Raw genomic sequence first — 45,444 nt, 5'->3', positions numbered from 1 at the left:
CAAAAACATCAGCGTCCGAAGGGCATAGTCGGTCTGGAGCGACAATCTCATAAAAGATGCATATCATATACTGGATTTTCCCGCCAAGCTGTGCAAATAGTGCATTTTGAATGCATCTTATTGAGGCGAGGCGTATGTGGCGTCGGACCATGCGGAGCAGATTCCGGCGCACCTTCCACCACCTTTATTTCAGTGGGACACCGACATCGGTGATCGCGGTCGGCGCGATGATTTCGGCGCTGGAAGTGGTCCCACTGCTGGTTGTGGGTTTCGAGGCCTATACGCGGCACAAGGTCGAGCATGAGGCCGATTGAGAGCAGATCGATCACTGGCCGTTCATGTTTTTTGCGGCCGTCCTGTTCTGGAATCTAGTGGGTGCCGGCCTATTCGGCTTCCTGATCAACCCGCCCATCGCGCTCTATTACATGCAGGGGCTGAACACGACAGCCAACCATGGCCATGCCGCGCTATTCGGCGTCTACGGTATGCTCGGGCTCGGCTTGACGCTCTACTGCATGCGCGGATTGACCGACGTCACCCGGTGGAACCGGAAATGGATCAGCATCTCCTTCTGGTCGCTGAATATCGGTCTGGCGATGATGACCTTCCTCTCGCTTCTGCCGCAGGGCATCCTACAAACCTATGCCAGTATCGAGCATGGCTATACCTATGCCCGCTCGGCAGAGTTCATCCATAGTCCGGTCATGCAGGCGCTGGTTTGGGCAAGAGTACCCGGCGATGTCGTTTTCGCGTTCGGCGTCTTCGCGTTCGCAGGGTTCATGTTCCGGGCATTCCTGCCCGGCAAAGAGCCGGCATCCGTCGCGGTCTCGTTGCGGTAGTTTTATCAATGATCGTCGATCGCCTCGTCGAGGTTGTCGCTTCTTAGGCGTAAGGGTCGCACCCGTTGGATCGACTTCAACGCGCGCGGCCACCGAAGGAGGTGGCCCGGCATGAGGCCTCCGGTCGGCTGCGCCGTCAGCTAAGTGATTGGGCAAGTCACTTAGTCGCCGTGGTCATGCTCGTGATCGGTGCTTTGTGAAGCTGCCAACTCTTTCTTCATCTCTTGGTATTTTTGTGCCGAGGTCGTGGGAAGTTCCTTCAAGAACACAACGATGTTTCAGATGATACGATCGTTATGGGTGGCGCCAAACGATGGCATGCCGGTCATCCTGATTCCGTTCTTGATGACCCAGAAGAGCTGTCGCGGGTCTGTTCCTTTTGACAGGCGGCTGAGATCCGGCGGCTTTGGGTTCAGTCCTTTGCCAACTTCGCCGCGTTCGACGCCCGGCGCCCCGTGGCACGCGACGCACATTTCATCGAAGTGCCCGAAACCTTCTTTGATCGAGTTTGGGCTTGGCGGCGGTGGTGGGCCGACCTGATCGGCGCGGGCCGCAATGGATCTATCTCTTGCTGTTACCAGGACCCAGTGGAGAATTGGACTATGCGGATTTGAGGCGGCAACATCGTAGGCGCCACTATACATATAGATCAGGCCGCCGGCGGCCAGCACTGCAAGTGCAGCAATGAACCCAGTAATGAACTTCAAGGCTTCCTCCCCAGCCGGGGTGCCGGGCGGGTGCGAAAAGATCTCTTCGGCCGAACGGCAACGACGGGAAGCTTACGACCATCCAGAATAAATCACGCGACCTCCCGGCGCCTGAGGCATGGTGAGCTTCAGAGACCCATCGCCTGGTGGGCTTGTTCCATGTGCTTGACGCATCCATCCATGTCCTTGGCCTTCATGGCGGCCTTAGACATGGCGAGATGGCTTTTGGCTTCTTTTTTCTTCGCAGTATTGGTCATCTTGCCGATCTCCGACGTCATCTGCTGCATGTGCGCGTTGGTACACCACTCCTTCGCCTTGTCCTGCGCAGATGCCGGGAGACCAGCGATCGCGATCACAAAAGCCGCTAAGACAGCTACTCTGAACATGGGTTTTGATCCTTCTGTTCGGGATCTCCTCACAACACAGCGACCATCTCGTGAGTTGCGGGCGCGTGCCAATTTAATGCAGCGCGCAGTCGTCCCTAGTTTGCATGATAACAAATCCGGATCTCAATTCCCCAAGTCCGATCCCCCGATGGCTCGACCGCACACGTACATTTTAGATTTGCCTAGATTTGCGGACATCGCAACGAAGCCGTCGCCACTTTGGGACTCGGAAGGGCGCGCAACTGGATCGTTCGTCCGGCCGTGAGTTCGATTATTGACAGAACCAGAGGCCATTTTTCCAACCCTACGGTTCCATGATTAAGCGGCTTGATTGGTCATGCCGTTGCGGTTTGCGGGGCAGATTCCAACCGGACGGTCTCCGCTTTCTTGCACTACGGACGAACCGAACCAAGCGGGAGATGTCTATGTTCACGGAGGGGCAGAACCAGACGCGATGCTCCTCGCACAACGTCCGAAATTGAGAATCGGGCCACAGGCTTGGCGGGCAGCCGTTGTACGTGTCGCTATGCGTTCGCTATGGGCCAGAAGCGAACGCGCGCCACAGGAGCGCGACGACCACTTTTCCCTCGTAAGCGGACATCGCCGATAATGGCTTTTCTCCCGAATTGTTTGCGATATCGACGTCCGCTAATGGGATTGAGCGTCCGATTGGGGGCCCCGATATCCGTTCCGCAACCTAGTTCAACGCCGATCAGAAACGAGATGAGTAACGATCGACCAAACGCGCTGAGATTGCTTCGCCCTGGGTTGAAATCTGGTCGCGCGGCAAGCGCTATAAACCCGCAGACCCGCACCGCCGATAACAGCGGTTTTAGCGTGCGTTTGGCGAACAGGCCGTCACAATTTTTTCTTGTAAAATCAATAAAGGTTCGAGACTCAATTGCCACAATATAAGTTATTGATTTTGTTATGTAAAATACAAGTGGTGCCCAGAAGAGGACTCGAACCTCCACGCCTTGTGAGCGCTGCTACCTGAAAGCAGTGCGTCTACCAATTCCGCCATCTGGGCATCGACGTGTCAGGTAAATTGTGCGGACGCGGAAGTCAATTGCGTGACAGCAAATCGAGGCGAGACAACGCATCTCCAGTGTACAGGTGGCGTTCCGGAGAGTTTAGCAGCGCCAATTGGGCGTCCGTTCGCCGCGGACGGTTTCGGGGGACTGAATCCTGCCGTTCACATCGTGCGGCGCGGACTTCACAGCGGCAATCCGGAGGGCTAGAGCTACCGCTTGAGCTGATGGCAGCATATGGGCCCCGGGTGGCCGCAGCATCGAGGTTTCGGAATGGCAGAAAACGGCAAGCTGGCGACGGTGTTCGGAGGCTCCGGATTTGTCGGGCGCTACATCGTTTGGTCGTTGGCTCGAAAGGGCTACCGCGTCCGCGCTGCCGTTCGTAGGCCCGACCTTGCGGGCCATCTGCAACCCATGGGCGTCGTCGGGCAGATTCATGCCGTTCAGGCCAACCTCCGATTTGCCGATTCGATTGCGCGGGCCGTAGAGGGCGCCGACATCGTCATCAACGCCGTCGGCATTTTGTCGCCGTCCGGTGCGCAGACGTTCGAAGCGGTCCACGCCAAGGGCGCGGAGCGTGTTGCGAAGGCTGCCAAGGAAGCGGGCGCCACCCGTCTCGTTCATATCTCGGCGATCGGCGCCAACAAGGATTCGGCGTCACGGTATGCGCGGACGAAGGCCGAGGGCGAACGGGCGACGTTCGCCGAATTCCCGTCGGCGCTCGTCCTTCGACCGTCCATCGTGTTCGGACCCGAGGACGAGTTCTTCAATCGTTTTGCCGCCATGGCGCGGATCAGCCCCTTCCTGCCGCTCGTCGGCGGCGGTGGCACAAAATTTCAGCCGGTCTTTGTCGGCGACGTCGGGCAGGCGGCGGCCAACGCCGCGAACGGGATCGGCAAACCGGGGACGATCTATGAACTCGGCGGCCCGGAGGTTTTGAGTTTCCGGGATCTCCTCAAGGCGACGCTACAATATGCCGATCGCCGCCGGCTGCTGTTGCCACTGCCGTTCGGGGTGGCGAAGCTCATGGCGATCCTGAGTTCGCCGCTGCCGAATTCGCTCAGGCCGCTGACGCTCGACCAGGTGCGGCTCCTTCAGTCGGATAACGTGGTCTCGGAAGCTGCGAAAAAAGAGGGGCGAACGATTGCGGCGCTAGGCATCGAAAAGCCGGCCTCAATCGACGGGATCGTTCCGGAGTATCTCGAGCGCTTCAAGCCGAAGGGCCAATACGCGCACTATCACCGCTAGGCGGATGACCCGTAGGCGGGTCTCGCGGGTGACGACGCCCGGAAAAAGCAGAGCCACCCAACGAATTGGGTGGCTCTTTGTCATAAAACCGGTGTTTCGGCTGCTAGCTTAGTGGAGCGGTGCGATCGACAGCTCGTCTTCCTGAGCATGCCCGATCGCTGCCTGCAGCGTGTCCGTCAGCGCGATCGGGGTACCGTCGGCCGCGTGAAGCGAAAAGAGCGGGATGCCCTTCGGCAGTCCTTCGATCTGCGGGAACATCTCGATCGCTTCGTCCGAGGTCAGCGTCTTGATGTAAGCGACCTCGCCGCCACCAAGACGTGCAAGCTCCAGCTCGCTCATGACGGGCACTACAACATTGTGGGTTTCGGTGGCTTTTGCGGTGGTCTTAGTGTTCATGACGCTCTTCCTCCTTGTGTCGAGGCCGGGCTCTCATCGCAGCTTCGGAAATCATGTCCTTCCGCTCTGCGCGTGTGCTCCGATCCTCCGACGATTCGGCCGCCGGCGCTGTGACGCGAAAGACTCAGCTCAGGTCCGGCTTTTGATCTGTTTCGCTGCTGTCCCTATTTCAATTCGCCTCACAAGGCGTTCCGGTTCCAGGCGCTGCAGATCAACGGCCAAAAGCCCGTTCGATAGCTCGGCACTCTTCACTTCGATGCCGTCTGCTAGGACGAACGTCCGTGAAAACTGCCGGGAAGCGATGCCCCGATAGAGATATTCACGGTCTTTGTCGTCCAGCTGCTTGCCACGAACGGTCAATTGTTTGTCTTCGAGCGTAATTTCGAGTTCGTCTTGCGTGAACCCGGCCACGGCCAACGTGATCCGGAGAAGCTCACCGGCGTCACCGTCCCGGGCGACCCGTTCGATGTTATAAGGCGGATAACCGTCGCCACCCTTGGTGGCTCGATCGACCAGCCGTTCGATTTCTTCGAAACCCAAAAGCAGCGGGTTCGAAAGTGCGGTTAGACGTGTCATCTGAAGGCCCTTGGTTAAGCGACCATCTTTCCCCATTTCCCGGACGCTCTTTCGAGCCGCCCGACCGCCGCATCTCTGCCAACGGTTCAATCAAGATATGGGGGCGTCTGCCCGGTCTTCAAGCGTAATGGGAGGGGGAGTGTCGCGGACGCCTCAGGTGCGCTCAAAACGCGGTAATACCGGTTTTCTGCCTTAAGTCCGCCCGCGTCCGCGGACAAGGGATCCGCTCTTCGAGCTTTTTTCCAAAGTGAGGGTTTCATGAGGTTCGCGTCCGCAGCGTTCGCTTCGGCCATCGCTCTTTCACTCGTTGCATTTGCTATTCCACCCGCCGTTGCAGAGGAGCCTGCGAAAGCAGCGGACGATTCCGGGAAGGTATTGGGCGATCCGGATGGACCGCTCACTCCGGAAGAGAAGGCGGAGAAGGAAGCCCGTCAGGCTTGCAAGGTCGACCTCTGCCGGGCGTTTCATTCCAAGGAAGCGACCGGCAAAGACATCGCCTGCCATGTGATCAAAAGCTGGCGCAAGGAGCAGCTCGTGAAGCTCGTCGCCAAATTGAAGGTGACGTGGCCCTACGATGGCGCCCATTGCTCCACTGACTTGACCGTCAATCACGCGGAATTGGTGAAGGCAATGGCCGCGCCGAAAGCGGAGTTGGAATTCGCCAAGCACACGGTTACGTGTTCGATTGCGAGCGAGAAGAAGGGCGCGACGGACTTCTCGTTCGATCTCACGCCGAAGGTGACATTCGAGAACGGCAAGGCCACCAAGGCGCAGGCCCATTGGGGCAAGATCGAAGCACCTACACTGATCAAAAGCGCGCTCTGGACCGCGACGGCTGCCGACAACACAGTGAACATCCTATCGAGCTCCATCGTAGATGAAGTCAACGAATTCATTTCGAAGCGATGCGACGAGGTCAAAGACCAGTGGGCCGCCAAGCAATAGCCGCCGAATTCTCCTTCGCATTTGCGAAGTGTTATATTGTTATTAGGCCGGCTTATGAGCTGTTATTGTAAATACGATTGGCACTTATTGCTGCTCAGGCATACGTATGCTGCCGTTAAGCGTGGACAAACCACTCTTGGAGGAAAACCATGAAGACGTGGTCGAAGCCCGAAGTTCGTGAGCAGGAAGTTGGTCTTGAAGTGACCAGCTATCTGCCGGCTGAGATCGACCTCATCTAATTCAGATGAAGTCGACCTTAGGGTCGGACTTTTAAGCGGCGGCCGGGTGTCCCGGTCGTCGCTTTTTTATTGTCCTAGCCGAGGCTTTCGATGGCTTCGCGCTTTTCCTCAAGTTCCAGCCAACGCGTTTCAGCGGCTTCGAGCTGCATTTGGGCTTGGCCCAGGCGCTCGCTCGTCTTATCGAACGCCGCGCGATCGCGCGTGAAGAGGTCGGCATCGGCGAGCTTCGCCGCGAGATTTTGGATCTCGGCTTCGAGCTTCGCCATTTCGATCGGAAGCGTCGTCAGGGCGTGCTTATCCTTGAAGGACAGCTTCTGCTTGGCCGGAGTCGAAGTGGCGCTCGAATCGGCCGCGCCTTTCCGCGACGTCGCATTCGATCGCGATTTCTTTTGCAGGCCTTCGCCCTTGCGCTGGGCGAGCATATCGGAATAGCCACCGGCATATTCCGTCCAATATCCATCGCCATCCGGCGCCAATACGCTCGTCACGATGCGATCGAGGAAATCGCGGTCGTGGCTTACGAGTAAAATCGTACCGGCGTAATCGGACAAAAGTTCCTGCAAGAGATCGAGCGTCTCGAGGTCGAGATCGTTCGTCGGCTCGTCGAGGATCAGCACATTCGACGGCTTCGCGAGTGCGCGCGCCAGCATCAAACGCGCGCGCTCTCCGCCCGACAGAACGCGGATCGGCGACAGCCGCTGCTCGGGAAGAAACAGGAAGTCCTGCATGTAGCTCGCGACGTGGCGCGGCTTACCATTGATGATGACCTGGTCACCGCGTCCGCCCGTCAGTGCGTCCGATACGGTCCAATTGGGATTGAGTTCGTCGCGTTTCTGGTCGAGCGCCACGATTTCAAGATTGGCGCCGTGACGAATGGTGCCGCTGTCCGGCGCTATTTCTCCCGTCAGCAACTTGATCAGCGTCGTTTTGCCGGCGCCGTTCGGCCCGACGATGCCGAGACGATCGCCGCGCATCACACGCAGATCGAGATCTTTGACAATGTCGGTCTCGCCGTAAGCTTTCGAGATGCCTGTTGCCTCGACGACGAGCTTGCCGGAGAGGCTGCCCTCCGACGCGTCCAAGCGAACGGTTCCGACAACATGGCGTTGTTCGCGCACTTCCTGGCGCATGGCTTTCAGCTCGCGTACGCGGCGCACATTGCGCTTGCGCCGGCCGGTGACGCCGCCATGCATCCACTGATTTTCGCGGACGATCTTGCGGTCGAGCTTGTGGCGCTCGATTTCTTCCTCTTCGAGCACTTTGTCGCGCCAGTCTTCGAACGCGGCAAAGCCCTGCTCGAGGCGGCGGGTCCTGCCCCGGTCGAGCCAGACGGTCGCGCGCGACAGCGTTTCGAGGAACCGACGGTCATGGCTGATCAGCAGCAGGGCCGAGCGTGAGGCCTGCAGGGTTGATTCCAGCCATTCGATCGCGGTGAGATCGAGATGGTTCGTCGGCTCGTCGAGCAGAAGGACGTCAGGCTTGGCGACGACGGCCTGCGCGAGACCAGCGCGGCGGGCCTCGCCACCCGAAAGCGTTCGGGGATCGGCTTCGCCGTCGAGACCGAGTTCCATCAAAAGGTAGTCGGCCAGGTAGGGGTCATCGGTCGGGCCGAGCCCGGCTTCGACGTAGGCGCGAACCGTGCCGAATCCTGTGAAGTCGGCTTCCTGCGGCAGGTAGCGGATGCTCGCGTTCGGATGGGCGAAGCGTTCGCCGCGATCCGGCTCGACGAACCCGGCTGCGATTTTCAGCAGCGTCGATTTTCCGGAGCCATTGCGGCCGACGAGGCAGACGCGGTCACCCGGGGCGACGGTCAGTTCGGCGCCTTCGAGCAGCGGAGTACCGCCGAAGGTCAGGTTGATGTCTTTGAGCGTAATGAGAGGAGGTGCCATGCGGCCCCTCGTAGCCGTGGACGCGCGCCGGATCAATCCTCGGGAACACCTGTCCAGGACCGCGACACGAGTTAGCTTGGAACTGAGGTGGTTGCCTTTTTGACGCGGGACGAAATTCGGTCAGCAGCAGCGGCTGATTTTGCCGCCACCTTCGCCGTATCGGCTCGCCTGACGCTCACGGAAGAAATCCTCGTAGCTCATCACCGGCTCGCCGGGGTGGGCGCGGAGGCGATGCGCGACATAGGCATCATAGTCCGGCACGCCGACCATCAGCCGCGCGGTCCTGGCGACGCCGGCTGCAAACTTGAACAGGGGATTTGCTCCGAGTTTTTGCATGCATCACTCCGCCGCAACCACGGCAGCTTCGCGCGCCGAAACATCCGGATTGGCGAGCGCCTTCATGACGGCTGCCGCACCGAACCCGGCCATGGCGACCACGAGCGCGATCAGCAGCCCCGTCAGCGTGGCGTTCAGGTAATCGTTGAACACGATGCGGTGCATGTCTTCCAAGGATTTGGCAGGCGCGATAATCTGCCCGGACACCAGCGCATTCGAGAATTTCGCTGCGTGGGAAGCGAAGCCAATAGTCGGATTGTCGCTGAAGATTTTCTGCCAACCGGCGGTGAGTGTGCAGATAGCAACCCAAGTTGCCGGCGCGAGCGTCACCCAAGCGTAGCGCTGCCGTTTCATCTTGAAGAGGATGACCGTGCAGAGTGTGAGCGCGATGCAGGCGAGCATCTGGTTGGCGATGCCGAACAGCGGCCAGAGCGTATTGATGCCGCCCAAGGGATCGATCACGCCCTGATAGAGGAAATAGCCCCAGCCGCCGACGGCGATCGACGTCGCGACGATGTTCGCCGTCCATGATCGCGTCTCTCTGAGGGACGGACTGACGGTGCCCAGCAGATCCTGGATCATGAAGCGCGCGACGCGCGTTCCGGCATCGATGGTCGTCAGGATGAAGAGCGCTTCGAAGAGGATGGCGAAGTGGTACCAGAAGGCCATCAGGCCTTTGCCGCCAATGGCGCTGGAGAGAATGTCGGCCATGCCCACGGCAAGCGTCGGGGCGCCGCCAGTGCGGGACAGGATCGTCGTCTCGCCGACGTTGGTCGCGGCTTCCTTGAGCATGTCCGGCGTGATGGCGAAGCCCCAGCCGGAGATGGCCGCCGCAGCGGTTTCCGGCGTCGTGCCGATGAGGGCTGCTGGGCTGTTCAATGCGAAATAGAGCCCTGGCTCGAGCGTCGTCGCCGCGACCAAGGCCATGATGGCGACGAAGCTTTCCATCAGCATCGCGCCGTAGCCGATGAGACGGGCGTTGACTTCGTTGTCGAGCATCTTCGGCGTCGTGCCGGATGAGACGAGCGCGTGGAAGCCGGAGATCGCGCCGCAGGCAATGGTGATGAACAGGAACGGAAACAGGTTGCCGGCGAAGACCGGGCCGCTGCCGTCGATGAATTTCGTGACGGCCGGCATCCTGAGATCGGGCAGCACGAAGAAGATGCCGAGGGCCAAGCCGGCGATGGTGCCGATTTTCAGGAAGGTCGAGAGGTAGTCGCGAGGCGCAAGCAGCGTCCATACCGGGAGCACGGAGGCGACGAAGCCGTAGGCGATCAGCATCATCGAAAGCTGCTCGCCGGAATAGTTGAACATCGGACCGAGCGTCGGATCCTCGGCGACGTAGCGGCCGAAGATCAGGGACAGCAGCAACAAGGTGAGGCCGATCACTGACATCTCGCCGATGCGGCCTGGCCGAATGAAACGCCCGTAGAAGCCCATGAGGACGGCAATCGGGATCGTCATCATGACCGTGAACGTCGCCCACGGGCTTTGCTTCAGCGCCTTGACGACGACAAGCGCCAGGACCGCGAGCAGGATGACCATAATGAGCAGGACGCCGATCATCGCGATCGTGCCGGCAATCTCGCCAAGCTCGGTGCGAATCATTTCGCCGAGGGAGCGTCCGTCGCGGCGGGTCGAAGCCCAGAGCATGACGAAGTCCTGGACCGCGCCCGCAAAGATGACGCCGACGATCAGCCAGAGCGTTCCGGGCAGGTAGCCCATCTGCGCCGCGAGGACGGGGCCGACGAGGGGGCCCGCTCCGGCGATGGCTGCGAAGTGATGGCCGAAAAGAACGGTTTTGTCGGTCGGGCAGTAATCCAGCCCGTCGTTGAAGCGCTGGGCGGGTGTGAGGCGCGCCTTATCGAGCCGGAGCACGCGATCGGCGATGAAGCGACTGTAAAACCGGTAGGCGAGCAGATAGGAGCAGATCGCGGCGGAGACGAGCCAGATCGCGTTGATGGTTTCGCCTCGCGACAGCGCGACAATTGCGAGCGAAACGGCGCCGAGCACGGCGACGGCTACCCACGTGAGGTTCAAGCGCCAGTTATTCATGTTTCGTCCCTGTCGTTCGCGATTATGCTTCGCAAATCGTTTCGGGGCGGAGACTACATAAAAAGCTGGGCGAGGTCAGCCGTGCTGGGGATCGCGGGCTTTTGCGCCAAATTGGCCTAAGAAAAGAGATGGTGGAGCTAACCGGGATCGAACCGGTGACCTCTTGCATGCCATGCAAGCGCTCTCCCAGCTGAGCTATAGCCCCAAACCAATTCCGTTCGGCGGGGCTGGATCCCGCCGATGTTCGAAGTCCCGCCTGATAAGTCGTCTTGGCGAAAACTGCAAGGACGTTTCAGAGCTTTATCAAGGCTCTTCGTCGCCCTCGCCTGCCGGGCCACCGATAATGTTCGAGACGTCGCCGCCTTCTTCTTCCTCTTCCTCGAGGAAGGTTTCATCATCTTCGGTGCCGCTATCATCGGCTTCGACGTCGACGAGAGCCTCTTCGCCTTCGACTGCCGGCAATTCGCCGTCGGCTTCCTCGGCGGTTGCTGCCTTCTTCGCTTTCTTGGCGGCGAGTTCCCGCTGCTCAGCCTGCAGGGCTGCGAGCGCCGCAGGTGAAGAAGCAATCACATATTTACTATTGCAGAAGGGGCAGATGATCGGGTCGTGACCGAGATCATAGAAGCGCTCGTCGCAGTTCTGACAGGTGCGCTTCGTCCCTCGCGCTTGCTTGGTCGCCATTGGTCGTGCCTCAGGGTTCGGAAATCAAGGGAGCCCGTCTGCCATAGGCGGTGTTCCCTGTCAAAACGAAAAGGTGGGAGCTGGCGGGACTGCGTCAAGGTCCCCAGCGGCAGGCGTCTTGATCTCCGTCCGAGGGAGCCGTTGACAGGGCGTCGCGGTCCAGTGTCTATCCGGGCCTAAAGTCAGGGAAAAGCGCCTGACGCGCCAGATTTTCAATGGTTCGGAAGGTCGATTTTGCACACTACATCCATACCGAAACCGCTATCGTCCCTCCGCTCCGCACCGCTGACAGGGAAGGTGCGCGTTCCGGGCGACAAATCGATCTCCCATCGCGCCCTCATTTTCGGTGCCCTGGCGACCGGGACGACGCGGATTACGGGACTTCTGGAAGCCGAGGACGTCATCAATACCGCGCGGGCCGTGGTTGCACTCGGCGCGATGGCGGAGAAGCAGGGCGACGCTTGGGTAGTCAAAGGCCGCGGCGTCGGCGGGCTCAGAGCCCCGGCTGCGGCGCTCGATTTCGGGAATTCGGGCACCGGTACGCGGCTGATGATGGGTGTCGTCGCCGGGCATCCGATGACGGTGACGATGGCGGGAGATGCGTCGCTTTCGCGCCGGCCGATGCGGCGGGTTTTGGCTCCCCTCGTAGATATGGGTCTCGAAATTCTCGAGACCGGCAAAGAGACGTTGCCGCTGACGCTCAAGGGCACGAGCGAATTGATTCCGATCGTCTACGTGCTTCCCGTGCCTTCGGCGCAGGTGAAAAGTGCCGTCCTGATCGCCGGTCTTCACGCGGCGGGAGAGACGACCGTCGTCGAGCGCGAGCCAACGCGTGATCATACCGAGCGGATGCTGCGCCATTTCGGGGCAACCGTCAGGACCGAGACGAAAGGCGCCGATACGCACATTACCGTGAAGGGACATGCGGAACTCACCGGCAAGGACGTTCACGTTCCTGGCGATCCGTCGTCGGCGGCGTTTTTGGCGGCGGCGGCATTGCTCGTGCCCGGTTCCGACGTCACGATCGAGGGTGTGCTGATCAATCCGACGCGCGTCGGGTTTTATACGACGCTGCAGGAAATGGGCGGCGATGTTACGTTCCTCAATGAACGCGAGGAGGGCGGCGAGCCGGTCGCCGACATTCGTGTCCGCGCGTCGCGTCTCAAGGGTGTGCGGGTGCCGGCGGAGCGTGCGCCGTCGATGATCGACGAGTATCCTGTGCTTGCGGCGATCTCGGCATTTGCCGAAGGTGATACGCGGATGGACGGCCTCGCCGAGCTCAAGGTCAAGGAGAGCGATCGACTGCAGGCAACGGCTGCCGGATTGGCGGCCAATGGCGCGACCGTGCGGGTCGAAGGCGACAGCCTGATCGTTTCGGGGAACGGCGGCCTCAAGGGCGGCGGCGTCGTTACAACCCACCTCGATCATCGGATCGCGATGGCGTTTCTGACGGCGGGTCTTGCGAGCGAACAGCCGATCGTGGTGGACGACTCGACCATGATCGCGACAAGCTTCCCCGAGTTTCGGCAGCTGATGGAAACGCTCGGTGCGAAATATGAAGAGCCCGCGGGCCGGTGACAGCGATGTTTCATGTCCGTCCGAGATTAGCGAGCGGTCTTGTTGCGGAACGGAGGGCGCTGAGTTGATCATTGCGATCGATGGTCCGGCCGCGTCAGGCAAAGGCACGCTCGCAAAGCGTATTGCGGCTCACTTCGACATGGCGTGGCTCGATACCGGACTTCTCTATCGGGCCGTCGCTCGAGACGTTCTCGCGGCCGGCTCCGATTTGGAGGATGTTCAGGCTGCGGCGGCGGCCGCGAAATCGGTCAACGCCGAGACGCTGGATGATCCCGCGCTCCGCGGACCGCGCGCCGGCGATGCCGCTTCGATCGTCGCGAAAATTCCAGAGGTGCGCGCGGCGCTGCTCGAGTATCAGCGAGCGTTCGCGCGACAGGACAAGGGCGCCGTTCTCGATGGACGCGACATTGGCACGGTTGTCTGTCCCGAGGCGCACGTGAAAATATTCGTCACGGCTTCCGATGAAGCGCGGGCGAAACGGCGCTTTCTCGAACATCAGTCGCGCGGAGAGAGCGTTATGTATGACGATCTTCTGGCCGATATTCGCCGGAGAGATGCGCGCGACAGTGGCCGTGCTGCAGCGCCGATGCATGCCGCCGCCGATGCGGTTCATCTCGATACGACGACGCTGGACGCGGATCAGGCATTCGCGGTGGCGTTACAATTGATAGGGGTGATGCGGTAGACTTCCTGAACTTCCGCGAGAAACGCGGTTCGACGCTCGCGTGCGCGCAAAAAGGCGTGCGTTTCTGTTCAAACGATATTCGACGCTAAACATAGCAGTCATAAATCTTATTTGATTTCTGGGAGGTACGGCTCCACCTATAGTTATGTGCTAGATCATTGCAGGTATGTGCCGATTCGAACCGAGGCGGCCGTCTCGGTGTTTACGAGTCTCCTCGCGAACGAGGAACAAGGGACGCCATGGGCAAGAACGAGCGAAAAGTTCTGAAGCCGGAAGATCCTGAAATCCGTGATTGGACGGACTCGATCTCGTCCGTCATCGCGTACGGCGGAACGGAACGAGCCGACGACATTCTGGAAGAAGTCGTCGAGCGCGCGAGGGTCAGTGGCGCGGCAATTCCCTTTGCGTCGAGCACCGCCTACATCAACAGCATCAGCGTCGACGACGAAGCCAAGGTTCCCGGCAATCGTGAGCTGGAGCACCGCATCGCGTCGGCTATCCGCTGGAACGCGGCAGCCATGGTGCTCCGTGCGAACAAAGAGTCGACCGAGCTCGGCGGGCATATCGCGAGCTACCAGTCGGCAGCAACACTCTACGAAACCGGCTTCAATCATTTTTGGCACGCGCCCTCCGAGAGACACGGCGGCGATCTCATTCTTGTCCAAGGCCATTCGTCTCCGGGAATTTACGCACGCGCGTTCTTAGAAGGCCGTCTCGACGAGGATCGGCTTCTGCATTTCCGCCAGGAGGTCGGGGGAAAGGGTCTGCCCTCGTATCCGCATCCGTGGCTGATGCCGGGTTTCTGGCAGTTTCCGACCGTCTCGATGGGCCTCGGGCCGTTGATGGCGATCTATCAGGCGCGGTTTCTCAAGTATCTTCACGCGCGCGGGCTCGCCGACACCGAAGATCGCAAGGTCTGGGTTTTCTGCGGCGACGGCGAGATGGACGAGCCGGAAAGCCTCGGTGCGATTTCGCTCGCCGGCCGCGAGAAGCTCGACAATCTGATTTTCGTCGTCAATTGCAACTTGCAGCGGCTCGACGGGCCGGTGCGCGGGAACGGCAAGATCATCCAGGAACTCGAGCGCAACTTTCGCGGCGCGGGCTGGAATGTGCTCAAGGTCATCTGGGGTTCGCAATGGGACGAGCTGCTGGCACGCGATACGACGGGCAGGCTGCGCCAGCTGATGGAAGAGTGCGTCGACGGCGAATACCAGGTTTTCAAATCGCGTGATGGCGCTTTCATCCGCAAGCATTTCTTCGGGCGTTATCCGGAAACGGCGGCACTCGTCGAGGATTGGTCGGATGAGAAGATCTGGCGCCTGACGCGCGGCGGGCACGATCCGTCGAAAGTTTACGCGGCGTATGCGGCAGCAACGCAGCACAAGAACCAGCCGACGTGCATCCTCGCCAAGACCGTCAAGGGTTACGGCATGGGGCAAGCGGGCGAAGGCCAGATGCTCGCACATCAATCGAAGAAGATGGATGTCGACGCGCTTCGCCAGTTCCGCGATCGCTTCAAGGTTCCGGTTGCCGACGATCAACTCGCCGACGTGCCTTTCATTCGTTTCGAGAAGGGCTCGCCCGAAGACGAATATCTGCACAAGATGCGGCGCAATCTCGGCGGCTATCTGCCGGCACGCCGCCGCAAGTCGTCGGTCACGCTCGATGCGCCGCCGCTGTCGCTGTTCGAATCCCAGCTCAAAGGTTCGGAAGGGCGCGAGATCTCGACGACGATGGCGTTCGTGCGGATCCTGACGGCGCTCATGCGCGACAAGAGGCTTGGCCGGCACATCGTTCCGATCGTCCCGGACGAAAGCCGCACGTTCGGCATGGAAGGGATGTTCCGGCAGTTTGGAATCTTCAGTCAGGTCGGACAGCTCTACCGTCCGGAAGATGCCGATCAGCTGATGTTCTACAAGGAAGACAAGTCCGGGCAGATGCTGCAGGAAGGCATCAACGAAGCCGGCGCGATGGCGTCGTGGATCGCTGCGGCGACGAGCTATTCGACTTCGGACGTGCCGATGGTGCCGTTCTACATCTTCTATTCGATGTTCGGATTTCAGCGCATCGGCGATCTCGCATGGGCGGCCGGCGACGAACGTTCCCGCGGTTTTCTGCTGGGCGGCACTTCGGGACGCACCACGCTCAACGGCGAGGGTCTGCAGCACGAAGACGGCCACAGCCATCTCATCTCGGCGACGGTGCCGAACTGCATCTCTTACGATCCGACGTTCAATTACGAGGTCGCGGTCATCGTCCAAAACGGTATGCGACGCATGCTGGCGGATCAGGAAGACGTGTTTTTCTACCTGACGCTTTTGAATGAGAATTACGAGCATCCGCCGATGCCGGAGGGCGTCGAGGACGACATCATCAAGGGCATGTACTTGTTCCGGGCGGCTCCGGCAGGTGCGCCGGGCCACAAGGTGCAGCTCATGGGTTCGGGCGCGATCCTGCGCGAAGTCATCGCCGCCGCCGATCTATTGCGCGACGACTGGGGCGTCTCGGCCGACATCTGGAGTGTGACGAGTTTCACGGAGCTTGCGCGAGAAGCCCACGATGCCGAGCGTTGGAACCTTTTGCATCCGACGGAGTCGCCACGCGTTCCGTTCGTGACGCGAAAGGTTTCCGAGCGCGGCGAAGGCCCGGTGATCGCGTCGACCGATTACATGAAGCTCTACGCCGATCAGGTGCGGCCTTCGGTTCCGAACCGGTATTCGGTTCTTGGCACCGATGGTTTCGGCCGTTCCGATTACCGCCGGACGCTCCGCTATTTCTTCGAAGTCGACCGGCACTTCGTGACGATTGCCGCGCTCAAGGCTCTTGCCGACGAGAACAAGATTCCGTCGATCAAGATCGCGGAAGCGATCGCGAAATACGGGATCGATCCCGACAAGGCCAATCCAGCCCGCAGCTGACCAGGACAGGTTCGACTACATGGCGCTCGTCGACATCAAGGTGCCGAATATCGGTGATTTCGAGAATGTGCCGGTCGTCGAAATTCAAGTGAAGCCGGGCGACGAGGTGAAGGCCGACGATCCGCTGATCACGCTCGAGAGCGACAAGGCCGCGATGGACGTGCCTGCTCCCGTCCAAGGCAAGGTGGCGGAAATTCTGGTCGCCATCGGCGACAAAGTCAGCGAAGGCAGTATCATCATCAAGCTCGATACGGCGGGCGATGCGAAAGCCGAAGCTCCGGTCGTTAACGGAAAGGGCCGAGAAAAGTCCGAGGTTCCCGCGAAGGCGGAGCGCGCGCCAGAGAAGACCAAGCCCGCCGAAGCAAAAGAAGGCGGATCGATACCTCCGCCTGGAGATTTTGGTTCGGTGTATGCGAGCCCGTCGGTGCGTCGTATCGCGCGCGATCTCGATGTCGATCTGAAGCAGATCAAAGGGACGGGCGACAAGGGCCGCATCACGAAGGACGATGTGAAAGCCTACATCGCGCGCAGCAGTCAGTCTGCTGCCGCGCCGGGCGCTGGTCCGACGACGGGTATTCCGGAAATTCCGGCTCAGGACTTCTCGAAGTATGGGCCGATCGAAACGAAGCCGATGTCGCGGCTTAAACGATTGACCGGACCCAACCTGCATCGCGCGTGGTTGAACGTTCCGCACGTCACCAACTCCGACGAAGCCGACATCACCGATCTCGAGGCTTACCGCAAAGATCTCGACGCCACGGCGAAAGGCAAGGGCTATCGCGTGACGCTCGTTGCGTTTCTGCTGAAGGCTTCGGTTTCCGCACTCAAGGAGTATCCGGACGTCAATTCGTCCCTCGCGCCGGGCAAGGATGCGCTGATCCTCAAGCGCTACTACAACATCGGTATTGCGGTGGACACGCCGGACGGGCTCGTCGTGCCGGTCATTCGCGACGTCGATCGCAAGGGCGTTCTGGAATTGAGCCAGGAGCTGACGGCCGTCTCGGCGCGCATGCGTGATGGCAAGATCACGCCGACCGATATTTCAGGCGCGACGTTCTCGATATCGAGCCTCGGCGGCATCGGCGGCACGGGGTTCACTCCGATCGTCAACGCGCCGGAAGTCGCAATTCTCGGAGCGGTCAGGGCGCAGATGAAGCCGCAGTGGGACGGTTCGGCATTTCAGCCGAGGCTGATGCTGCCGCTCTGTCTTTCGTACGATCATCGTGTGGTCGATGGTGCGCTTGCCGCGCGCTTCTTGAGGAAGATCTGCGATGCGCTGGCCGACGTTCGCCAGCTCGTCTTGTAGGACTGTATGATGAGCAAGAAGGAAATCCGCGTTCCTGCTCTCGGCGATTTCGAGAACGTGCCGATCATCGAGGTGCACGTGAAGCCGGGAGCGACCGTCGCTGCCGAAGACGCGCTCATTACGCTCGAGAGCGACAAGGCATCGTTCGATGTTCCGGCGCCCGAAGGCGGCAAAGTCGTCGAGGTTTTGATCAAGGTCGGCGACAAGGTCAGCGAGGGAAGCCCGATACTGACGCTTGAAACGGTCGGAAAGACCGAGAGTGCGGCAGAGCCCGAGATGGCGCCGGCCAAGAAGGAGGCGCCTCCGACGGCTCCCGCACCGGCGGCAAAATTTTCAGGTTCGGCGGAACATGCGTGCGAAGTCCTGGTGCTGGGTGCCGGTCCCGGCGGTTATTCCGCAGCGTTTCGCGCGGCCGATCTTGGTGCGAAGACCATTCTTGTCGATCGCTGGCCGGCGCTCGGCGGCGTTTGCCTGAACGTCGGCTGCATACCTTCGAAGGCGCTTCTGCATACTGCCTTCGTCATCGACGAAGCGGCGGCGCTCGGCAAACACGGCATCACGTTTGCTGCGCCGAAAATCGATCTGAAAAAGCTTGCGGCATTTAAAGACGCTGTTGTCGGTAAGCTGACGAGCGGGCTTGCGTCGATAGCGAAGGCGCGCAAGGTCACGACGTTGCGCGGGACCGGCACTTTCGTCGACGACCATCATTTGAAAGTCGCGTTCGACGATGGGCACGAAGAGACAGTGCGCTTCGAAAAGGCCATCATCGCCGCGGGGTCCGAAGCGGCGGAGCTGCCGTTCATGCCCACCGATCCGCGCATCGTCGATTCAACCGGCGCGCTGGAGCTGCCGCAAATTCCGGACAGGATGCTCGTCATCGGCGGCGGCATCATCGGCCTCGAGATGGCGACGGTTTATTCGACGCTTGGAGCACGGCTCGATGTGGTCGAATTGCTCGATGGTTTGATGCCGGGTGCGGATCGCGATCTCGTCAACGTCTGGCAGAAGGTCAATGCACGTCGCTTCGATCGGGTGATGCTGAAGACCAAAGTCGTCGCGGCCGAAGCGAAGCCAGACGGTATTTACGTCACGTTCGAAGGTGCGAATGCGCCAGACGGGCCGCAGCGTTATGGTCTGGTGCTCGTTGCCGTCGGCCGAAAGCCCAATGGCAAGGTCATTGGTGCAGATAACGCTGGGGTCACGGTGTCGGACCGGGGCTTCATTCCCGTCGACCGACAGATGCGGACAAACGTTTCGAACATTTTCGCCATCGGCGATATCGCGGATGAGCCGATGCTGGCGCACAAGGCCGTCCATCAGGGGCACGTGGCGGCCGAGAATGCGGCGGGGAGCAAAAGCTTCTTCGATGCGCGCCAGATCCCGTCCGTCGCCTACACCGATCCCGAGATCGCCTGGGCCGGTTTGACCGAGACTGAGGCTAAGTCGCGGGGCATCGCCTACAAGAAGGCGGTGTTTCCGTGGGCCGCATCGGGCCGGGCCATCGCCAACGGCCGGGATGAGGGCTTCACCAAGCTGCTCTTCGAGGAAGGCACCGAGCGGATCATCGGCGGGGCCATTGTCGGCACGGAGGCCGGAAATCTCATCTCCGAGATCTGTCTCGCCATCGAAATGGGGGCGGATGCCGTCGATATTGGTAAAACCATCCATCCGCATCCAACGCTTTCGGAGTCCGTCGGCATGGCGGCCGAGGTGGCGGAAGGCGTCTGTACGGATCTGATGCCGCCCAAACCGTCGCGGGACCGGGCCTAGGGCTGCGGCCCTTGCTTTCGGGGGGGCGGTTGGGTATATCAGCGCCATTCGACGTCGCTGTCGGATGGTCATGAGGAAGATCAGCCGGTTGGGCGCCCCATAGGGGTCCCCGAATTCTGACCGGCAGGGCTGCGGCCCATCACGGCGACATCACATCCAGACATCAGCGCCCTCAAGCCAGGCATCGCGTTCGCGCGGGTCTGACTATTGGCGCTTCCAACTTCAACCCGAACGCGCCGGGCCACCGCGCCCGGCAACACGCCGTTATCAAGGAGAACGAATGTCCGCTGAAGTGTCCAAAGATTTCAATCCCTCGCGCGAAGATTTCGCCGCGCTGCTCGCCGAGAGCCTTGCCAAGGATGACCTGTTCGAAGGTTCCGTCGTAAAGGGCAAGATCGTCGGCATCGAAAAAGACATGGCTATCATCGACGTCGGCCTCAAAATGGAAGGCCGCGTTGCACTGAAGGAATTCGGCGTCGGCGGCAAGCCGGGCGACCTCAAAGTCGGCGACACCGTCGAAGTCTACCTGGAGCGCGTCGAGAATGCGCTCGGTGAAGCGGTGCTCTCGCGCGACAAGGCTCGCCGCGAAGAAAGCTGGACCCGCCTCGAGCGCCTCTACGAAAAGGGCGAGAAGGTCACGGGCGTCATCTTCAACAAGGTCAAGGGCGGTTTCACTGTCGATCTCGACGGCGCCGTGGCGTTCCTTCCGGGCAGCCAGGTCGACATTCGCCCCGTCCGCGATATCGGACCTTTGATGCACCAGCAGCAGCCCTTCCAGATCCTGAAGATGGATCGCCGCCGCGGCAACATCGTCGTTTCGCGCCGCTCGGTTCTCGAAGAGAGCCGCGCCGAGCAGAGAACGGAAATCGTCGCGCGTCTCGCCGAAGGCCAGATCATCGACGGTCTCGTCAAGAACATCACCGACTACGGCGCGTTCATCGATCTCGGTGGCATCGACGGTCTTCTGCACGTCACCGACATGGCATGGCGCCGTGTCAACCATCCGTCGGAAATCCTCAACGTCGGCGATACGGTGAAGGTGCAGATCATCCGCATCAACCCGGAAACGCAGCGTATTTCGCTCGGCATGAAGCAGCTTCAGTCCGATCCGTGGTCGGCGATCGAAGCCAAGTATCCGGTCGGCGCTCGCGTCAAGGGCACCGTGACGAACATCGCCGATTACGGCGCGTTCGTTGAGCTGGAGCCGGGCGTCGAAGGTCTGATCCACGTCTCGGAAATGAGCTGGACGAAGAAGAACACGCACCCTGGCAAGATCGTTTCGACGAGCCAGCAGGTGGAAGTTCAGGTTCTCGAAGTCGATCCGCAGAAGCGCCGTATCTCGCTCGGCCTGAAGCAGACGCAGGAGAACCCGTGGGATGCGTTCCTGACGCAGCACCCGAAGGGCTCGATCGTCGAAGGCCCGATCCGCAACATCACCGAGTTCGGTCTTTTCATCGGTCTCGACAACGGCATCGACGGCATGGTCCATCTTTCGGACCTCGACTGGCAGAAGGCCGGCGACGAAGTTATCAAGGACTACAAGAAGGGTGACAACGTCAAAGCCATCGTTCTCGATGTCGACGGTTCGAAGGAGCGCATCTCCCTCGGCGTCAAGCAGCTGTCGGGCGATCCGGCCGATGCTATGGCGAAGTACAAGAAGGGCGACGCGGTTACCGGTACGGTCACGTCGGTCAGCGAAGCTGGTATCGAAGTCAAGATCGCAGACAGCGAGCTGACGTCGTTCATCAAGCGCGCCGATCTCTCGCGGGACCGCTCGGAGCAGCGCCCTGAGCGCTTCAATGTCGGCGACAAGGTCGATGCGGCCGTCGTTTCGGTCGATAAGGCAGCGCGCCGTATCGCCGTTTCGATCAAGGCGCTCGAGCTTGCCGAAGAAAAGCAGGCCGTCGCTCAGTACGGCTCGACCGACTCGGGCGCGTCGCTCGGCGACATCTTCAAGGCGGCCATCAAGAAGCGCGAAGGTGCTGAAGACGCCGAATAATCGGCTTCGGACGGCTGGAAATCGAGGGGCGCGCGGCAAACCCTGCCGCGCGCCTTAACTTTTGGGCGAGACGTCGCGGGCTTCCCCGTTGCCCACGGGCGCAACCTTGCCTACGTTCCCCGCCAGAACGAGCCGCGCCTACGGGCCTCCCGCCCTGCCGCAGCGTGCCGACGGAAAGGGCGCATCCCCATGCTTGAAACGGAAACGGTTCTCGATCGCCGGCGGCTTCGCCGGTCGGTATCGCTTTGGCGCGCCGCCGGGCTCGCCGCTCTCCTGTTCGCGCTCGGCGCGGTGTTCCTGAGTGGCGACAAGCTCGCAACGCTTGCCGGCGAAAAGCAGATTGCCCGCGTCACAATCGAGGGAACGATCACAGAGGACCGGGATCAGCTCAAATTGCTTAAGGACATCGCCGACGACAACAGCGTCTCCGGCGTTCTCCTGTTCATTAACAGTCCTGGCGGCACGACGACGGGGGGCGAGGCGCTCTACGAAGGCATCCGGACGCTGGCCCAAAAGAAGCCCGTGGTGGCCCAATTCGGCACCGTGGCGGCTTCGGCGGCCTACATCGCGGGTCTTGCCACCGACCACATTGTGGCCCGTGGAAACTCGATTACGGGCTCTGTCGGCGTTATCGTGCAGTGGCCTGAGGTCGTGCAGCTGCTCGACAAGATCGGCGTCAAAATGAACGAGATTAAGAGCGGTCCGCTAAAGGCGTCTCCGTCGCCGTTCGAGCCGCTTGACGATTCGAGCAAGAAGGTCGCCGAGGGTATGGTCGCCGACGGCTTCAAATGGTTCGTCGGCCTGGTCGAGACCCGCCGTGGCGTCAAAGCCACTGATATCCCGGGCCTTCTGGAAGGCCGAATCTACTCAGGCCGCGAGGCCCTGGACGCCAAGTTGGTTGATCAACTCGGCGGTGAGGACGAAGCGGTCCAGTGGCTCAAGGACAAGAAAAGCGTCCCTCAGACGGCGAAAGTCACCGATTGGAAGCCAGGAAACACCGGCAACTACGGCTTTGCGGGCATGTCGGCCGGAATCGTCGGCTGGCTCTTCGGGTCAGCGGCCGGGGACGCAGCAAATTTTTTGCTTCGTGATCGGATGATTTCCACGCTCGGACTTGACGGTCTTCTCTCAGTTTGGCACCCTTCTGAAAAATAAGAAGAAATGGTCGCCGAAGCTGGGAGCGAAACGTGATCAAATCGGAGCTGGTGCAACGGATTGCCACTGCCAATCCGCATCTTTACCATCGTGACGTCGAACGCATCGTCAATGTCATTTTTGACGAAATTGTCGATGCTTTGTCGCGAGGTGACCGTGTCGAACTTCGCGGTTTCGGCGCATTTACGGTGAAGCATCGCGCGTCGCGGCAGGGAAGAAATCCCCGAACCGGGACGACCGTTGCCGTCGCCGAAAAGTTCGTGCCGTTTTTCAAGACCGGCAAAGAACTTCGCGACCGGTTGAATAAGCTCAACGGCGCGAAACACTGACGAGCCGGCCGCAGCCGATTTGCAGGCGCCGCAAGTGAGGTAGATCATGTTCAGGCGTATTCTTGCGCTGCTTATCGGTTTTCCGCTCGGCATCATTCTCGTTGCGATTGCGGTTTCCAACCGGCAGCCGGTGGATCTGATCCTCGATCCCTTCCGGCCCGAAAAGCCCGCGCTTTCGGTCGTGCTGCCGTTCTACATTTATCTGATGGCGGCTCTCGTTCTCGGCGTCATTCTTGGTGGCGTGGCGACGTGGATGGGGCAAAGCCGATGGCGGCAGACAGCCCGTTCGCAGGGCCGGCGCGCAGCGCGCTGGCAGGCGGAGGCCGACCGGCTCGCGCGCGAACGCGAAGCCGCGGACAAGCAACTCGCCATCTCCAGCCGTTGATGTGAGCCGAGATACTCAATGACATTCGATGCGTTGACGCTGTTCGGGCTCGTCGCCGTCAGTCTGATGCTGTTGTTCTACGCCTTCGAGGACAGCAGCCCTTGGTGCATCCTCGGATTTTCCGTCGCTTGCGCGATGGGTTCGATCTATGGATTTCTGCAGGGCGCGTGGCCGTTCGGTCTGGTCGAGGGCGTTTGGACGTTTATCGCTCTGAAGCGCTGGCAAAAGCGCCGCCTTACGGGAACGACCGCGGCGTAACGCATGAAATTCGATGGTTACAAGAGCCAAAATTTGCGGGATCACGACGCCTGAAGCATTGGATGCTGCCATCACCGGCGGCGCCGATTACATCGGGCTCGTCTTCTATGCGAAGAGCCCGCGCCATCTCGATATCGCGAAAGCCAAGGGGCTCGCCGAGCGGGCGCGCGGCAAGGCCCGGATCGTTGCGCTCACTGTCGACGCAGACGATGCCACGCTCAACGAAATCGTGAATGAAGTGGCGCCCGACGTCCTCCAGCTGCACGGCAAGGAAACGCCAAGCCGCGTTGCCGCCATCAAGGAGCAATTCGGCCGCGAAGTGATCAAGGCCATCGCCGTCGCCACGGCGGACGATGTGGCGCAGGCACGTGAGTACGCGGACGTTGCCGATCTTATCCTTTTCGATGCGAAGGCGCCGCCAGGTGCTCTCCTGCCCGGCGGCAACGGCCGGACGTTCGACTGGCATGCGCTCGACGGTGTTGCAGAAGCTCTGCCGTTCATGCTTTCGGGTGGTCTCGGTCCCGATAACGTCGCAGATGCCATCGCATTAACGCATCCGCTTGCCGTCGATGTGTCGTCGGGCGTCGAAAGTGCGCCGGGCATCAAGGACCCTGATCAGATCCGTCGCTTTCTTCTCGCCGTAAAGGCAGCTAAGCAGGCGTAGAAATTCCCTCTCCCCATACTTTATGGGGAGAGGGGGTAAAGCGAGGCTTTCATGGCAACGAAAACGAAGAAAACAGCGGAAGCCACTCTCAACAGCTATGCGACGGGGCCCGACGACCGGGGCTTTTTCGGCATCTTCGGCGGCCGCTTCGTTGCCGAGACGCTGATGCCGCTGATCCTGGAACTCGAGCGCGCCTATGAGGCTGCGAAAGCCGATCCGGAATTCCAGCGCGAGCTCGATTTCCTCAATCTGCATTACGCCGGGCGGCCGAGCCCTCTCTATCACGCAGAGCGCATGACGGCGGAACTCGGCGGCGCGAAGATCTACTTCAAGCGCGAAGAGCTCAATCACACGGGCTCGCACAAGATCAACAACTGTCTCGGCCAGATCCTGCTCGCGCGCCGGATGGGCAAGAAGCGGATCATCGCGGAGACCGGCGCTGGGCAGCATGGCGTCGCCGTCGCGACGGTCTGCGCAAAGTACGGCATGGAGTGCGAGGTTTACATGGGCGCGACCGACGTCGAACGTCAGGCGCCCAACGTTGCGCGCATGACGTTGCTCGGCGCGAAGCTCAATCCGGTGACGTCGGGTGCGGGCACGTTGAAAGACGCGATGAACGAAGCGCTGCGCGATTGGGTCACCAACGTGCGCGACACCTATTACCTCATCGGTACGGCCGCGGGTCCGCATCCCTATCCGGCGATGGTTCGCGATTTCCAGGCGATCATCGGCCATGAGACGCGCAAGCAGATGATTGAAGCCGAAGGCCGGTTGCCGGATACCATCGTCGCCTGCATCGGCGGCGGCTCGAATGCCATCGGCATTTTCCATCCGTTCCTGGACGATCCCGGCGTCGCGATCTACGGCGTTGAGGCAGGCGGCCATGGGATCGATGTTGAGAATGGCCACGCCGCGTCGATGACGGGAGGCTCGCCGGGTGTACTGCACGGCAATCGCACTTATCTGCTGCAGGATAGCGACGGCCAAATCCTCGAAGGCCATTCGATCTCGGCGGGGCTCGATTATCCGGGTGTCGGGCCGGAGCATTCGTGGCTGAAGACTATCGGGCGCGTGACTTACGTCCCAGCGACGGACAAAGAAGCGCTCGAAGCACTGCAGTTCTGCACGCGGCTTGAGGGCATCATTCCGGCGCTCGAGTCGAGCCACGCACTGGCACTGGTGAAGAAGCTTGCGCCGACTTTGGCGAAGGACAACCTTCTCGTCGTCAATATTTCTGGCCGAGGCGACAAGGATCTCGCCACGGTCGCCAAACATCTTGGGATGAAGATCTAGGATGACGAAGCACGTCACACGCATCGATGCCCGTTTCGCGGCATTGAAAAAAGAAAAACGTCCGGCGCTTGTTACATTCATCACGGCGGGAGATCCCGATCCCGAGACGAGTGCGCAAGTACTTGCCGAACTCGTCAAAGCCGGCGCCGATATCATCGAACTCGGCATGCCGTTCTCGGACCCGATGGCGGACGGTCCGGCGATCCAAGCTTCGTCGCAGCGGGCGCTCAAGGCCGGTCAGACGATGATCAAGACGCTGCAGCTCGTCCGCGATTTTCGCGCGAGCGACGCGACGACGCCGATCGTGCTGATGGGCTACTACAATCCGATCTATGTCTACGGCAACGAGCGCTTCATCAAGGATGCGAAGGCCGCTGGGGTCGACGGTCTCATCGTGGTCGACGTGCCGCCCGAAGCCGATGACGAGCTTTGCCTTCCCGCTCTCGCGGCAGGGCTTAATTTCATCCGGCTCGCGACGCCGACGACGGACAAGGCGCGTTTGCCCGCCGTTTTGAAAAATACGTCCGGTTTCGTTTACTATGTCTCGATCACGGGCATCACGGGGGCGGCCGCACCAGTGGTTAACGATGTTCACAGCCAAGTGAAGGCGATCAAAGCGGAAACGCCGCTTCCGGTTGTGGTGGGCTTCGGCGTTCGCTCCGGTGACCAGGCCCGGGCCATATCCAAGGGGGCGGATGGGGTCGTCGTCGGCTCAGCCATTGTTTCTACTATAGAAAAATCCCTCGGACCGAAGGGGGAGGCGACGGACCGAACGGTTAAGGGCGTGGCGGAACTCGTCCGCGAATTGCGTGGGGCCCTATCGGCCGACTAGCGCTCTCCTCGGATAAGCTTTATTGGATACCGCCTTCTGCACTCCCATTTTGGGCATTGTCCTAGCGCTGGTCCCTCATGACGCGCTAAAAATGGCGGACTGCGAGGAGCTTGCCTATGTGCCCGCACGTTGATGCGGTAGGCGCTTGGAGCGGCTTACAAGGAGCCAAGAGCACGTGAACTGGATTAACAACGTCGTCCGCCCCAAGATCAGCGGGCTTTTATCGACGGCGAAGCGCGATGTGCCGGATAACCTCTGGGTGAAATGCCCGGAGACGGGCCAGATGGTCTTCTACAAAGACCTCGAGGCGAACCAGTTCGTCGTGCCCGGCTCGAACTATCACATGCGCATGGGTTCGCAGCAGCGCCTGCAGCATCTTTTCGACGGCGGAGAATATCGCACCGTCCCGGTGCCGACGGTACAGCAGGACCCGTTGAAGTTTCGCGATGGCCGTAAATATACCGATCGTCTGAAAGACGCGAAGACTGCGACGAAGCTCGAAGATGCTATCCTCGTGGGTGAGGGAGAACTCGAGGGCGTGCCGATTGTCGCCGCGGCGCAGGACTTCCGTTTCATGGCGGGTTCGCTCGGCATGGCAGCAGGCGAAGCGATTATCGCAGGCATGCAGCGAGCGCTCGAACTGCGGACGCCCTTCATTCTTTTCGCGGCCTCGGGTGGCGCGCGCATGCAGGAGGGTATCCTCTCCCTCATGCAGATGCCGCGCACGACGATTGCCGTGCAGCGCCTGAGAAACGCGCGGCTGCCCTACATCGTCGTTCTGACAGACCCGACGACCGGCGGCGTTACCGCTTCGTATGCAATGCTTGGCGATATTCATATTGCGGAGCCCGGCGCTCTCATCTGCTTCGCCGGTCCGCGCGTCATTCAGCAGACGATCCGCGAGCAACTGCCCGATGGCTTCCAGCGAGCCGAATATCTGCTTTCGCACGGCATGATCGACATGGTCGTGCATCGCCACCAGATGCGCGAAACGCTTGCGCGCATTTCCAAACTTCTGATGAGCGGCGTGCACGCGACGAAGCCGAGAGACGCGCGCAAATTGAACGGCAAGCCTTACGTCAACGGCGCGTCCGTTGACGGCAAGGTCATCGAGACGGCCGCGCGGGAAAGCGGCGTCGTGGAGCCCGAGGCCGTTCCGAACAGTCAAAGGTTCGAGCCCGGCAAGGGCGAGAAGCCGCGCCGCGACGAAACCGGATCGGCTGGATCCGCAAGTAAGGATGCGCCTTAGGGCGCCTGGCAATTCTCGAAGGTATTGCGGGGCGCGCCATGACCTCGTCGACGACACGGCCCACAAGCGACGCCTTATTGGCCGACATGATGCTCCTGCACCCCAAGCTGATCGACTTGTCGCTCGGCCGGGTGGAACGTCTGCTCGCGAAGCTCGGGCATCCTGAAAAGAAACTTCCGCCTGTCGTGCACATTGCCGGTACCAACGGCAAGGGTTCGGTGACGGCTTATCTCAGGGCCTTCACGGAAGCCGCCGGCAAGCGTGCGCACGTTTATACCTCGCCGCATCTCGTCCGGTTTCACGAACGCATCGCGCTCGCCGGAGACGATGGGAAGGCGCATGCGATCGAGGAAGACACGCTGGTCGATGTCCTGACGCGTGTCCATGCCGTGAACGACGGCGACGACATCACGCAATTCGAGATCACGACCGCGGCGGCGTTGCTCGCATTCTCCGAGCGGCCCGCGGATGTCCTGTTACTCGAGGTCGGGCTTGGCGGGCGGCTCGATGCGACGAACGTCATTGCCGATCCGGCGCTCACCGTCATCATGCCGATTTCAATGGATCATGCTGAGAAGCTCGGGCCGACGATCGCCAAGATCGCCTTCGAAAAGGCCGGCATCCTCAAGCGCGGCGTTCCGGGTATCGTCTCGCAACAACCCGACGACGTTCTCGCGGTGCTTGAATCGCGTGCGCGCTTGGTCGGCGCGCCGCTCACCGTCTGGGGCCGCGATTACGATGCGTATGAACAAGCGGGTCGTCTCATCGTCCAGCAGAACGACCGTCTGCTCGATTTGCCGCTGCCTGCCCTTATCGGGCGGCATCAGATCGTCAATGCCGGAACGGCTGTCGCCGCGGCGCTGACGCTCGGCGAAAGAATTCCGTCGCTTGCAATCGACGAGCGCGCCCTCGAGGCGGGGCTCCGCAACGTCGAATGGCCAGCCCGGATGCAGCACCTGACTTCGGGGCCGCTGCCCGAAATCCTTGGAGAGGGGGCCGAGCTTTGGCTCGACGGCGGGCATAATCCGGCGGCGGGCGATATGCTCGCCGATACGCTAGCGACGCTCGACGAGAAGTCGCCGAAGCCCGTCTATCTGATCGTCGGAATGATGGGCCAGAAGGATGCGCTGGGTTTTCTTGCGCCATTTCGAGGGCTTGTGCGGGCCATCTATACGGTGCCGATCCCCGGCGCCCACGAGGCGCCGCATAGCGAAGAAAATCTTGCCGAAGTCGCGCGGGGAGCAGGCATGCAGGCGCTCGATCGCAAAAATGTGATTAACGCGCTCGAAACAATCGCCGGGCTTTCGCAGGGGCCCAAGCGCGTTCTCATCTGCGGTTCGCTCTATCTTGCCGGGCACGTGCTTTCATTGCAGCAAAACCTCGAATAATCTCGGTCAAGACGAGGCGTCCCTTGCGCTAAATCAAAACTGCTTCCGCTCCATCCGATATTTACGGTGCGAAAGGTCGCAAAAACCCGCTAAGTTGACGCGATAACCCCCGAGCGGTCGCGACGCATAGCAGCCCTTCCAACTATGATGTCGAGGCCGCCCAAGGCGAGGCGTAACAGGTCGATAGAAGATACGAACGCAAGCAAACAAGACAGCCAAATATAGGCGTCAATCCGGAGGAGATGCACGATGCAGCACGTAGCAATGGATAAGTTGAAAGGGCGGCAAATCATCAAGTCGCGCTACGACAATTTCATCGGCGGCAAGTGGGTTGCTCCGGTCCGCGGCCAGTACTTCTCCAACGTCACGCCGATCACGGGACAGCAGGTCTGCGAAATTGCCCGTTCGACGGCCGAGGACATCGAACTCGCGCTCGATGCTGCGCACAAGGCGAAGGACTCCTGGGGTAATGCGTCCCCGGCGACGCGCGCCCGGGTGCTGTCGAAAATTGCCGACCGGATGGAAGAGAATCTCGACATCCTCGCTCTCGTCGAGACCATCGATAACGGCAAGCCGATCCGCGAGACGACGCATGCCGATCTGCCGCTGGCGATTGATCACTTCCGTTATTTTGCGGGCTGCATTCGCGCACAGGAAGGCTCGATCGCTGAAATCGATCACGACACGGTCGCCTACCATTTCCACGAGCCGCTCGGTGTCGTCGGCCAGATCATTCCGTGGAACTTCCCGCTGTTGATGGCCGTCTGGAAGCTCGCGCCGGCGCTTGCGGCCGGTAACTGCGTCGTGCTGAAGCCCGCCGAACAGACCCCGATGTCGATCATGGTCCTCGCGGATCTGATCGCGGACATCATTCCGGAAGGCGTGTTGAACGTCGTCAACGGCTTCGGCATCGAAGCCGGCAAGCCGCTCGCTCAGAACAAGCGCATCGCCAAGATTGCGTTCACCGGCGAGACGACGACGGGTCGCCTCATCATGCAATACGCATCGGAAAACATCATTCCGTGCACGTTGGAACTCGGCGGCAAGTCGCCGAACATCTTCTTTGCCGACGTCATGGACGCCGACGACGAGTACTTCGACAAGTGCCTCGAAGGGTTCACGATGTTTGCGTTGAACCAGGGCGAAGTTTGCACATGCCCGAGCCGCGCACTCATTCAGCGCTCGATCTATGAGAAGTTCATGGAGCGGGCTTTGGAGCGCGTCGTGAAGATCAAGCAGGGTCATCCGATGGATGCCTCGACGATGATCGGTGCGCAGGCTTCGAACGATCAGCTCGAAAAGATCCTGAGCTACATCGAAATCGGCAAGGGCGAAGGCGCCCGCGTGCTGACGGGTGGCCGTCGCGCCAACCTCGGCGGCGAGCTCGCAAGTGGCTACTACGTCGAGCCGACAGTGCTCGAAGGTCACAACAAGATGCGCGTATTCCAAGAGGAAATCTTCGGGCCGGTCGTTTCCGTCACGACCTTCGAAGACGACGCGGAAGCGCTCGCAATCGCCAACGACACGCTCTACGGCCTCGGTTCGGGCGTGTGGACGCGTAACGGAACGCGGGCCTATCGGATGGGCCGCGCCATCAAGGCCGGCCGCGTCTGGACCAACTGCTACCACGCCTATCCGGCGCACGCCGCGTTCGGTGGCTACAAGCAGTCGGGCATTGGCCGCGAGACACACAAGATGATGCTCGACCATTATCAGCAGACGAAGAACATGCTCGTCAGCTACAGCCCGAAGGCGCTCGGCTTCTTCTGATGCCTGGTTAAGCCGCAGATCGAAGGGCATGCGCCGAACCCGGTGCATGCCCTTTTTCTCAATCGGAGGGCCAAATGGTCAATCGCGTGACGGCGACGCCGGATTCGTTGACGCTCATCAAGAAGCTCGAAGGCATTCATGGGCCGCTGCTCTTCCATCAATCCGGCGGTTGCTGCGACGGCAGCGCGCCAATGTGCTATCCGCGGGGTGAGTTCAAGGTTGGCGCGCAGGACGTGTACATCGGCGAGATCGGCGGCCAGCCGTTCTACATGGGCAAGTCCCAATTCGAATACTGGCAGCACACGCACCTGATCATCGATGTGGTGCCGGGGCGAGGATCGGGTTTTTCGGTTGAAAGTCCCGAAGGCGTTCGTTTTCTGACGCGGTCGCGCGTCTATTCGGATGCCGAAAACGACGAACTCGATGCGCTGGGTCCACCGCCGAGCGGCGTTGAACATCCGCCCATGTAGGACTGAGCAAACATTTCATTCCGGAGAATAACTGATGACCGTTTCAAGGACGCTGCGCGACATCGCAGGGCTTGGCTATACGCCGACGCGCATCGCCAATTCGGCGTTGATCCTTATCGACTGCCAGAATACGTATCGCGAGGGCATTATGCAGCTTGATGGCGTCGAGCCTGCGCTTGTCGAATGTCAGGGCCTGTTGAAGCGCTATCGTGATGCCGGACGCCCGGTCATTCACATTCAGCACGATGCGGGCGCGGGATCGCCTTACGATGTGAAGGATCAGATCGGCGCCATCGCCGACGTCGTCGCCCCTAAAGCCGGCGAGCCTGTCGTCGTGAAGAACTATCCGAGCTCGTTCGAAAAGACGAACCTCGATGATCTTCTCAAGGGCTTTGGGGTCGAGGATCTGACGCTTGCCGGATTCATGACGCACGTGTGCGTGAATTCGACGGCTCGTGCCGCGTTCAACCACGGCTATCGCGCGACGGTCGTCGGGAATGCAACAGCGACCCGTTCGCTTCCCAATCCTTCCGGCGGCGTCGTTTCGGCGAAGGAGCTTCACGAAGCCAGCCTCGCGGCGCTCAACGATATCTTCGCCGTCGTCGTGCCGTCAGCGGAGAAGATTACCGGGTGATCGCCGGATTTTGGGACGCCAAGAATAAAAAACCCCGCTCGAGGCGGGGTTTTTCAATTCCGTATGGAACGTCGACTTAGACGGCGGCGGCGACGCTGGAGGTGATCCAGTCTTCAAGCTTCTTCTTCTGCACGATCGCGCCGGTGTGCTGGGCCGCAACCTTGCCGCCCTTAAAGATCAGCAGCGTCGGCATGGCACGAATGCCGTAATGGCCGGTGACTTGCGGGTTCGCATCGACGTCGACTTTCACGACTTTGACCTTGCCGGTCATCTCCTTAGCGACCTGATCAAGCGCCGGAGCCATGGCCTTGCACGGCCCGCACCACGTCGCGTGGAAATCGACGAGGACCGGCTCGCTGGACTTCAGAACTTCCTCTTCGAAGCTTGCGTCTGTCACTGCGTTAGACATTTGATTATGCTCCATTTCCGGGCCCGATTTACCGGCCGGATCCCGATTTGCCGCCGTCGGCGCGCAAAAGAAAAGCCGATCCATGAACTAGGGATTAGGTCAGGAGGCGTCAAGACTGCCCAGTTCCAGGTCCCAAAGGCGCGCCGTGTAGTGATCGAGGACGTCGCCCGGTATGTTCATGAGTCGGGGGCCATCGGTCCAGAGCAGCGCGGCCCGCACAGTCCGGCCGGGGTAGATTTCTCCGAGTGCCAGCCGATATGCCGCAAGCTGGTAAAGATAGGCGTCTGCAACTTGGCGCACCTCGGCAGGCGGCGGCCTGTTGGTCTTGTAATCGATGATCAGCACTTCGCTTTCGGTCAGCGCCAAGCGATCGATTTGGCCCGAAAGGTCGAGAGCCGGACCTTTGCCGTTCGGCCTCGGGATGACGGCGGCGATCGGAGCCTCGGCAACGCTGTCGGGTCCGAAGATCGGGGCGAAAGTCGCGTCTGCAAGAATATCGAGAGTTTCTTTCACAATGCTCGCGCGCACTCTTGGCGGCAGCGCCGCGCCGCGTTTGCCGACGAAGGCGGTCGCGATCATCTCGCGCTTTTCATGAGCAATCGACGGCAGATGCTGGAGAAGTGCGTGCGTGATCGTTCCGCGCAAGAACCGATTGGCGCCGCCAACACTCAGCGGCGAGGGATTGTCGTTCGTCGCAGCGGCGTCGGGTTTTGCCGGTGCGAGTGGTTCGCCCTCGGCGTCGGGTGCATAGGGTTCAAGCCGCGACGGAGCGAGCGGAACCGAAAGCTTCGGCTCGGCAGGGGCGCGGCGTGTTGCGAACTCAGGGCGCGTGACAGCGGTCAAGTCTGTGGATGCGACGTTTGCGGATTTTTTTGGTTCCGCGATTTGCGGCGCTTCCATACGCCAGACTTTTTTGCCATCGCCGAGATCGATTTCCTCCATGGACGGTAGCAGAGCTTCCGTCGCGACATCATACCAGCAGCCCGCGGTTCGGCCGCGTTTGGTTTCGAACCCAGCGATGTAGAGCCTGTCTCGCGCGCGCGTCATCGCGACGTAGAGGAGACGATTGCGCTCTTCCTTGTCGGCCGCCTCCCGCTCCCGGCGCGCGGCTTCGACGGCGGGAACGCGCGAAGTTCCTTTGACGCTCCAGACGATGGGTTCTGCTGTCCCCTCCGCGCCGGGGCCGCCACCAAGCTTCACGAGACGTGAAGATGCGTCTTCGCCGGAAGACGTGGTGCAGGTATCGGGCAAAAAGACGATCGGCGCTTCGAGCCCTTTCGCACCGTGCACGGTCATCACGCGAACTTCGTCGCGGCCGTGCTCCATGTCGCGTTTGACCTCGGGGTCGGCGGCGCGAAGCTGCGCGAGAAACTGCGTCAGCGATGGCGGATCGCCTTCATCGTAGGAAAGCGCCAGGTCAAGGAACTCGTCGATGACGTCGGCGGCTTCAGGGCCGAGCCGGTTCAACATTTTTTCGCGTCCGCCGTCGCGATCGAGAATCCCCGAGTAGAATTCGAAAGGCGGCGCGAAATCGGCTTTGTCGCGCCATCGCTTCAGCGTTTCGGAAGCGTTTTTGAATGCGAGGTTCGTCTCGGCATGATCGAGCAGCGCCGACCACAGCGTGCGTTTGCGGCCGGGTGCGATCGTTAGCAGATCGTCGTCGTTGAGATTGAAGAGCGGGCCCTTCAGAACCGTTGCCAGTGCCAGATCGTCTTCCGGCAGGGTCAGGAAATCGCCGAGCACGATCAGATCCTGAACCGCGATCTGCTCCGTGAGCCGCACGCGATCCGAGCCGGCGACCGCTATGCCGCGCCGCTTCAGTGCGGCGACCATGGGCACTGCGAATGGGTTCCGCTTGCGCACGAGTATCAGGATATCGCCGGCGCGGATCGGGCGATCTTCGGACGGCAGGCGTTCGCGGCTGCCGGGTGCGATCCAGGCCTTGATCGTATCGGCGATGCGGTCGGCCAGCCGGTTGGCGGGCGACTGCTCGTTCGAATCAGAGAGCGGGTTCCAGGGATCGGCGACGGCCGTCTCGTCCGGGATCTCCGTCGGCCAGATTTCTACGAGCCCCGCATGTCCGATACGGTGGGCGGCGTGGGAGATGGTGGCGTTGCCGGCGGTCAATCCCGGCGTTCGCGCGGGATCGAGGAACACGCGATCGACCGCTGTCAGAACCGGCGCGACGGTGCGGAACGAGAGCGTCAGCGGCACACGCTTCCACAGGCGCTCTGCGCGGGTCGCAAGCGCTGCAAAGCGTTGCCCCATCTCGGCGAACATTTTCGGCGCGGCGCCCTGGAACGAATAAATCGACTGCTTTTCGTCGCCGACGGCGAAGACCGTTCGCGTTACCGCGCCCGCACCCATGTCGCCGAAAAACTCCTGAGCCAGCGCGGAAATGATTTCCCACTGCTCGGGGCTCGTGTCCTGAGCTTCGTCGACGAGGATATGATCGAGGCCGCCGTCGAGCTTGAAGAGCACCCATTGCGCCTGGCCTTCATCACTGGTCAGAAGCGCGCGCGTTTTCAAAATGAGGTCATCGAAGTCGAGCGCACCGGCGGAATTGCGCGCGGCGGCGTAGCGCCGGAGCACGGCGCCGGCGATCTGATAGAGGGCGAGCGAGGCGTCGATCAGCGTCAGGGCTCGCGCTTCCTGCGAGAGCTTGAAGAAATTCTGCTGCGCCTCCTGGCAACGCGCGTGCAGGCCCGGCCGTGATTTGCTCAGGGCTTTCGTCATGAGGCTGGCGCGGATCTTCTCGCCATTTTCAACGAGAAAGTACTTTGCCAAGAGTTCGGTCACGTGCCGGGCATTGCCGTTCTGCATCGTGGCGGACAGCGTCGCGACGTGACCGGCGTCGGTCGTTGTGCCGCTTGCCAGTAACTCGCAGAGTTCCTTGATCTCATCCTTCGAAAGGACGTTGGCGCATTCGGTATGCAGGTCGTCCGTAGCGATGACGGCGCGTACGCTCAGCCGCTTGCGCAGCTCGGCGTCCATCGAAGCAAGCTCATCTTCGATCTTGCCGGGCTCGATATGGGCGGATGCTTCGAGCCATTTGCGTTCTTCGACCGCTTTGGAAATCAGCTGATCGAAGTGGGCATCGGCGGCGTAGCGGATGACGAAATCGAGCGCTTTTCCGAGCGGCGAATTTGGCGCGCTGGTCGCTTCGGTCAACGTCGCTTCGATCGCGTTGGCTTTCAGCTCGTTCGCCGCTTGGTCGTCGAGGATCTTGAAATCCGGCGGGACGCCCGCTTCGAGCGGAAAGCGCTGCAAGAGACGTTCTGAGAAGGCGTGGATCGTCTGTACCTTGAGGCCACCAGGCGTTTCGATGGCGAGTGCGAAGAGCGTGCGCGCGCGTTGAACGAGATCGGGGGAGGCGGGCGCGCCGGTGATTTCTGAAAGATCCTTTCGAAGCACCTCATCTGCGGCCGTCACCCAGCCGGCGAGACGGTCGAAGACGCGTTTTGACATTTCGGCCGCTGCTGCCTTCGTAAAGGTGAGGCAGAGGATGCGCTCGGGCCGTGTTCCGGCGAGCAACAGGCGCAACACGCGCTGCGTCAGGACGTGCGTCTTGCCGGTGCCAGCGTTGGCGTTGACCCACGCGGAATTTTGCGGGTCGGAAGCGGCGTCCTGCGCCTCTTTGGTCGAGCGCAGCAGGTCTTCCGGCGAAATCCTTTTGATCTCGAGGTTCATGACGCCGCCTCTTCATCGACGTGTGCGGACCATTCCGCGACGCGCGCAAGATGCGCGTAGGAATCGAAGTCGTAGCGATAGCCGGGGCGCCGGATTGCCCGATAGGGCGTCTCGACGCGATCGAATACGGCGATCAGCAGTTCAAGTCCCTTCTGCGCTTCCGCTGCAAGCGCAGCGACGTCATCGCATTTGACGGTGCGCTCTTCGCCGGGCGGTTCGCCGCCGGAAGCGCGGATATAGCGCAAGGCTTCGACGGTGCGTCCGCTGAGATTTGGGAACCCCGCTTCGCCAAGGGCGATGGCGGCTTCAAGCGGCAACTGCGGTGAGCGTCCTGCCTTCACGGCAGCGTCGCTCGGGGCGGCTCCGGTCTTATAGTCGGTAATGACGATGGCTCCGCCTTTGTCGTCGATGCGATCGGCGCGGGCGGTTAGCGTAAAGGGCATTCCATTCGAATCGAGAACGAGTTTTCCGGAGGTTTCGGCGATAATAGCTTTGACGCCGTCGCGCCGCGCTTCTTCCGTCGCCGCGAACCAGGCGAGAAAGCGCTGCAGGCGCGGCAGCCAGAAAGCGGCGACGCGCGGATGGCCGGTGAAAACTTCGAGCACCGTCTTGGCGATGCGCTCAAGCTCAGCGCGCGGGTCCGGCGGCAACGCGTCGGGGAATTCTTTCGCGAACTGCTTCATCACGTCGTGGACAAGCCCGCCGCGGAGGCTCGCATCCGGCGCGGCGCCCAGTTCCGGCAGTGGATCGAGCTTCAGGACGTGGCGCGCGAAGATCGCATAGGGATTGCTTGTCCAGCGCTCGATCTCGGTGACGCTCATTTTTCGTGGACGGATATCGACGGGCGGTCTTGGCTCGGGCGGCGCAACGCGGGTTCTGTTCGCCAGATCGATCCGGTCTCGCGCGCGTGCCCATGCAAGCCATGGCTTCTCCGCATGGAGGGTGTTCGAAAGGGCCATGCCTTTGAGCAGCGCAGTTGTGCGCATCAGCCAACGTGAGGGGACTGTCGGCACGCCTCCGACCTTCTCGGCTCTTGTCAGATAGACGGTCTCGGCGCCGAGGAGAGAGACGAAGTCGTGTGCGGCGCGGCCGGTTTCTTCTTCGGGCGATGGCAGTCCAAGCTCGGCCCGCATGGGGCGATTGAGCCAAGCACCGGGCTCCGCGGCTTCCGGCCACGTGCCTTCGTTGAGCGAGCCGACGATCAGCACGTCGGGCTGCTGCAGCCGCGCTTCGAAGGGACCCCAAATGGAAATGCGTGGATGCACGGCCCGGCGTTCGCGGACGTTTTCCTTGGCGAGAAGCGTGGCGTAGAGATCGGCGTAATCAGAAGCGCGGATTTCAACGTCCGGCGTTTCCGGATTTAGAAGTCCGGTGAAAAAGCGGCTGGCCACATCGCCAGCTTCGCGCTGCCACAGCGGGTTCTGTCCATTCGATGCGGATGCGTCGTCATCGGGAAGTGTCGCGAGGGCTTCAGCGCTCGCGGCATGGGCGCGGGCGAAATCGGCAAGGTTGTGCGGGTTCTGATTGGCGTAGAGATCAGTCAGCGGCTTCATCGCTTCCGCGACCTTCAAGACGAGCAAGCGCGCGCCGTCGCGGTCTTCGGTCCATAGGCGTCGCGCGGCGACGTGCGTGAACTTTCGATCGCCGCCGTCGTCGCGTTCGGCCGTATCGAGAGCTGCAATTATCCCTTCGATGCCGCGACCGAGGTATGCCGTGCGAAAGGCCGTGATTTCGAGCGCACGTGCGTAGCGGCGAATGTCGAAGGTCTTGAGCCCAACCCGGCACAGAGGATGGCGCAGCAAAGCCATCGTTTCGGCTGGAGCGAATTCGCTGACCACCGCGTTGATGACGAGGGCGAGAAACGCGCCGGGGACGGTTTTCGCGAATGGCCGTCCGGCGCTGTCGTCGACTTGGATGCCCCAGGCCTCGAGACGGATGGCGACACGACGGGCGAGCAGTCGGTCTGGAGAGACGAGAGCGGCGGTGCGGCCAGGGGTTTCGACGGCTTCGCGAAGGATCAACGCGACGGTCTCGGCTTCGTCTTGCGCCGATGGTGCTTCGATCAGCGAGACGCCGGAAAGGGCCTCGGCGAGTTTTACGCGGTCGGCCTTTGCCGTGAATTCATGCCAGCGTGCGGTGGTCGCGGAAGGACGCATCGCCTCGCTGAAAAAGGCTGCGCGCGCGGTGCGCGCCGGTTCGACATCGGCGTTGGGTAGCGTCGCTACGTCGTCGCGTGAAATGCTCAAGCCGTCGAGCAGCTTCCGCAACCCGAATTGGGGGTGCTCAGGGTGATGGGGGATTTCGTTCCAGCTTTCGGCATCCAACGTGCGGTCGAGTGCGGGGAGGACGATGGCGCCAGAGGGATGGGCGGCGACGGCTCGCATCAAAGTGACCGTCGATGGAATGGAGCCGGTCACGCCCGCGACGATAACGATCTCATTGGGTTTGAGGCGCGAGATGCGATCGGCTTCGGCCAGGATCAACGCGTTGCGACGGGCTTCCGGAGACGTCAGGCCGCTGGCCGCCAGATAGTTCGGCCACATCTCGGTGACGATCTTCAGGAAGTCGACCGTCTTTTTCCAATGTTCGGAATAGGTCTCGGGGACGAGATTTTGAATGCCTGAGAGCGAGACGTTCTCGCGCTCGATATCGTCCATCAGCTTTCCGAGTTCGCCGGCGAGCTGAGCCGCTTGCGCGGGCGTCGATCCGAGATTGGTCTTTCCGGATTTCGAGGCGCTCTCGGCCATAGATTGACGCCAGCGGCCGACGAGCTGCATCAGGATCAGCGTCCGGTCGAGCGAAGCAATTGCGGGCGGCTGCTCGAGTGCATCGGCGCCGGACGGTCCCAGTTCCGCGATGCTGGTGATGAGGGAGAGGTCGCCTTCGCCCTCGGAGATCGGCTGGATACGCGGCATGATCAGCGCCCGCGTCTCTGCGACCGAAAGAAAGGCTTCGCGCGCGACGCGTGCCGCACGGCGCGTCGGCAGCAGTAGCGTGATTTTCGGCAGCGACAAGATGTTGGGCGGTTGCCGACCCTCCGCGGGAAGGTCTCCGTTCAGGATCGCCTTGGCGAGCGCTTTGAGGAACGGCACTCCGAGCGGTAACGTGAAGACGTTGGCTGGCATCAGTTCTCCGGTATCAGTTTCCCGGCATCAATCGGAGCTTGTCGTCAGCGGTTGCATGAGCGCGGCTTCGGCTTCAGCGAGCGCATCAGGCGTTCCGACGTGCATCCAGACGCCTTCGAGGCGGAGGCCATAGAGCCGGCCCTTATCGATGGCGCGATCCCAGAGTTTGTTGAGCGAGAAAGCCCCCTGCGGTGCGTTTTCAAAAAGGCGCGGATGGGCGATCGACACACCGGCGAATACGAACGGCGCGAGGCGCGGGCCGGTCTGGCGCGTCAGATGCCCTGTCGCGTCCATCTGAAAGTCGCCGAGGCCTTCGTAGCCGATACTCGCGGCGAGAGGCGCAACCAGCATCAGGCTGTCCATCTGGTTCGCATCGAACGCATGGAGCAGGCGATCGAGATTCGAGCCCAGTCCTTCGATCCAAACGGAATCTGAGTTGTGAATGATGAAGGGACCGTCGCCGAGCTTCGGCAGTGCACGGAGCGCGCCGCCGCCGGTATCGAGCAGCTTATCGCGCTCGTCGGAAAATATGATTTTCGGGGCGGAGCGGTGCGCCAGATGCTTTTCGATTTTGTCGGCGAGGTAATGGACGTTGACGACGGCGCGTTTGATGCCCGCCGCCGCCAGGCGATCGAGTACGTGGTCGATCAATGGCCGGCCGCCGAGCGGCACCAGGGGCTTCGGGATCGTGCGGGTCAGCGGACGCATGCGCTCGCCCTTGCCGGCTGCCAGTACGAAAGCGCTCGAAGGGCGCTTGGCGGACGTCATTTGGAGCGTCTCCGAAATCGGGTTAGATCTTCAGGGCTTCTGCGCGCAGGCTCCGAGGCAGGTTCTCGTCATACCATGCCTTGAGGGCGGTGAGAGCCTCGTGCTGTAGATCCCGCTCGAGATACCCCCAGATCCTTGGCATATGGGCGAGGTATTGCCTTTTTCCGTCACGCATTGCGAGTCGCGCGAAGATGCCGAGGATCTTGGTATTTCGTTGTGCCCCTAGTGCGGCGTAGCTGAAGCGGAATTCGGGCCGGTCAAATGCCGGATTGCGGGCGGCGGTGGCCGTGACGTAATGATCGAGAAGCTTTTTTTCGAGGTCTTCCGGCACATCGACTCGCGCGTCCTGCAGGAGCGAGACGAGATCATAGGCGGCCGGCCCAATCATGGCATCTTGGAAGTCGATGATGCCGACATCGCGCGGGCTCGGGCGGTCATCGAGGGCGATCAGATTCGGCGAATGGAAATCGCGGAGCAGCCACGTTTTCGGCTGGCTCAATACGCGTTTGAACGTTGTCTTCCAGAGGGACGTGAATGCGTCGCGTGCGGATTGCGGAGGCATCTTGCCGTGCAGTGCGGGCCAATACCAATCGAGCAGCAACTGGGTTTCGATGTCGAGAACGCCCTCGTCGGCTTCGGGAAGGATGAATTCCGTGCCATCCGAGAGCCGGATCCGTGACGGCGGCTCGGTGCTCTGAACAGCGATCAAGGTATCGACGCCGCGTTTCCAGAGAGGAGCTTGATCGCGGCCGCGTGCGATTTCCGCGCCGAAGACTTTGTCGCCGAAGTCCTCGATGATCAGCAGGCCCTGCGCGAGGTCTTCGGCGATGATACGCGGGACTGAAAGTCCGGCCGCGTCCAACGCGCGGTCGATGGCGACGAAGGCTCTGACGCTTTCGGCAAGGTGGGCGATGGCGCTATAGGATTTGCCATCGCGTATTGGCGGACCGTCGGGCCGTTGCGGAGAATCCATGAGGATCGCGCGCGAGCCGTCAGCCTTTTGAAGCCGGGCGTAGCGGCGCGGAGATGCGTCTCCCTGTAGGTAGCTGAATGCCGTCGATGCGTCGCCCCAACCGGCGCCTGCGAGAAAATCGCGGATCGCGGTAAAGCGTTCGAGGCGGGTGCGCAAATCGGCGGCGGTGTCGAGGCTGACGTTTCTGCGGTCCGGCGCGGCCGTCTCGTCGAAGCGAATGGTGAAGCGGTCGCGCGGAATGCGGTCATCGCCTCGCGACGGCCATTCGATGACGGCGATACCTCGCGTCAGGGCGGCGTCGAGGCCAAGCTCGTCGATCTCGCTCGCGTCGGAAAGGCGGTAGAGGTCGAAGTGCGCAATGTCGAAACGCGGGGTTTCGTAGGCTTGCACCAGCGTAAAGGTCGGACTTGGGATTTCGAGTTCCGGATTGCCCGAAATGGCGCGGATGAGAGCCCGCGCGAACGTGGACTTGCCGGCGCCAAGGTCGCCCTCCAAGGCCAATGTATCGCCGGGCTGCAGGAGGAATGCGATCTCCTGCGCCACGCGCGACACGTCGCTTTCCGTGAGGTTGGTGAATGAGAATGCCGGGTTTATCATCGCGCTCGGTTTTATGCTGCGCGCTCGCCGCCCGCCAGCCTGTGTTTGCCGCCATCGGAGGTTCGGGTAACGGGCTGTTCGGGGATGCGAACGACCACGCGGGTCCCCCTGCCTTCCTCGGAGGTGATCTCGATCGTGCCGCCGTGAAGCTCAACGAGGCTTTTGGCAATTGAAAGGCCGAGGCCCGCGCCACGATGCTCGGAGCCGCGACTCCGGCTTTCGAAGCGCTGGAAAACCCGGCCGATCTGATCTTTCGGAATGCCGATGCCGGCATCTTCGACCCGGAAGAAGATATTTCCGCCCTGGCGCCAGCAGGCAAGGTACACGGTCCCGTTGACCTTCGAGAAGCCGACGGCATTTGACAGGAGATTGTAGAGCACCTGCCGCATGCGGGCTTCATCGACCATGATTTCGGTCACGTCATCGGCGATCGCGATGTCGATCGTGAGGCGCGAGCGGACCGCGCGTTCGCGAATGCCAAGAATGGCGGCGTCGATGATGGCACGGACGCCGACGGGTGAAAGCTTCAGCTCGAGGCCGCCGGCTTCGATCGTTGTCAGATCGAGGATGTCGTCGATGATTGCGAGCAGCGTGTTCGACGAGGATCTGATGTCGGCGAGATATTCTCTCTGCTTGTCGTTCAATTGTCCGAACATGGGGTCGGCAAGCATTTCGGAGAAGCCGTTGATGGTCTGCAGAGGCGTTCGCAATTCGTAGGAAATGTGGCCGATGAAGTTCGTCTTCAGGCGGTCGGCGGCGACGAGCGCTTCGTTGCGTTCCACGAGGGCGCGTTCGGCGAGTTTGACATCGGTCACATCGGCGAACGTCAGCAGCGTCGCGCCGTCCGGCAACGGCATCAATGCGTAATCGACGACGACATGGTCCGCGCGGATCATCTGTCCTGCGAATGTTTCGCGCTCATCCTGGAATGCCGTGACGGCGCGGCCGATGCGCAGCCACGTGGCTGCATCCGGATAAAGGTTTTGAACCGCGGCGATGATTTCGCCGACGTGCGGCAGTTCCTTCAGCCGGCCTGCCGGGATTTGCCAGATACCGCAGAAAGCCCGGTTGAAGAGCTTGAGGCGGCCGTCCGTGCCGAAGACCGCGACGCCTTCCTTGAGGCTATCGAGCGTTTCGCGCTGCACGTCGATCAAGGCGTTGTAACGGGCTTCGAGTGCCAAGCGGTCGGTCTCGTCCGCGAAGAGATAGGTGACGCCGCCGTCGGGACGCTGCTCAGCGATAACGTTGATGATGCGCCCGTCCGTCAGGTTCCAAATGTCCTCCAGCGGCGTGCCGGATCTATAACAAGCAAGAACCTGGGCTTTCCAATCGCGATGGCTAACGACAGGCGGGAGAAGGCCGATCTCGCGCAGCCGGTCGAGGATGGCGCCGTCGGTGGGCCGTGTTGCAAGCCATTCGGGGTCAAGCGACCAGAGTCTTGCGAACGCGGCGTTGTAGAAAATCAGCTTCTGGTCGCGATTGAACAGCGCCACAGCGGTTTCAACGCGATCGAGCGTCCGGTCATAGGCGGCAATCTGACGTTCGAGCTCTCCTTGCGCCGTTTCAATATCGGTGACGTCGATTGCCGCCCCTGCGAGCATGCCGTCGACAGGTATGACGACAATGTCGTGGGGCTTGCGCTCGCCGCCCGCGATGAGGTGGACGCGGGAATTATAGCTTTCGCCGCTGGCAATGGCTTTCAGCACGTGCTTGCGCTGGCGCATTTCCAACAATTCGATCTGGCGCTGCAGGACCTCGAGCTCGCTCTCGGCATCGACGGCTTTGACGTAAGCCTTGTTGACCCAGACGAGGCGGTTCGACTGATCGCGCAGCCAGACGGGCATCGGCAGCGTATCGAGAAGCGCGCGGCTCGATCGAATATCGCGCGCGAGCGTCGCGTGGCGTTCGTCGATCCTTGCGATTTCGGCTTTGTAGGTGGAGACGTCCTTGAAGCGCAGCACGGCGCGTCCGCCGGCGGCGCGACCCTCCGCTTCGAGCGCGGCGCCGGCGCTCGTCTTCACGATGATGCTGAAGGCCCGGCCGTTCGCGAAGAGCATGTCGAGCGACGTCTTCAGCGTGTCGGCCGAAGCCGGTTGCAGCCACTGACCGAAGCGCAGGATTTCGGGTTGCTGGTCGGGGAGGCCGGGAATGCCGGTCAGGGTATGCGAGGCGATACGGACGGCTTGGCCCTGCTCCCAGAAAACGAGGACCTGGGGCTCGGCGCGGATGATGGCGTCGGCTGCTGCGAGGTTGCGGCGAAGATGCTGGCTTTCGGCCTTCGCCTTGCTCGCTTCTTTGCGGGCGTTACTGGCCGTATGCCAGATGATCAGCCCAGCCACGAATACCGCGGCTGCCACGATGCCGACGACAGCCATCTGCCGTTCGCTGAGTTGCGACGTCTCGATCTGGTGTCCGCCGACGAAAACTGCGAGCATGGCGGCGACACAGGCCATTGCCGCCAGGAGCAGAAGTGCCAGCTGGAGCCGGGTCGTCAACCGTCGGTTCTGGGCAGGCGTCGCGCGCATTGAATTCCGTTGTAGTCCAAGGAAGCGGCGCTGCACACCATGTGCGGACACGCCAACACGATTCCGGGCCTCGCGGCACGAATCAACCCGAGTATGCGGTGCGAGAGCCGCCACCGCCACCGCAGCGGGTGCCACAAAATGAAACGGCGCCAGAGTGTTCCCCTGGCGCCGCGCAATTTGGCTCGTTGCAAGCGAAGCTTGGCCGGTCAGTAGCGGTAATGGTCCGCCTTGAAGGGACCTTCCGTCTTCACGCCAATGTAGGCGGCCTGCTCGGGGCTGAGCTTGGTGAGCTTGGCGCCGATCTTGGCGAGGTGAAGCATCGCGACCTTTTCGTCGAGGTGCTTCGGCAACGTATAGACCTCTTTCTTGTACTTGCCTTCGTTGGTGAACAGCTCGATCTGGGCCAGCGTCTGGTTCGTGAACGACGCGGACATGACGAACGAGGGGTGCCCCATGGCGTTGCCGAGGTTCACGAGGCGGCCCTCCGAGAGGAGGATGATGCGCCGGCCGCTAGAGAACTCGATTTCGTCGACCTGCGGCTTGATGTTGGTCCACTTGAAGTTCCTGAGGCCAGCGATCTGGATCTCGTTGTCGAAGTGGCCGATGTTGCAGACGATCGCGCGGTCCTTCATGGCCCGCATGTGATCGACCGTGATGATGTCCTTGTTGCCCGTCGCCGTCACGAAGATGTCGGCGCGCGGAGCGGCGTCGTCCATCGTCACGACCTCATAGCCTTCCATTGCGGCCTGAAGGGCGCAGATCGGATCGACTTCCGACACCAGGACGCGGCAACCCGCGTTTCTCAACGAAGCAGCCGAGCCTTTGCCGACGTCGCCGAAGCCAGCGACCATCGCGATCTTGCCGGCCATCATCACGTCCGTGCCGCGGCGGATGCCGTCGACGAGGCTTTCGCGGCAGCCGTAGAGATTGTCGAATTTCGACTTCGTGACCGAGTCGTTGACGTTGATCGCGGGGAAAAGAAGCTTTCCAGCTTTCTGCATTTCGTAGAGGCGATGTACGCCGGTCGTCGTTTCTTCCGAAACGCCCTTGATGGACTTCGCGATGGTGGCGAACCAGCCCTTGGGCTTCTCGGCCAGCGTCTTCTTGATGAGCGCGAAGAAGACCTGCTCTTCTTCGGAGGTGGCACCGTCGAGGAATGCGGTGTCGCCGTTCTCGGCGCGCAGACCGAGGTGCACGAACATGGTCGCGTCGCCGCCGTCATCGAGGATCAGGTTCGGAACGCCGCCGTCACCCCACTCGAAAAGCTTGCGCGTGTAGTCCCAGTAGTCGGTCAGGGTTTCGCCCTTCCACGCAAATACGGGGATGCCGGCCGCGGCGATGGCGGC

Annotated in this window: 38 protein-coding genes and 2 tRNA genes (1 of these 40 cut by a window edge); 23 read left to right on the top strand and 17 right to left on the bottom strand. The window is 61.2% G+C overall.

Going from position 1 to position 45,444, the window contains the following annotated elements:
- The first annotated feature begins 149 nt into the window (after positions 1-149).
- Positions 150-314 (top strand): hypothetical protein, encoded by a 165-nt coding sequence (locus AB4Z24_RS06755; protein WP_441706795.1) that lies wholly within the window; start codon positions 150-152, stop codon positions 312-314.
- A 24-nt stretch (positions 315-338) separates the two neighbouring features.
- Entirely contained in the window at positions 339-839 is a 501-nt protein-coding gene (locus AB4Z24_RS06750) for a cbb3-type cytochrome c oxidase subunit I (RefSeq protein ID WP_441706793.1), read from the top strand.
- A gap of 278 nt (positions 840-1,117) precedes the next feature.
- Here the strand turns inward: AB4Z24_RS06750 and AB4Z24_RS06745 are convergent, their stop codons facing one another.
- From AB4Z24_RS06745 to AB4Z24_RS06735, 3 genes are all read right to left on the bottom strand, one after another.
- Positions 1,118-1,546, bottom strand: coding sequence for a c-type cytochrome (locus AB4Z24_RS06745; RefSeq protein ID WP_441706792.1), 429 nt, complete (start codon positions 1,544-1,546; stop codon positions 1,118-1,120).
- Positions 1,547-1,674: 128 nt separating this feature from the next.
- Positions 1,675-1,932: a hypothetical protein gene (locus AB4Z24_RS06740; protein WP_441706790.1), complete on the bottom strand. Its 258-nt coding sequence runs from the start codon at positions 1,930-1,932 to the stop codon at positions 1,675-1,677.
- Positions 1,933-2,876: 944 nt separating this feature from the next.
- Positions 2,877-2,962, bottom strand: a tRNA-Leu gene (locus AB4Z24_RS06735).
- A gap of 274 nt (positions 2,963-3,236) precedes the next feature.
- On the opposite strand from AB4Z24_RS06735, the gene AB4Z24_RS06730 reads away from it, so the two are divergent.
- Entirely contained in the window at positions 3,237-4,211 is a 975-nt protein-coding gene (locus AB4Z24_RS06730; protein ID WP_441706788.1) for a complex I NDUFA9 subunit family protein, read from the top strand.
- Between the two features lie 108 nt (positions 4,212-4,319).
- Here the strand turns inward: AB4Z24_RS06730 and AB4Z24_RS06725 are convergent, their stop codons facing one another.
- Both AB4Z24_RS06725 and AB4Z24_RS06720 read right to left on the bottom strand, forming a co-directional pair.
- On the bottom strand, positions 4,320-4,607 hold the full coding sequence (locus AB4Z24_RS06725) for a DUF1150 domain-containing protein (RefSeq protein ID WP_441706786.1): 288 nt from the start codon (positions 4,605-4,607) through the stop codon (positions 4,320-4,322).
- 129 nt (positions 4,608-4,736) lie between these two features.
- Positions 4,737-5,183 (bottom strand): Hsp20 family protein, encoded by a 447-nt coding sequence (locus tag AB4Z24_RS06720; protein ID WP_441706785.1) that lies wholly within the window; start codon positions 5,181-5,183, stop codon positions 4,737-4,739.
- Between the two features lie 258 nt (positions 5,184-5,441).
- On the opposite strand from AB4Z24_RS06720, the gene AB4Z24_RS06715 reads away from it, so the two are divergent.
- Positions 5,442-6,128 carry a hypothetical protein gene (locus AB4Z24_RS06715; RefSeq protein ID WP_441706783.1) on the top strand — a complete coding sequence of 229 codons (687 nt, stop codon included), beginning with the start codon at positions 5,442-5,444 and terminating at the stop codon, positions 6,126-6,128.
- A gap of 149 nt (positions 6,129-6,277) precedes the next feature.
- Positions 6,278-6,367 (top strand): pyrroloquinoline quinone precursor peptide PqqA, encoded by a 90-nt coding sequence (pqqA, locus tag AB4Z24_RS06710; RefSeq protein WP_045838205.1) that lies wholly within the window; start codon positions 6,278-6,280, stop codon positions 6,365-6,367.
- A 74-nt stretch (positions 6,368-6,441) separates the two neighbouring features.
- Here the strand turns inward: pqqA and AB4Z24_RS06705 are convergent, their stop codons facing one another.
- The 5 genes from AB4Z24_RS06705 to AB4Z24_RS06685 all read right to left on the bottom strand — a co-directional run bounded on the left by AB4Z24_RS06705 (position 6,442) and on the right by AB4Z24_RS06685 (position 11,328).
- Positions 6,442-8,256 carry an ABC-F family ATP-binding cassette domain-containing protein gene (locus AB4Z24_RS06705; protein ID WP_441706781.1) on the bottom strand — a complete coding sequence of 605 codons (1,815 nt, stop codon included), beginning with the start codon at positions 8,254-8,256 and terminating at the stop codon, positions 6,442-6,444.
- 120 nt (positions 8,257-8,376) lie between these two features.
- Positions 8,377-8,592 (bottom strand): YbdD/YjiX family protein, encoded by a 216-nt coding sequence (locus AB4Z24_RS06700; protein ID WP_441706779.1) that lies wholly within the window; start codon positions 8,590-8,592, stop codon positions 8,377-8,379.
- 3 nt (positions 8,593-8,595) lie between these two features.
- Positions 8,596-10,647, bottom strand: coding sequence for a carbon starvation CstA family protein (locus AB4Z24_RS06695; RefSeq protein ID WP_441706777.1), 2,052 nt, complete (start codon positions 10,645-10,647; stop codon positions 8,596-8,598).
- Between the two features lie 129 nt (positions 10,648-10,776).
- Positions 10,777-10,852: transfer RNA gene (locus tag AB4Z24_RS06690), tRNA-Ala, on the bottom strand.
- A gap of 98 nt (positions 10,853-10,950) precedes the next feature.
- Positions 10,951-11,328 carry a TIGR02300 family protein gene (locus tag AB4Z24_RS06685; protein ID WP_441706776.1) on the bottom strand — a complete coding sequence of 126 codons (378 nt, stop codon included), beginning with the start codon at positions 11,326-11,328 and terminating at the stop codon, positions 10,951-10,953.
- 234 nt (positions 11,329-11,562) lie between these two features.
- Between AB4Z24_RS06685 and aroA the strand changes: the two genes are divergently transcribed.
- The 18 genes from aroA to AB4Z24_RS06595 all read left to right on the top strand — a co-directional run bounded on the left by aroA (position 11,563) and on the right by AB4Z24_RS06595 (position 32,011).
- The gene (gene aroA, locus AB4Z24_RS06680) at positions 11,563-12,906 is read left to right on the top strand and encodes a 3-phosphoshikimate 1-carboxyvinyltransferase (protein ID WP_441706774.1); all 1,344 of its coding nucleotides are present in this window, start codon (positions 11,563-11,565) and stop codon (positions 12,904-12,906) included.
- Between the two features lie 64 nt (positions 12,907-12,970).
- Positions 12,971-13,591 (top strand): (d)CMP kinase, encoded by a 621-nt coding sequence (gene cmk, locus AB4Z24_RS06675; RefSeq protein WP_441706772.1) that lies wholly within the window; start codon positions 12,971-12,973, stop codon positions 13,589-13,591.
- Positions 13,592-13,830: 239 nt separating this feature from the next.
- Positions 13,831-16,509 (top strand): pyruvate dehydrogenase (acetyl-transferring), homodimeric type, encoded by a 2,679-nt coding sequence (gene aceE, locus AB4Z24_RS06670; protein ID WP_441706770.1) that lies wholly within the window; start codon positions 13,831-13,833, stop codon positions 16,507-16,509.
- Between the two features lie 19 nt (positions 16,510-16,528).
- Positions 16,529-17,815 carry a 2-oxo acid dehydrogenase subunit E2 gene (locus AB4Z24_RS06665; RefSeq protein WP_441706768.1) on the top strand — a complete coding sequence of 429 codons (1,287 nt, stop codon included), beginning with the start codon at positions 16,529-16,531 and terminating at the stop codon, positions 17,813-17,815.
- Between the two features lie 9 nt (positions 17,816-17,824).
- Entirely contained in the window at positions 17,825-19,585 is a 1,761-nt protein-coding gene (gene lpdA, locus AB4Z24_RS06660) for a dihydrolipoyl dehydrogenase (protein ID WP_441706766.1), read from the top strand.
- A gap of 280 nt (positions 19,586-19,865) precedes the next feature.
- Complete coding sequence (gene rpsA, locus AB4Z24_RS06655; RefSeq protein ID WP_441706764.1) at positions 19,866-21,584, top strand: 30S ribosomal protein S1; 1,719 nt, start codon at positions 19,866-19,868, stop codon at positions 21,582-21,584.
- A 189-nt stretch (positions 21,585-21,773) separates the two neighbouring features.
- Positions 21,774-22,739 carry a signal peptide peptidase SppA gene (gene sppA, locus AB4Z24_RS06650; protein WP_441706762.1) on the top strand — a complete coding sequence of 322 codons (966 nt, stop codon included), beginning with the start codon at positions 21,774-21,776 and terminating at the stop codon, positions 22,737-22,739.
- A gap of 32 nt (positions 22,740-22,771) precedes the next feature.
- Positions 22,772-23,068: an integration host factor subunit beta gene (gene ihfB, locus AB4Z24_RS06645; RefSeq protein ID WP_045837238.1), complete on the top strand. Its 297-nt coding sequence runs from the start codon at positions 22,772-22,774 to the stop codon at positions 23,066-23,068.
- 46 nt (positions 23,069-23,114) lie between these two features.
- A complete protein-coding gene (locus tag AB4Z24_RS06640) occupies positions 23,115-23,453 on the top strand; it encodes a hypothetical protein (protein ID WP_441706759.1) in 339 nt (112 codons plus the stop codon).
- Between the two features lie 18 nt (positions 23,454-23,471).
- Positions 23,472-23,711 (top strand): hypothetical protein, encoded by a 240-nt coding sequence (locus AB4Z24_RS06635; protein ID WP_441706757.1) that lies wholly within the window; start codon positions 23,472-23,474, stop codon positions 23,709-23,711.
- A 13-nt stretch (positions 23,712-23,724) separates the two neighbouring features.
- Positions 23,725-24,375 (top strand): phosphoribosylanthranilate isomerase, encoded by a 651-nt coding sequence (locus tag AB4Z24_RS06630; RefSeq protein ID WP_441706756.1) that lies wholly within the window; start codon positions 23,725-23,727, stop codon positions 24,373-24,375.
- Between the two features lie 51 nt (positions 24,376-24,426).
- Positions 24,427-25,668, top strand: coding sequence for a tryptophan synthase subunit beta (gene trpB, locus AB4Z24_RS06625; RefSeq protein ID WP_441706755.1), 1,242 nt, complete (start codon positions 24,427-24,429; stop codon positions 25,666-25,668).
- A 1-nt stretch (position 25,669) separates the two neighbouring features.
- Positions 25,670-26,500, top strand: a complete 831-nt coding sequence (trpA, locus tag AB4Z24_RS06620; RefSeq protein WP_441706753.1) for a tryptophan synthase subunit alpha — start codon at positions 25,670-25,672, stop codon at positions 26,498-26,500.
- A gap of 175 nt (positions 26,501-26,675) precedes the next feature.
- The gene (gene accD / locus AB4Z24_RS06615) at positions 26,676-27,749 is read left to right on the top strand and encodes an acetyl-CoA carboxylase, carboxyltransferase subunit beta (RefSeq protein WP_441706751.1); all 1,074 of its coding nucleotides are present in this window, start codon (positions 26,676-26,678) and stop codon (positions 27,747-27,749) included.
- Between the two features lie 38 nt (positions 27,750-27,787).
- The gene (locus AB4Z24_RS06610; RefSeq protein WP_441706749.1) at positions 27,788-29,137 is read left to right on the top strand and encodes a bifunctional folylpolyglutamate synthase/dihydrofolate synthase; all 1,350 of its coding nucleotides are present in this window, start codon (positions 27,788-27,790) and stop codon (positions 29,135-29,137) included.
- A gap of 249 nt (positions 29,138-29,386) precedes the next feature.
- A complete protein-coding gene (gene adh / locus AB4Z24_RS06605) occupies positions 29,387-30,907 on the top strand; it encodes an aldehyde dehydrogenase (protein ID WP_441706748.1) in 1,521 nt (506 codons plus the stop codon).
- 74 nt (positions 30,908-30,981) lie between these two features.
- Entirely contained in the window at positions 30,982-31,377 is a 396-nt protein-coding gene (locus AB4Z24_RS06600; RefSeq protein WP_441706746.1) for a DUF779 domain-containing protein, read from the top strand.
- A 34-nt stretch (positions 31,378-31,411) separates the two neighbouring features.
- Positions 31,412-32,011, top strand: a complete 600-nt coding sequence (locus AB4Z24_RS06595) for a cysteine hydrolase family protein (RefSeq protein ID WP_441706744.1) — start codon at positions 31,412-31,414, stop codon at positions 32,009-32,011.
- 76 nt (positions 32,012-32,087) lie between these two features.
- Here the strand turns inward: AB4Z24_RS06595 and trxA are convergent, their stop codons facing one another.
- The 7 genes from trxA to ahcY form a co-directional block, all read right to left on the bottom strand.
- Positions 32,088-32,420, bottom strand: a complete 333-nt coding sequence (gene trxA / locus AB4Z24_RS06590; protein WP_441706743.1) for a thioredoxin — start codon at positions 32,418-32,420, stop codon at positions 32,088-32,090.
- A 99-nt stretch (positions 32,421-32,519) separates the two neighbouring features.
- Positions 32,520-36,110: a double-strand break repair helicase AddA gene (gene addA / locus AB4Z24_RS06585; RefSeq protein ID WP_441706741.1), complete on the bottom strand. Its 3,591-nt coding sequence runs from the start codon at positions 36,108-36,110 to the stop codon at positions 32,520-32,522.
- Positions 36,107-39,235: a double-strand break repair protein AddB gene (gene addB / locus AB4Z24_RS06580; RefSeq protein ID WP_441706739.1), complete on the bottom strand. Its 3,129-nt coding sequence runs from the start codon at positions 39,233-39,235 to the stop codon at positions 36,107-36,109. Before addB ends, addA begins: the two co-directional genes overlap by 4 nt.
- Positions 39,236-39,262: 27 nt before the next feature.
- Positions 39,263-40,003, bottom strand: coding sequence for a nucleotidyltransferase family protein (locus AB4Z24_RS06575; RefSeq protein WP_441706737.1), 741 nt, complete (start codon positions 40,001-40,003; stop codon positions 39,263-39,265).
- A gap of 22 nt (positions 40,004-40,025) precedes the next feature.
- The gene (gene tsaE, locus AB4Z24_RS06570; protein WP_441706735.1) at positions 40,026-41,573 is read right to left on the bottom strand and encodes a tRNA (adenosine(37)-N6)-threonylcarbamoyltransferase complex ATPase subunit type 1 TsaE; all 1,548 of its coding nucleotides are present in this window, start codon (positions 41,571-41,573) and stop codon (positions 40,026-40,028) included.
- 11 nt (positions 41,574-41,584) lie between these two features.
- On the bottom strand, positions 41,585-44,098 hold the full coding sequence (locus AB4Z24_RS06565; RefSeq protein WP_441706832.1) for an ATP-binding protein: 2,514 nt from the start codon (positions 44,096-44,098) through the stop codon (positions 41,585-41,587).
- A 206-nt stretch (positions 44,099-44,304) separates the two neighbouring features.
- Positions 44,305-45,444: the 3' portion of an adenosylhomocysteinase gene (gene ahcY, locus AB4Z24_RS06560; RefSeq protein WP_441706734.1), read on the bottom strand. It continues 270 nt past the right edge of the window; 1,140 of the gene's 1,410 nt are visible here — the last part of the coding sequence; the start codon falls outside the window, past its right edge — the gene reads right to left on this strand; it ends in the stop codon at positions 44,305-44,307.

The sequence above is a fragment of the Hyphomicrobium sp. 2TAF46 genome (genome assembly GCF_052114865.1).
GTDB lineage: Bacteria > Pseudomonadota > Alphaproteobacteria > Rhizobiales > Hyphomicrobiaceae > Hyphomicrobium_B.
Note: the sequence above shows the minus strand (reverse complement) of the source record. Positions and strands in the feature narration are given on the sequence as shown.

Excerpts from the sequence above, each read along its gene's own strand:
- AB4Z24_RS06595 (WP_441706744.1), top strand. The coding sequence starts at position 31,412 with ATGACCGTTTCAAGGACGCTGCGCGACATCGCAGGGCTTGGCTATACG.
- AB4Z24_RS06685 (WP_441706776.1), bottom strand. The coding sequence starts at position 11,328 with ATGGCGACCAAGCAAGCGCGAGGGACGAAGCGCACCTGTCAGAACTGC.
- AB4Z24_RS06635 (WP_441706757.1), top strand. The coding sequence starts at position 23,472 with ATGACATTCGATGCGTTGACGCTGTTCGGGCTCGTCGCCGTCAGTCTG.
- AB4Z24_RS06630 (WP_441706756.1), top strand. The coding sequence starts at position 23,725 with ATGGTTACAAGAGCCAAAATTTGCGGGATCACGACGCCTGAAGCATTG.
- AB4Z24_RS06725 (WP_441706786.1), bottom strand. The coding sequence starts at position 4,607 with ATGAACACTAAGACCACCGCAAAAGCCACCGAAACCCACAATGTTGTA.
- AB4Z24_RS06610 (WP_441706749.1), top strand. The coding sequence starts at position 27,788 with ATGACCTCGTCGACGACACGGCCCACAAGCGACGCCTTATTGGCCGAC.
- lpdA (WP_441706766.1), top strand. The coding sequence starts at position 17,825 with ATGAGCAAGAAGGAAATCCGCGTTCCTGCTCTCGGCGATTTCGAGAAC.
- AB4Z24_RS06715 (WP_441706783.1), top strand. The coding sequence starts at position 5,442 with ATGAGGTTCGCGTCCGCAGCGTTCGCTTCGGCCATCGCTCTTTCACTC.
- AB4Z24_RS06755 (WP_441706795.1), top strand. The coding sequence starts at position 150 with ATGCGGAGCAGATTCCGGCGCACCTTCCACCACCTTTATTTCAGTGGG.
- AB4Z24_RS06640 (WP_441706759.1), top strand. The coding sequence starts at position 23,115 with ATGTTCAGGCGTATTCTTGCGCTGCTTATCGGTTTTCCGCTCGGCATC.
- addB (WP_441706739.1), bottom strand. The coding sequence starts at position 39,235 with ATGCCAGCCAACGTCTTCACGTTACCGCTCGGAGTGCCGTTCCTCAAA.
- pqqA (WP_045838205.1), top strand. The coding sequence starts at position 6,278 with ATGAAGACGTGGTCGAAGCCCGAAGTTCGTGAGCAGGAAGTTGGTCTT.
- AB4Z24_RS06720 (WP_441706785.1), bottom strand. The coding sequence starts at position 5,183 with ATGACACGTCTAACCGCACTTTCGAACCCGCTGCTTTTGGGTTTCGAA.
- AB4Z24_RS06740 (WP_441706790.1), bottom strand. The coding sequence starts at position 1,932 with ATGTTCAGAGTAGCTGTCTTAGCGGCTTTTGTGATCGCGATCGCTGGT.
- AB4Z24_RS06575 (WP_441706737.1), bottom strand. The coding sequence starts at position 40,003 with ATGACGTCCGCCAAGCGCCCTTCGAGCGCTTTCGTACTGGCAGCCGGC.
- sppA (WP_441706762.1), top strand. The coding sequence starts at position 21,774 with ATGCTTGAAACGGAAACGGTTCTCGATCGCCGGCGGCTTCGCCGGTCG.
- AB4Z24_RS06730 (WP_441706788.1), top strand. The coding sequence starts at position 3,237 with ATGGCAGAAAACGGCAAGCTGGCGACGGTGTTCGGAGGCTCCGGATTT.
- trpB (WP_441706755.1), top strand. The coding sequence starts at position 24,427 with ATGGCAACGAAAACGAAGAAAACAGCGGAAGCCACTCTCAACAGCTAT.
- trxA (WP_441706743.1), bottom strand. The coding sequence starts at position 32,420 with ATGTCTAACGCAGTGACAGACGCAAGCTTCGAAGAGGAAGTTCTGAAG.
- adh (WP_441706748.1), top strand. The coding sequence starts at position 29,387 with ATGCAGCACGTAGCAATGGATAAGTTGAAAGGGCGGCAAATCATCAAG.
- rpsA (WP_441706764.1), top strand. The coding sequence starts at position 19,866 with ATGTCCGCTGAAGTGTCCAAAGATTTCAATCCCTCGCGCGAAGATTTC.
- addA (WP_441706741.1), bottom strand. The coding sequence starts at position 36,110 with ATGAACCTCGAGATCAAAAGGATTTCGCCGGAAGACCTGCTGCGCTCG.
- AB4Z24_RS06700 (WP_441706779.1), bottom strand. The coding sequence starts at position 8,592 with ATGCAAAAACTCGGAGCAAATCCCCTGTTCAAGTTTGCAGCCGGCGTC.
- AB4Z24_RS06665 (WP_441706768.1), top strand. The coding sequence starts at position 16,529 with ATGGCGCTCGTCGACATCAAGGTGCCGAATATCGGTGATTTCGAGAAT.
- tsaE (WP_441706735.1), bottom strand. The coding sequence starts at position 41,573 with ATGATAAACCCGGCATTCTCATTCACCAACCTCACGGAAAGCGACGTG.
- aceE (WP_441706770.1), top strand. The coding sequence starts at position 13,831 with ATGGGCAAGAACGAGCGAAAAGTTCTGAAGCCGGAAGATCCTGAAATC.
- trpA (WP_441706753.1), top strand. The coding sequence starts at position 25,670 with ATGACGAAGCACGTCACACGCATCGATGCCCGTTTCGCGGCATTGAAA.
- AB4Z24_RS06705 (WP_441706781.1), bottom strand. The coding sequence starts at position 8,256 with ATGGCACCTCCTCTCATTACGCTCAAAGACATCAACCTGACCTTCGGC.
- AB4Z24_RS06695 (WP_441706777.1), bottom strand. The coding sequence starts at position 10,647 with ATGAATAACTGGCGCTTGAACCTCACGTGGGTAGCCGTCGCCGTGCTC.
- AB4Z24_RS06600 (WP_441706746.1), top strand. The coding sequence starts at position 30,982 with ATGGTCAATCGCGTGACGGCGACGCCGGATTCGTTGACGCTCATCAAG.
- AB4Z24_RS06750 (WP_441706793.1), top strand. The coding sequence starts at position 339 with ATGTTTTTTGCGGCCGTCCTGTTCTGGAATCTAGTGGGTGCCGGCCTA.
- AB4Z24_RS06565 (WP_441706832.1), bottom strand. The coding sequence starts at position 44,098 with ATGCGCGCGACGCCTGCCCAGAACCGACGGTTGACGACCCGGCTCCAG.